Raw genomic sequence first — 56,846 nt, forward strand, 5'->3', positions numbered from 1 at the left:
GCAGAGCGCCTCCAACATGTTCTCCGTCTTCTTCACGGACCGCGCGGTGCGCACCTACGAGGACGCCAAGGCGCAGGACTCCTTCCGCTTCACGGCGTTCTTCCACTCGCTGCTGGCGAACGGCGTTTACCTGCCGCCGTCGTCCTTCGAGTCGTGGTTCGTGTGCACGGCCCACGACGAGCGGGCCGTCCAGCGGATCGCCGACGCCCTCCCGGCGGCGGCCCGAGCGGCGGCGGAGGCCACGGCGGCATGAGCGTCAGCAGCAGCGACAACAGCAACAGCAGCAACGGCAGCGACATCACCGTCGTCCATCTCATGCGCCACGGTGAGGTGGCCAACCCGGACGGCATCCTCTACGGCCGTCTCGCCGGCTACCACCTCTCCGAGCTCGGCCGGCAGATGGCCGACCGGGTCGCCGAGCACCTCGCCTCCCGGGACGTCACCCACGTCTGCGCCTCCCCGCTGGAGCGGGCGCAGGAGACGGCGACCCCCATCGCCAAGGCGCACGGCCTGGACCTCGCCACCGACGAGCGGCTCATCGAGGCCGACAACGTCTTCCAGGGCAAGACCTTCGGCGTCGGCGACGGTGCCCTGCGCCGGCCCGAGAACTGGCGGCACGTCTACAACCCGTTCAAGCCGTCCTGGGGCGAGCCGTACGTCGACCAGGTGGTGCGGATGATGGGCGCGCTGGACGCGGCCAAGGACCGGGCGCGGGGGCACGAGGCGGTGCTCGTCAGCCACCAGCTGCCGATCTGGACCGTGCGGTCCTACGTCGAGCGGCGGCGGCTGTGGCACGACCCGCGCAGGCGGCAGTGCACGCTCGCCTCCCTGACGACGTTCACCTACCGGGGCGACACGATCGTCTCCGTCGGGTACAGCGAGCCCGCCCTGGACCTCGTGCCGGCCCACCTCCGCGCCGGCGCCAAGCCGGTGAAGGGGAAGGGGAAGGGCAAGGCCTTCGGGGCGTAGGCGTATCGATCACGAGTGTCGTCGGCCCGCCGCTCGGCGGCCGAGGGCCCGCCGCTCCGCACAGGCGTCTTTCGAACGCCTGTTACGGAATCCGCACGTATCGGCGGAACCCTCCCGTTCGTCCCGTGCTCTGACTGGGTGACCACCAGAGCACGCGACGGACGGGGATGTCATGCGCACTCTCACCCGCAGGGGAGCACTCGGACTCGGGGCGGCGGCCGCGGCCGCCGCCGGACTCGCCGGGTGCGCCGACCTCGCCCCCTCGGACGCTTCGAGCACCGGCCCGGGTTCCGGTTCCGGTTCCGGGGAGAATCGTTCCGGCTCGGCCGCGGACGGCTCCGCGAGCACGCCCCCGGTCACCGTCCGCCCCCTCGGTGACGGCTCCACCTCGTTCACCGGCAAGCAGCCCCACCAGCCGGCCGCGCCGGAGCCGCTGGAGCCCGGCCAGGAGCCGCCGCAGTTCGTCGTCTTCTCCTGGGACGGGGCCGGCGAGGTCGGCAACGGCCTCTTTCCGCGCTTCCTGGACCTCGCCGAGCAGCACGGCGCGTCCATGACCTTCTTCCTCTCCGGGCTCTACCTCCTGCCCGAGTCGAAGAAGCGGCTCTACGACCCGCCCAACAACACGCGCGGCGCCTCCGACATCGGCTACCTCACCGACGCGCACATCAGGGACACCCTCACCAACCTCCGCCGCGCCTGGCTGGCGGGGCACGAGATCGGCACCCACTTCAACGGGCACTTCTGCGCCGGGAGCGGTTCCGTCGGCAACTGGACCCCGCAGCAGTGGCGCAGCGAGATCGACCAGGCCAGGTCCTTCGTGAAGGAGTGGCGCACCAACACCGGGTGGACCGACCTCCCCGCGCTCCCCTTCGACTACGACAAGGAACTCGTCGGCGGCCGCACGCCCTGCCTCCTCGGCCAGGACAACCTGCTCCCCACCGCTCGCGACCTCGGCTGGCGGTACGACGCCTCCTCCTCCGGAGGCCGCCAGGTCTGGCCGGACAAGAAGCAGGGCCTGTGGGACCTGCCGTTGCAGCAGATACCTTTCCCCGGACGCGGGTTCGAGGTCCTCTCCATGGACTACAACATGCTGGCCAACCAGTCGGTCAACTCCACCAACGCGCCCCGCCACAACTACCCGGGCTGGCGGGAGCAGGCCGCCCAGTCGTACATCCAGGGGTTCCGGCGGGCGTACGAGACGAACCGCGCGCCCTTGTTCGTCGGCAACCACTTCGAGCAGTGGAACGGCGGCATCTACATGGACGCCGTCGAGGAGGCCTTCACGCACATGGCGCGGGAGAAGGAGAAGGGCGCGGACGTGCGACTGGTGTCCTTCCGGCAGTTCGTGGACTGGCTCGACGTGCAGCGGCCCGAGGTGCTCGACCGGCTGCGGACGCTCGACGTCGGGCAGCGGCCGGCCGGCGGCTGGAAGGCGTTCCTGGCGGAGGCGGCCCCGGGCACCGGCACCACGGACACCGCCGCGACGGGCACCGCCCCCGCCACCGCCGCGACGGGCACCGCCCCCGCCATTGCCGCGACGGGCACCGCCCCCGCCATTGCCGCGACGGGCACCGCCCCCGCCACCGCCGCCCGCACCGACGCGGGCACCGCCGCCTGAAATGCGCGTTTCTCCGCCGAGGGGGGGTGGGCAAGATCCCCAGAACGGGCATGCGAAACTTTTCACATGAGTGCCGCCAGCCGCGCCCCCCTGCGCTCGACCGCCAGGATCCGCTCGCGTCGCGCCGCCCTGACGACCACAGGTGGCGTCGTCGCGGCGCTGCTCGTCTCCGCCTGCACCTCCGGAGGCGTCTCCGGCGGAGGCGGTGACACCAACTTCGTCATGGGCGAGGACGGCATCTCCACCGTCGCGAAGGGCGAGCGCGACACGGCCCCCGACCTGTCCGGCGAGACCATAGACGGCAAGCAGCTCGCGGTCTCCTCCTACAAGGGCAAGGTCGTCGTCCTGAACGTCTGGGGCTCCTGGTGCGCCCCCTGCCGTGCCGAGGCGGCCAACTTCCAGAAGGTCTCCGCCGACCTCGCGGACCAGGGCGTGCAGTTCGTCGGCATCAACGTCGCCGACCCGCAGGTCAAGAGCGCCCTCGCCTTCGAGAAGCAGTACGGCGTCACCTACCCGAGCCTGTACGACCCGAGCAGCAAGCTGATGCTCCGCTTCGAGAAGGGCACCCTCAACCCGCAGGCGATCCCCTCCACGCTCGTCCTGGACCGGCAGGGGAAGATCGCGGCGCGCTCCCTCGCCGCGCTCAGCGAGGAGAAACTGCGCTCCATGATCAAACCGGTCCTCGCGGAGAAGTGACGGAGAAGTGACGTGACCGCAGTCACCACACTCGCCGCCGACGGCTACAACGGCACGGTGCTCAACGGCGCCCTGCTGGTCGCCCTGCCCCTCGCGCTGCTCGGCGGCCTCGTCTCCTTCTTCTCCCCGTGCGTCCTGCCGCTGGTGCCCGGCTACCTCTCCTACGTCACCGGTGTCACCGGCACCGATCTGGAGGAGGCCCGGCGCGGCCGGATGGTCGCCGGCGCCTCGCTGTTCGTGGCCGGCTTCACCGTCGTGTTCGTCTCCGGCGGGGCCCTGTTCGGCTACTTCGGCCAGACGCTCCAGGAGCAGCAGGGCGTCCTCTCCAAGGTGCTGGGCGTCCTGATGATCCTCCTGGGCGTGTTCTTCATGGGGCTGATGCCCTGGATGACCCAGCGGGAGTTCCGCTTCCACCGCCGGCCGGTGACCGGGCTGGTCGGCGCCCCCGTGCTCGGCGCGCTGTTCGGCATCGGCTGGACGCCGTGCATCGGCCCGACGCTCGCCTCCGTGCTCGCCCTGTCCTCGCAGCAGTCGAGCGCGGGCCGCGGGGCGCTGCTGACCGTCGCCTACTGTCTCGGCCTCGGCGTGCCGTTCGTGCTCGCCGCGGTCGCCTTCCGCAAGGCGCTCGGCGCCTTCGGCTGGGTCAAGCGCCACTATGTCTGGGTGATGCGGATCGGCGGCACGATGATGATCGTGACCGGTCTGCTGCTGCTGACCGGCGCGTGGGACAGCCTCGTGCAGGACATGCAGTCCTGGTCCACCGGCTTCACTGTGGGGATCTGATCCATGAGCAAGACCACTACGACCGGTGCGCCGACCGGCGACACACCGGCCGCCGCCTCCGACGACCAGGACCTCGGCGCGGCCGGCTCCCAGTTGTCCACCGCACCCGAGGAGGGACCGCCCACCCTGCCCTCCCTGGGCGTCGTCGGCTGGGCCCGCTGGTTCTGGCGGCAGCTGACCTCGATGCGGGTCGCCCTGCTGCTCCTGTTGCTGCTGGCGCTCGGCGCGATCCCCGGCTCGCTGATCCCGCAGACCGGCAACGACGCCACCAAGGTGGCCGAGTTCCAGGACGCCCACCCCACCCTCGCGCCGATCTACGACAAGCTCGGCCTCTTCCACGTCTACGGCTCGGTGTGGTTCTCCGCGATCTACATCCTGCTGTTCGTCTCCCTCATCGGCTGCATCGTGCCCCGCACCTGGCAGTTCGTGGGCCAGCTGCGCGGCCGTCCGCCGGGCGCGCCCCGGCGGCTGACCCGGCTGCCCGCGTACACGACGTGGCGCACGGAGGCGGAGCCGGAGCAGGTGCGCGAGGCCGCGCTGGCCCTGCTGAAGAAGCGCCGCTTCCGCGCGCACCTCGCCGGTGACGCGGTCGCCGCCGAGAAGGGCTATCTGCGCGAGGTCGGCAACCTCGCCTTCCACATCGCGCTCATCGTGATGCTGACCGCCTTCGCCTGGGGCCAGCTCTTCAAGTCCGAGGGCAACAAGCTCCTCGTCGAGGGCAACGGCTTCTCCAACACCCTCATCTCCTACGACGACTTCAAGTCCGGCAGCCTCTTCTCGACGGACGACCTGACCCCGTTCAGCTTCTCCCTGAACGACTTCACCGGCACCTACGAGACCTCCGGCCCCAACAAGGGCACCGCGCGCACCTTCAAGGCCTCCCTCACCTACTCCGAGGGCGCCTACGGCAAGGACGAGAAGACCGTCGTCGAGGTCAACCACCCGCTGGAGATCGGCGACTCCAAGGTCTACCTCACCGCGCACGGCTACGCGCCGGTCATCACCGTCCGGGACGGCAAGGGCGAGGTCGTCTTCCAGGACGCCGTGCCGCTGCTGCCGCTCGACTCCAACGTCACCTCCTCCGGCGTGATCAAGGTCCTCGACGGCTACAAGAACGCCAAGGGCGTCTCCGAGCAGCTCGGCATCCAGGCCTTCTTCCTGCCGAGCTACGCCGAGGGCAACGAGACGGCCTCCACGTTCCCCGCGCTGCTGAACCCGGTGCTGAACCTGGAGCCGTACCACGGCGACCTCGGCGTCAACTCCGGCATTCCGCAGAGCGTGTACCAGCTCGACAAGACGCACATGAAGGAGTTCAAGGACTCCAAGGACCTCCAGCTGCGGGGCAACCTCACGCCCGGTAAGACCCTGACGCTGCCCGACGGCGCCGGCTCGATCACCTACGAGGGCACCAAGGAGTGGGCGAACTTCCAGGTCACGCAGCAGCCCGGCAGCGGCTGGGCGCTGGGCGGCGCGATCGCCGCGATCTTCGGTCTGGCCGGTTCCCTGTTCATCCAGCGCCGCCGCGTGTGGGTGCGCGCGGTGCGGGGCGCCGACGGTGTGACGGTCGTCGAGATGGCCGGACTCGGCCGCAGCGAGTCCGCCAAGGTGCCCGAGGAGCTCGGTGACCTCGCCGGCCTCCTCTACGACCGGGCCCCCGGCGCGCCCGACCCGGCCCCGGCGGCCTCGGAACCCGGCCGGGACTCCGATACCGACGCCGCCCCCGACACCGACGCCACCACCCCCGACCCTCACGTCGTACCTGCCGAAGGGGCTGAGAAGTGACTCTCGCCGCCGCAACCGACTGGGCTGCCGCGACCGACCTGGCCGCCGCGACCAACGAGAACCTCGCGAGCATCAGCAACACGCTGATCTACTCCGCGATGGCCGTGTACACCCTGGCCTTCTTCGCCTACATCGCCGAATGGCTCTTCGGCAGCCGCAGCAAGGTCGGCCGCACCGCCGCCGCGCTCACCGCCGACGCGCAGGCGAAGGCGCCGGCCGTCACCGTGAAGAAGAACGGCGGCACCGCCGTCCTGGAGCGGCCGAAGGTCGTCGTACGGGCCGCGGCCGGCGCGCGGGACGTGCCCGACGGGCCGGGCGCGCACGGCGGGGACGAGCAGGGCGACCTCTACGGGCGGATCGCCATCTCCCTGACGGTGCTGGCCTTCCTGGTCGAGCTGGGCGGGGTCGTCGCCCGCGCGGCCTCGGTGCAGCGGGCGCCGTGGGGCAACATGTACGAGTTCAACATCACCTTCTCGACGGTGGCCGTCGGCGTGTACCTCGCGCTGCTGGCGCTGAAGAAGAACGTGCGCTGGCTCGGCCTGTTCCTGATCACCACGGTCCTGCTCGACCTCGGTCTCGCCGTCACCGTCCTCTACACCGCCAGTGACCAGCTGGTGCCCGCCCTGCACTCGTACTGGCTGTACATCCACGTCTCCACCGCGATCTTCTGCGGCGCGGTGTTCTACGTGGGCGCGGTCGCCACGGTCCTGTACCTGTTCAAGGACTCCTACGAGAACAAGCTGGCGAGCGGCGGCACGCCCGGCCGGTTCGCGAACTCGGTCCTGGACCGCCTGCCCGCGTCGGCCTCGCTCGACAAGTTCGCCTACCGGGTCAACGCGGCCGTCTTCCCGCTGTGGACGTTCACGATCATCGCGGGCGCGATCTGGGCGGGCGACGCCTGGGGCCGCTACTGGGGCTGGGACCCCAAGGAGACCTGGTCCTTCATCACCTGGGTCGCCTACGCCGGCTACCTGCACGCCCGCGCCACGGCCGGCTGGAAGGGCCGCAAGGCCGCCTACCTGGCCCTGCTCGCCTTCGCCTGCTGGCTGTTCAACTACTACGGCGTCAACATCTTCGTCTCCGGCAAGCACTCGTACGCCGGCGTCTGAGAACGCGCCACACGGCAGAGGCCGGTTCCGGTGACCCAGGTCACCGGAACCGGCCTTTGTCGTGCGGACAGGTAGAGGGGCGTGGATACGACTCTGGGGAATCTGAGGAAACGCATCCGCGCGGGGGACCACGACGCCTTCGGCGAGCTCTTCGACGCGTACGCGCGGTCCGTCTACAACCACGCCTACCGGCTCACGGGGGAGTGGTCGGTGGCCGAGGAGGTCGTGTCGCTGACCTTCCTGGACGCCTGGCGGCTGCGCGGGAGGCTCGACGAGGACGGCGGTTCGCCGCGCCCCTGGCTGCTGGGCATCGCCACCAACGTCACGCGCAACACCCGCCGCGCGGCCCGACGGCACGCGGCGGCCGTCGCCCGGCTCCCGCGCGGGGAGACGGTACGGGACTTCGCCGACGAGGTGGCCGACCGGATGGACGACACGGCCCGGCTGGCCCTCGTACAGGCCGCGTTGGCGAAGCTGAGGCGGGCCGAGCGGGAGGTCCTGGCGCTGTGCGTGGGAGCGGGGCTGGACTACGCGGCGGCGGCGGAGGCGCTCGGGGTGCCGGTCGGGACCGTGCGGTCGCGGCTCTCCCGGGCCAGGACGAAACTCGCGAAACATATGGAACCACCCGTGAGCCCCGGACAGATGAGAGAGGACCGCGGCACCGCGGTCGGGCCCCTGAGGGAGGGAACCCGATGAACCGAATGCCTGAACAGGACCTTCCGCCGGGCCGTCACCGACTCCTCAAGGAGCATCTGATGACCGAGATCAGGATGGCGGAGCAGACACCGGCGACGGAGGCGGACGACCGCGGGCGGCGGCCGTGGCGGCGGCCCTCGCTCGTCGCGGCGGCCGTGGCGGCCGTCGCCGCCGTGACCTTCACCGTGGTGCCGGCGTCGGACGGCCGCACCGGCAGCCGCCCGGCCACCACCGCCGCGGTGCTGCTGGAGGACCTCGCGCTGGCGGCCGAGCACGAGGAGGCCCGGGACGAGGTCCGCGACGACCAGTACACGTACGTCGAGACCAAGGTGGCCTGGACGGGCGCCAGGAAGGGCGGGCCGACCACGACGGTGCCGCTGCACCGGCACGAGACCTGGATCGCCGTCGACGGCAAGCGGAAGTCGCTGACCCGGGACGCGGTCGAGGGCGAGCGCGAGTTGCCCGGTGAGCCGCAGCCCGGCGACCACCTCGCCGACTGGTCCTCCAGCTACAACCACCTGAAGACCCTGCCCACCGACCCGGACGCGATGTACGACTGGCTGCGCCGGATGTCCCAGCAGGGGTTCATGACCGCCGCCGTCGGCTCGACGTGGTACCCGGTCGAGGAGCCCGAGCAGGCCATGTTGCTGGCGGCCGGCACGGTGCTCGAGGACACACTCCTGCCCCCGGCGCAGAGTGCGGCGCTCTACCGGGCCGTCGCCCGCATCCCCGGTGTGACGGTGGACGAGGATGCCGTGGACGTCCTGGGGCGGCACGCTGTGGCCATCGCGCGCCAGGGCCGCAAGATCCCCGCCCGCGTCGAGTGGTTCTTCGACAGCGAGACACATGAGTTCCTCGGCCGGCGCTCCGTGGCCACCGAGGACTCCGGCGGGCTGAAGAAGGGGACGGTCACCTACGACAGCGCCGTCGTCCGCCGTGCCGTCGTGGACAAGGCCGGCGAGCGGCCGTAAGCGCGTGCGCGACCCCCGGCCAGGGGTCAGGCTGGTGTCATGACCGGTTCCATCGAGCAGGGCACCAGCCAGACCCACGGGAACACGCACATCCTGCACTTCCGGGTGCGGCTCCCGCGGCCCATGGAGGCGGTCTGGCCGGCGCTCGCCACCCCGGAGGGGCTGGGCGGCTGGTGGACCGCCGTCGACGTCCTGGAACCCCGGCTCGGCGGCACGGTCGCGCTGCGCGGCGTGGGCGGCGGGCAGGTCACCGCCTGGGACGTGGACCGGGTCGCCGAGTACACGGTGGAGGGCGGCGGCCGGGTCCGGTTCCACCTGGAGCACGACGACGAGGGCGGATCGGTTCTGCGCTTCACCCGCGAGGTCGAGGGCGAGGGGGAGACCGAGCCCGTCTGGCGGGCCCGATTCGAACGCCTGATCGACCAGGTGGGGGTCGGTACGGACTAGGACGACGGCGGCAGGCACTCCTTCGCCGGCGGCCTGCCCTCCGGCCACGCGATCCGGACGAAGCGGGAGCCGCCGTCGGCGTGCAGCTCGACGATCGGCACCGCCTTGTCGTACGGGTTGCCGTGCACGTCCAGGCAGATCCAGCCGCTCGCGCCGTCGACCCGCAGCGAGCCCTTGACCTGCGGCCACTGGAGTCCGACGTCCGCCAGCGGCGGGACGGTCCCGCCCTCGGGCGTGGCCTCGCGGATGCCGTGCACGGCCAGCCGTAGCGCGTCGTAGGCGATGATCAGCTGACCGTCGTCCAGCGCCGTGTCCCCGATGGGGCCGACCGGCGCGCGGGTGCTGCGGGCCAGCAGGTCGGTCAGCGTCCGCGCGTCCGCGGCCGAGCCGCCGGGCGTCCCGGCGGGCGCCTCGGCCCAGGCGTCCGGGTGGGCGAGGGCGGTGTAGCGCACGGAGAGCCGGTGGGTGAGGGCGGTGCGGTCGAGCTTCTCGTCGCCGGTCAGGTACGAGCCCTCGTCGCCGGTCAGCAGGGTGAACGCGCGGTCCTGGCAGCCGCGGGCGCCGAGCGCGTTGATGAACTGCCGCAGCTGGGTGTGGCGGCCGGCGAACAGGATCGTGTCCGTCCCCGGGGAGGTGTCGCACACCAGGTGGGTGATCTGCCGGAACGTGTTCGCGGTCGTGCCCTCCTGACTGCGGTCGGCGGGCGGGGTGAACGGCTGCGGCTCGTACGGCGACCCCTTGATCAGTGACGCGAACGACGTCTGGAGCGTCCGCGTGTACGGGTCGCCCGGCTTGTCGTACACCAGCAGTGCCCGCCCCGCGCTCACCTTCGCGAACGACGCCAGGGCGCGCGCCTCGTCGGTGTTGGTGGGGGAGACCCGGGCCAGCCCCGGGAAGGGGTCCGTGCCGCCCGCCCCGTTGGCGAGGTCGTCGGCGGTGATCGACGCGCCGACCACCGGGATGCCCCGCCGGGTCAGCTCCGCCACCGCCTGCTTGTTCCGGTCGGTGCTCGTGCCGACCCCGGCGACCGCCCGCAGCCGGTCGGCGCCCCGCGCCATCCGCTCCAGCCGGTCCACCAGCGGCTCCCAGTGCTCACTGGTCGCCCCGGGGTTGGCGAGCACCAGCCGGATCGCCGGGGCCTGGCCGTTGGAGGTGTGGTTGGCCTGCCACTGCGCCAGATAGGCCCCCTGCACCTCGTGCAGGATGTCGCTCAGGGTGGACGGGTTGGTGGCGGTGTAGGGCAGCATCAGCGCCACCGTCACGTAACTCCCCTGCTCCAGCCGGTCGTTCTCCCGGTCGATGGCCCGCACCACCTCCCGCAGCCGCGGCTGCCCGAAGTCGTACGCCGTCGACGTCACGCCCACGCACTCGTCGCCGCCCTCGGGCCGTGCCACCCCGGGCGCGCACGAGCGGTCGACCCGTGTCACCGCCCGCACCGCGACGACCGCCCCGGCCACCAGGGCCGCCGTCACCAGCAGGGCGACGTAACGGTAGAGGCGGATCTCCCAGACCTCCCGCAGCCACCGTACGAACGGGCTCCGCACCCTCGCGCCACCGTCACCGCCGCCGGTGCTCGCCATCACGCCTCCCCGTCGCCGTCGTCGGATCCGTCGTCGGCCGGTGTGCTCAGAGGGCGGCCGGCCCGCGCGTCCCGGGACCAGGCCCGGGACGCCGCGAACAGCAGCGCACCCCCGGCGGGCCGCAGGTCGGACAGTTGCAGCAGTTCGAACTCCAGCCGCCCGCACACCCTCGGATCGGGCAGCACCAGCGGGTCGGTGACCTGCCACACGGCGTGCAGCAGCCGCCGTACCCGCAGGTGCAGCAGGGCGTCCACGCCCTCCGGCGGCCGGTGCGAGGCGTCCGTGCGGCCCAGCGCGATCGCCGCGCGCCGGTCGTGGCGGCCGGCCGGGTCCCGGTCCTCGTGTTCGTCGTCGCCCTCGTCCTCGTCGTCGTGGGCGTGGAAGCAGGGCGCCGACGCCAGGAAGCACAGCGTGTCCAGCCAGGCGCGGGTGTCGAGCGCGGGAAACGTCTCCCGCAGATGGGCCACCGCGTTCGCGGTCTCGCCGAGGGCGAGTTCGTGGGAGAGCCGGTAGCGGGCGCGGGCCGGGTCGGCGGCTGGACCGCCGCCGCCCGCGCCGTCGGGCTCGCCGTCGGGCTCGCCGTCGGGCTCCGCGTAGTGCCGGATCAGCGTCTCGTGCACCGCGCGCCAGCCGCTGTGGCCGGCGTCGCGGTGGTACAGCCGGAGCAGCAGCAGGGTCCGCACGAACGGGTCGCCCACGAAGTGGCCCGGCGCGGGCGGCAGTCCCTCCTCGGCGAGCCGCACCCGCAGCGACCGTACGCCCGAGGAGCCGAAGTCGTCCGGCAGGTGGGCGGCGGCCAGCGCGACCGCGGAGTCGTGGTCGTGGGCGGCGGCCAGCACGGTCAGCTCGTCGAGCCGGTCGGCCGGGACGAGACGGCGCAGCAGCTCGCCGTAGGCCGGGCCGCCCCCGGTGCCGCCCTCCTCCGGCCGGACGTCCGCGGTGAGCAGCCGCCCCAGGGAGGCCGCCCGCCCGGGGTTCTGGCGGGCGGCGGTGGCCAGCAGGACGATGCCGAGCGGGTTACCGCCGGTCAGCCGGTGCGTGGCGTGCGGCAGCCGGGGCGGTACCTCGATGTCGTCGCAGACCGCGCCGACCATGTGCAGGGTGTCGTCGGGGGACAGCGGCGGGAGCGCCACCAGCAGCGCCCGCGAGGACGGCGAGCTCCCCGGCTCCCACGCGGTGGCCCGCGCCACCTCCGGCAGCCCGCGCCGTACGGCGTCCGCCAGCGCCGGATGCCCGTCCCCGCGCACGGTCGCCACGCACACCACCTGGTCGGCGATGCCCTCGGACCGGTCCCGCAGCACCGCGTCCAGCAGCCCGGGACCGGGTCCGCCGCGCGCGTTGTCGAGCAGGACGACCGGCCGGCCCAGCCGCCGCAGGTGCGAACCGAGCCCCGAGTAGGCCTCCGCCAGGTCGGCGAGCAGCGCCCGCACCAGCCAGCGCTCGGCGTGCCCGCGCGAGGTGTCGCCGGCCCGGAAGTTGCCCGCGAGCAGCAGCAGGCCGCGCTTGGCGTTGCCGCCCGCGTTCGGGTAGGTGCGGTACCACTGGGACGGCTTCTGCTCCTTGTGGGAGGTGAACCCCTCCGACAGCGCCTCCAGCGTGGCCTCGATCGCCGCCGCCACGAACGGGCCCTGGCCGCTCGCCGCCCCGATGACCCGCGCGGCCACCCGGGCCGCCCACCGCCCGGCCATGCCGAACCGCGAGGCCCGTTCGTTCAGCAGCAGGATCCGCACCAGCTCCCGCCGGATCCGCTCGGAGTCCGCCCGCCCGCTCCAGTCGCTGGCCCGCACCGCCACCAGACCGGCCGTCAGCCGCGGGAAGGTGAGCTGCCCGGCCGCCTTCACCGGCTCCGTCAGCTGCTCGGCGAGCACCAGCAGCGCCTGCCACACGGGCGACCAGGACTCCGGGCTCTCCTCGTGCGGCGGCCGGGCGAACTGCTCGTCCTCGCAGTCGATCAGCGCGACCGGGGTGCGCCGGCGGGCCTCACCGCCCCGGGTCCGCTCGGTGTAGGCCTCCCACACCTCGCCGAGCACCGCGCTCTTGCCCAGGCCCCGGCCGCCCGACAGGACCAGCACCGGGAGCGTGTCGGGGTGTTCGACCTTGACCGCGTGATGCTCGTAGGGGCGCAGCCCGACGAGCCGCGGCACGAGACCGGCCGGCTCGACGTCGAACAGCGCACCCCGCCCGTACAACCGTCTGTGCACCGCACCTCCCCCGTGGCCGGTCCTCAACGTCAGGGTAAAGAGGGGGAGTTGGTGTGTGCCAGAGCGTGTGATGTCCGTTGGGTCACGAAAGTGCCGTATGGAGACCCGCTCCCGGTCACCTGAGGGGCCCTACGGCTCAGACCCCGATGTCCTCGTGCCACAGGGCAGGGTTCCGCCGGACGAAGTCGCGCATCATCGCCACGCACTCGGCGTCGTCCAGCAGCACGATCTCCACGCCGTGCTCGGCGAGCCAGTCGTGGCCGCCGTGGAAGGTGGTCGCCTCGCCGACGACCACGCGGGAGATGCCGAACTGGCGGACCAGACCGGAGCAGTACCAGCACGGGGAGAGGGTGGTCACCATCGTCGTCCCGCGGTACGTCCGCTGCCGGCCGGCCGCGCGGAACGCCGCCGTCTCCGCGTGCGTCGACGGGTCGCCGTCCTGCACACGCCGGTTGCGGCCGCGGCCCAGCAGGGCCCCGTCGGGTCCGAGGAGCGCGGCGCCGACCGGGATGCCGCCCTCGGCGAGGCCGGCGCGGGCCTCCTCGACGGCGGTGGCGAGCCAGGCGCGTGCCGTCGCCTCGTCCATGGGGTTCCTCCTCCGCGCGGTGGGCCTGCGTCACCTCACTCTGCGGTGGCCGCGCCCCCGAGGCAACGTGCCGCCCCGGCGGGGCGTGGGGGACGGGTGGGGCCGGCGGGGGCCGTGGGGGACGGGTGAGGCCGGCGGGGGCCGTGGCCCGATGGCCCGTTGGGGACGGGCGGGGCTGGTGGGAGTCCGTAGGGGACGTGCCGCCCCGGCGGGGCGTGGGGGACGGGTGGGGCCGGCGGGGGCCGTAGGGGACGGGCGTGGCTGGTGGGAGTCCGTAGGGGACGGGCGGGGCTGGCGGGGGCTCGTACGGGACGGGCGGGGCCGGTGGGAGTCCGTACGGGACGGGCGGGGCCGGTGGGAGTCCGTACGGGACGGGCGGGGCCGGCGGGGGCCGTAGGGGACGGGCGGGTCGGGCCCGCGCACAGCGCCGTCGGTGGGGTCCGGGGGGTCAAGTACCCTGTGCCGATCGCCGCCGAGGAGGCGGCAGTTGCGTCCGGGTGTGCGGGAGGAACGGTCATGGTTGCTGCTCCGGTTCTGGAGGAGCTGCGGGAGGTCTGCCAGCCGCAGGCCAAGCTGGCGAGCCGCAACGGCGAGCACTGGGCGGGCCGGCTGTACATGCGGCGGATCTCCCTGCGGTTCACCCGGCACCTCGTGCGCACCCCGGTCACGCCGGACCAGCTCACCTGGACGATGGTGGTGTGCGGCGTCCTGTCCGGCGCCGCGCTGCTCGTCCCCGGCCTCACCGGCGCCGTCCTGGCCGCCCTCCTCATGCAGCTCTTCCTTCTCTTCGACTGCGTCGACGGCGAGGTCGCCCGCTGGAAGGGGCAGAACAGCGCGACCGGCATCTACGTCGACCGTCTGGGCGCCTACCTCGCGGACGCGGCGCTGATGACCGGCTTCGGCTTCCGGGCGGCGGAGTCCGGCATCGGGGACTGGCACGGTTTCAACGGCTGGGTGTCGCTGGGGCTCGTCACCGCGCTCGGTGTCGTCCTGCTGAAGGCCTCCACCGACCTGGTGGACGTGGCCCGGGCCCGGCGGGGGCTGGCCGTGGCCGATGACGAGGCCGCCGCGCCCCGCTCGCAGGGCGTCGCCTCGGTCCGCCGCCTCGCCGCAGCCTTCAAGATCCACCGGGTGACCAACGGCATCGAGGCCTCCCTGGTCCTCCTCGTCGTCGCGTTCGCCGACGCGGCGACCGGAGGCGTCGAGCCGACCCGCTGGGCGCTGGCCGTCATCGCCGCCATCACCTGGGCGATGGTCCCGGCCCACCTGCTGTCGATCCTGTCGTCGTCGCGGCTGCGCTGAGCGGGCGGCGGATCAAGCCTTCGTCCGACCGCCGCCCCGAGGGGGACCCGCGCCCCGACGCGGCCCCGGCCCGCCGCCCCGGCCCGTTCCCGCCCCGGCCCGTTCCCGGGCCGTCCGTCAGGGCTCGTCCCGCTGGGGGCCGTCGTCCCCCCGCCGGTCCTCGCGCCGGTCCTCGCGCCGGTCCTCGTCGAGGGACTTCAGGAAGTCGGGGTTGTCGTCGGGCGCGACCCACTGCCGGTTCGTCCCGCCGCCGCACATCCCGGACCAGCCCTCGGCGGCCGGGCTGCGCCGCTTGCCCGCGATCAGCCAGGAGATCGAGCCGGCCAGGGGGAACAGCAGCACGAGGATCGCCCACAGCGGCTTCGGCATGTGGCGGATCTCGTCGTCCTTGGTGCTGATGCAGTCGATGAACGCGTACACGCTCAGCGCCAGCGGTACGAGGAACATCAGTACCCGGAGCATGGGGCCTCTCCAGCGAAGTGGTCGTCGGGGCCGCGAGACGGGCCCCAGGTACTGGGCCAGGGTAGCCGCTCGGGGATACTTGACCGCATGGCTTACGACGATCTTCGTTCCCTGCTCAGGGCCCTGGAGCGGGAAGGCGACCTCAAACGCGTCAAGGCGGAGGTCGATCCGCACCTGGAGGTCGGGGAGATCGTCGACCGGGTCCAGAAGTCCGGCGGGCCCGCGCTGCTCTTCGAGAACGTGAAGGGCTCGTCGATGCCCCTCGCGATGAACGTCTTCGGCACCGACCGCCGTCTGCTGAAGGCGCTCGGGCTGACGTCGTACGCGGAGATCACCGAGCGGATCGGCGGGCTGCTGAAGCCCGAGCTGCCGCACGGCTTCGTCGGGGTCCGGGAGGCCTTCGGCAAGCTCGGCGCGATGACCCACGTGCCGCCGAAGAAGGTGAAGGACGCGCCCGTGCAGGAGGTCGTGCTGCACGGCGACGACGTGGACCTGGAGCGGCTGCCCGCGCTGTTCACCTGGCCCCAGGACGGCGGCTCCTTCTTCAACCTGGGCCTGACGCACACCAAGGACCCGGAGAGCGGGGTCCGCAACCTCGGCCTGTACCGGCTCCAGCGCCACGACCGGCGCACGATCGGCATGCACTGGCAGATCCACAAGGACAGCCGCAACCACTACCAGGTGGCGGCCCGGCGCGGCGAGCGCCTGCCGGTGGCGATCGCCTTCGGCTGCCCGCCCGCCGTGACGTACGCCTCCACCGCGCCCCTGCCCGGCGACATCGACGAGTACCTCTTCGCCGGGTTCCTCGCGGGCCGGCGGATCGAGATGGTCGACTGCAAGACCGTGCCGCTCCAGGTGCCGGCCCAGGCGGAGGTCGTCCTGGAGGGCTGGCTGGAGCCGGGGGAGATGCTCCCCGAGGGCCCGTTCGGCGACCACACCGGCTTCTACACCCCGCAGGAGCCGTTCCCCGCGCTGACGATCGACTGCGTGACGATGCGGAAGCGGCCGCTGCTCCAGTCGATCGTCGTCGGCCGCCCGCCGACCGAGGACGGCCCGCTGGGACGGGCCACGGAGCGCTTCTTCCTCCCCCTCCTCAAGATCATCGTCCCGGACATCGTGGACTACCACCTGCCCGAGGCCGGCGGCTTCCACAACTGTGCGATCGTCTCGATCGACAAGAAGTACCCCAAGCACGCGCAGAAGGTCATGCACGCGATCTGGGGCGCCCACATGATGTCGCTGACCAAGCTGATCGTCGTCGTCGACGCCGACTGCGACGTCCACGACCTGCACGAGGTCGCCTGGCGCGCCCTCGGCAACACCGACTACGCCCGCGACCTCTCCGTCGTCGAGGGCCCCGTCGACCACCTCGACCACGCCTCCTACCAGCAGTTCTGGGGTGGCAAGGCGGGCATCGACGCGACGCGGAAGTGGCCCGAGGAGGGGTACACGCGCGACGGGGGATGGCCCGAGATGGTGCTGTCCGACCCGGAGACGGCGGCGAAGGTCGACCGCCGGTGGAAGGAGTACGGCCTGTGAGTTCGGCGTCCGCCGCGATCCCGCAGCAGCCGGGACGCACCAAGGCCTTCCTCCGCCTGGTGATGATCGAGCACTCGGTCTTCGCCCTGCCCTTCGCCTACATCGCCGCGCTGACCGCGATGTTCCAGCTCGACCGGAACATCCACTGGGGCCGGCTGCTCCTGGTCACCGTCTGCATGGTCGGCCTGCGCACCTTCGCCATGGCCGTCAACCGGATCATCGACCGCGAGATCGACGCGCGGAACCCGAGGACCGCCCACCGCGAACTCGTCACGGGCGCGATGTCGGTACGGCACGCCTGGACCGGCGCCCTGATCGCGCTGGTGGTCTTCCTGGGCGCGGCGGCCCTGCTCAACCCGCTCTGCCTGGCGCTCGCCCCCGTCGCCGTGGTCCCGATGGTCGTCTACCCCTACGGCAAGCGCTTCACGAACTTCCCGCAGGCCATCCTGGGCCTGGCCCAGGCGATGGGCCCGGTCGGCGGCTGGCTCGCGATCACCGGCGAGTGGTCCTGGGAGGCGGTGATCCTGGGCCTCGCGGTCGGCGTCTGGATCGGCGGCTTCGACCTCATCTACGCCTGCCAGGACGTCGAGACCGACCGCGAGATCGGCGTCATGTCGGTCCCCGCCCGCTTCGGCATCCCGGCGGCCATCCGCGCCGCCCGCGTCTGCCACGCGATCACGACGGCCCTGTTCGTCTGGTACGCCGTGGCCACCGGCGCCGGCGTCTTCCTCTGGCTCGGCCTGCTGATCGTCGCGGGCGCGTTCGTCTACGAGCACACCATCGTCCGCCCGCACGACCTGTCCCGCCTGAACAGGGCGTTCTTCTCCGTCAACGGCTTCATCGGCATTGCCCTGTTCGTGTGCGCGCTGCTGGATCTCGTGGTGCGGGGTCTGACGGTCTGAGTACGGTGCGGCCTACCATCGAGGGCAGGACCCCAGGGAGGCCACCGTGACCGTCTCGGACCTTGACCGCCTGCACTCGCAGCTCAGCCGGTTCGAGGACATGTTCCCCGGCTATCACATGGAGATTGCTGAGGGCAACGTCGTGATGAGTCCGGTCAAACCCCACCACGCGGAGACCCTCCGACTGGTGTGGAACGCCCTCCGTGAGCAGGTCGCCGAAGAGTGGGGCTTCACGAGCGATGTCGCCTTCCCGTTCGACGAGGACAACGAGTTCTGCCCCGACCTGGCGATCATCCCGGCCGCCGAGGTGGCGAAGAACGAGGGCGCTTACTCGCCCGATCTCGTCGAGCTGGTCGTGGAAGTCGTCTCCAAGGGCAGCATCCGCCGGGACTACGAGGTCAAGACGCGCTGGTACGCCTCTCGCGGTATCGCCAACTACCTGATCTTCGACCCTCTCCAGGGGCATGTCGTCACGCTGTGGAACCCCGGCCCCGACGGCTATGGAGGCCGGGACACCATCCCGTACGGTCCCGACCTGACCGTCTCCTCACCGCTGGGCAAGATCAACCTTCCCACCGCATGCCTCCCCGTCGACCCGAACGCCCCCCACCGGTCCTGAAGACCTTCCCGCCCACCGGTACGCTCAGGGTGTGAACGCAGGACAAACGCAGCGCGTGCCTTGGATCGTGGGGGTGTCCGGGGCGTCCGGTACGCCCTATGCCGCCGCTGTCCTGCGGGCGCTGCTCGCGGCCGGGGAGAGCGTCGACCTGGTGGTCAGCCGGGCGTCGCGGCTCACGCTGCTGGACGAGACACGGATCTCCTTCCGGGACGCGCACTGGCGGTACGACCTGCGGGAATGGCTCGCGCGGGGGGCCGACGGCAAGCCGGACGCCTTCGCCGTGGACCTCGGCGGCGAGGGCGACGACCGGGTGCGCCACTGGGGCGCGGGCGACCTGGCCGCCGGGCCGTCCTCGGGGTCGTACCCGGCGAAGGGGATGCTGATCGTCCCGGCGTCGACGGCCTGCGTCGCGGGAGTCGCCCTGGGCCTGTCCAAGGACCTGCTCCAGCGGGCGGCGAGCGTGACGCTCAAGGAGCGTCGGCCCCTGGTCGTCGCCGTCCGGGAGTCGCCGCTGGACGGGCAGGTCCTGCGGCACCTGGTCGCGCTGGACGACGCGGGCGCGAGCGTCGTCCCCGCCTCACCGGCCTTCTACGCGGGCGCCACCCACATTCAGGACCTGGTGGACTTCGTCGCCGGCCGGGTCCTCGACGCGGTGGGGGTCCCGCACCGGCTCTACCGCCGCTGGGAGGGCGAACTCGGCGGCGCACAGCGGCCGGCCTGAGCTCCCGGACCCCGAACGACGGCCGGGCGCCGGCACCAGGACGCAGTACCCAGCACCACCTCAGGAACGCGCACCTCCAGACCTCATCTTGATCGGAAGGCTTCGATTCGCATGGACGCGGTGGACAGGCAGCTCATCCAGGCCCTCAGGGAGAACGGCCGGGCCTCCTACGCGGAGCTGGGACGCCTCGTCGGTCTGTCGGGACCCAGTGTCACCGACCGCATCAACCGGCTGGAGGCGGCCGGCGTCATCACCGGCTACCGCGCCACGGTGGACGCCGCCACCCTCGGCCTCGGCGTCACCGCCCTCATCGGCATCTCCCTCTCGGACGCCGCCGACCACGAGGACGTGGCCGGCCGGCTGAAGGACTTCGGCGAGATCGAGGACTGCTGGTTCATCGCCGGCGACGACTCGTACATGCTGAAGGTCCGGGCCAACGACGTGGACGGACTGGAGAGGATCATCCGGCGGCTGTCGGGGACGAAGGGCGTCTCCCGCACCCGTACCACGATCGTGCTCTCCACGAAGTGGGAGAACCGGGTGGGTGACCTTCCCGAAGAGGTGTGACGGCGTGGGCGTACGGTGGGAGACCCTGTCGTGGAAAGGTGTGAGCATGGACGTCGGGCTCAAGCGCGAGCTGGAGGAAAAGGTCCGCTCCGGTGAGCGGCTGACCCGTGAGGACGGCATCGCCCTGTACGAGTCGGACGACCTGGCCTGGCTCGGCGGGCTCGCCCACGAGGTGCGGACCCGCAAGAACGGCGACGTGGTCCACTTCAACGTCAACCGCCACCTCAACATGACCAACGTGTGCACGGCGTCCTGCGCGTACTGCTCCTTCCAGCGCAAGCCGGGCGAGAAGGACGCGTACACGATGCGCATCGAGGAGGCCGTCAAGCTCGCCAAGGCGATGGAGGCGGAGAACCTCACCGAGCTGCACATCGTCAACGGGCTGCACCCGAACCTGCCGTGGCGCTACTACCCGCGCTCGCTGCGGGAGCTGAAGGCCGCCCTGCCGGACGTCTCCCTCAAGGCGTTCACCGCCACCGAGATCCACCACTTCGAGACCATCTCGGGGCTGTCCGCCTCCGAGATCCTCGACGAGCTGATCGACGCGGGCCTGGAGTCGCTGACCGGCGGCGGCGCCGAGATCTTCGACTGGGAGGTCCGGCAGCACATCGTGGACCACCGCACCCACTGGGAGGACTGGTCGCGGATCCACCGGCTGGCGCACGAGAAGGGCCTGAAGACCCCGTGCACCATGCTCTACGGCCACATCGAGGAGCCCCGGCACCGGGTCGACCACGTCCTGCGCCTCCGCGAGCTCCAGGACGAGACCGGCGGCTTCCAGGTCTTCATCCCGCTGCGCTACCAGCACGACTTCGTGGACATGAAGGACGGGAAGGTCCGCAACCGGCTCCAGGCGCGGACGCAGATGGCGACCGGCGCGGAGGCGCTGAAGACGTTCGCCGTCTCCCGGCTGCTCTTCGACAACGTCCCGCACGTCAAGGTCTTCTGGGTCATGCACGGCGTCCAGACCGCGCAGCTCGCCCTCCAGCACGGCGCGGACGACATGGACGGCTCGGTCGTCGAGTACAAGATCACGCACGACGCGGACAACTACGGCACCCCGAACAAGCTGACCCGCGACGACCTGCTGGACCTGATCCGCGACGCCGGCTTCCGCCCGGTGGAGCGCAACACCCGCTACGAGATCATCCGCGAGTACGACGGCCCGGACCCCCTGCGCAGGGAGTCGCCGCAGCCGATGCGGGTCTGAGATCTCGGCCGACGGGAGTGTCCTGACCGCAGGGGCGCGGGGAACTGCGCGAGACGCCCCCACGGCCCGCGGCCGACCACCCGCCCGAGCCCGCCCGAGCCCGCCCGAGCCCGCCCGAGCCCGTCCGAGCCCGCCCGAGTCCGCCCGAGCCCGCCTGGGCACCCCTCGTTCCCCGCCGGGGACGAGGGGTACCCAGGGAGCGTGACCCCGCGCACGACCTTCCCCGAGGACCGGTACACCGCCGCCCCCTTCGTCCCCGACAGGGCAGACCTCACCGCCCTCCGCGAAGCCGCCGCCGGCTGCCGCGGCTGCCCGCTGCACCGGGACGCCACGCAGACGGTGTTCGGCGAAGGCGCGGCGGACGCCCGGGTGATGCTCGTCGGCGAGCAGCCCGGTGACCAGGAGGACCGGCAGGGCAGGCCCTTCGTCGGGCCGGCCGGCCAATTGCTCGACCGGGCGCTGGCGGAGGCCGGCATCGATCCCGGTGAGGCGTACGTCACCAACGCCGTCAAGCACTTCAAGTTCACGCAGGCCGAGCCGCGCAAGCGGCGCATCCACAAGGCGCCCACCCTGCGCGAGGCGGCCGCCTGCGCGCCGTGGCTGGCGGCCGAGCTGGCCTTGGTGGAGCCCGAGCTGATCGTGGTGCTGGGGGCGACGGCGGGCAAGGCGCTGCTGGGGTCGTCGTTCAAGGTGACCGAGGTGCGCGGGACGGTCCTGGAGCGGGAGATCCACGGCCGCCCGGAGCGGCTGGTCCCCACCGTGCACCCGTCGTCGGTGCTGCGCGCGGACGACCGGGAGGCGGCCTACCAGGGCCTGGTCGCGGATCTGGACGTCGCGGCCCGCCTTCTCTCGTAAGGGCTACCATGCCCGCATGCCGCTTACCTTCACCTTCGATCCCGCCGTCACGCCCGCGCTCCGCGACGGTGTCCTCGACCTGTGGACGGACGTGTCCAACGCGGGCGGAGCCGTCGGGTTCGTACCGCCGGTGACGCCGGAGGTGATCCGGCCCGAACTCGTCCGGCACCTCGCGCAGATGGCCGAGGGGCGCACCCGGCTGCTCGTCGGGCACGACGAGGACGGCCGGGTCGCCGCCACCACGTTCCTCACCCGGAACACGCACCGCCTGATGACCCACTGGGTGTGGCTGTACACGGTGATGGTCCACCCCCGCCACCAGGGCAAGGGCTACGGCCGGGACCTGCTCGCCGCCGCCGCGGACGCGGCCCGCACCCTCGACGGCATAGAGGGGATACGGCTCACCTGCCGGGGCGGCCTCGGCCTGGAGCGCTTCTACGGCTCCTGCGGCTACAAGGAGGTCGGCCGCGTCCCCGGCGCGATCCGGGTCGCTCCCGGCGACGACCGCGACGACATCACCATGCTGCTGCCGCTGCACTGACCCTCCCCACCCCCTGCCGAGATCCGGGGCCCGGCGTGCTTCACTGGACGACGGCCCCTTTTGGAATCGGAAGAGTGGATTGAGATGCTCCGCTACACGCTGATGCGCCTCGGTGTCTTCGCAGGCTGCCTCGTGGCCGTCTGGGGGCTCGTCTACGTCGGCCTCGTCCCGCGCGGCCTCGGCGACGCCAACGGCATGTGGATCATCCTGCTGGCCCTGGTCCTCTCCGCCCCGATCAGCTTCGTCGTGCTGCGCAAGGAGCGCGACCGCGCCTCGGAGACGGTCGTGCGCCGGGTGGACCGGATGAAGGCCGGCCTCCAGGCCAGCCAGGCGCAGGAGGACGAGGCGGTCGACGCCGCCGCCACCACTGCCACCGCCGCCACCACTGCCACCGACGCCACCACTGCCACCGACGCCACCACTGCCACCGACGCCACCACTGCCACCGACGCCACCACTGCCACCGACGCCACCAGCACCGCCACTGACGATGCCGTCGCCGCCCAGGGGCAGGCGACCCGCGCGTCCTAGATCCGTTCACGTCGGGGCAGTTGCCCGCGCCGCGGGCCGAACTACGCTGACCCCATGGGTGCCGTGAAGACCAAGCGGATGCCGCGTGCGGTCCGTGAGCAGCAGATGCTGGACGCAGCCGTGGAGATCTTCGGGCGGCGGGGGTACATGGCCGCGTCGATGGACGAGATCGCCGAACTGGCGGGCGTGTCCAAGCCGTTGGTCTACCTGTACCTGAACTCCAAGGAAGACCTCTTCACCGCCTGCATCCGGCGCGAGGCCACGGCGCTGCTGGAGGCGGTGCGCGCGGGCGTCCACCCCGACCTGCCCGCCGACCGGCGGCTCTGGGACGGCCTGCTGGCCTTCTTCGCGCACACCGGGCGGCATCCGCACGCCTGGTCCGTACTGCACCTCCAGGCCCGTACCCACGGCGAGCCCTTCGCCGGCGAGGTCGCCGCGATGCGCGCGGAGATCGTCGCGTTCGTGACGCAGTTGATCGCCGTCGCCGCCCGCGAGGCCCACCGGGACCCGGACCTCCCCGAGCACGAGGTCGCCGGTCTCGCCGAGGCGCTGGTCGGCGCCGCCGAGTCGCTCGCCGCCTGGGCCAACACCACCGACGGTGTCACGGCGCGGCAGGCGGCGGCGACCCTGATGAACTTCGCCTGGGCCGGACTGGGCGACCTGATGGCCGGCCGCCCCTGGTCGCCGCCGGAGGACCCGCCGCTCGGCTGAGAGGCCCGCTCGGCTGAGAGGCCGTACGGCTGAGGAGTCCGTACGGCTGAGAGGTCCGCTCAGCCGAGGGGGTCCACTCGCCCGCTCACGTGGACCCGGTTCCCGTCGCCGCCCTCCCGCAGCTCGAAGCGGCTGCCGTCGGCCGCGAAGAACACCGTCCCGGGCAGCAGCACCGGCGTCCGGAACTCCACGTGGATCCGCGCCGCCTCCGGGGTGCCGTGGGCGGCGAGGCAGCGGGCCGCGGTCCACATGCCGTGGGCGATGGCGCGCGGGAAGCCGAAGAGGCGCGCGGTGAGCGGGTGCAGGTGGATGGGGTTCCGGTCACCGGAGACGGCACCGTAGCGGCGGCCCACATCGGCACCGAGCCGCCACTCGTCGAGAACGGGCAGCACACCGGCCTCCGGCCCGCGCCACCCGGACGCCCCGTCCCGGTCCCTGTTCCCGTCCGCGGAAGGGGAAGCCGCCTGCGTGCGGTGGCGTGCCAGATACGTGCTGTGGGACTCCCACACCACCTCGCCCCCGTCCCGCAGGGCGGTGACGACGGTGGCCTCGGTGCCACGGCGGTGCGGGGCCAGGGAAGCGACGTGGACGGCGAGTTCATGGTCGCCGGTGGCCCGCAGCGGCCGGTGGCGGGTGATGCCGATCGACGTGTGGACGAGGCCGAGGAGGGGCAGCGGGAACTCCCGGTCGCTCATCAGCCGCATCGCCAGCGGGAAGCCGAGGACGTGCGGATAGGTGACCGGCAGGCAGTCCTCGCCGGTGGGGAACCCGCACACCCGCTCGTAGGCGGCGAGCCGGGCCAGGTCGACGCGCAGGCCGGGCAGCACCAGCCGGGTGCGCGGGTGGTCGGCGTCCGGGCGGGGGCGCTTGAAGGGGGACAGGAGCGCACCCCGGGCCAGCAGCGGCGTGAGGGCGGGCGGGCTCGTCAGGGTCCGCCCGCTCGTCGGGGTCCGCATCACGCCCCCAGCAGGCTCTGGCCGCACACCCGCACGACCTGGCCGTTGACGGCCTGGGAGGCCGGATGGGCGAGCCAGGCCGTCGTCTCGGCGACGTCGACGGGCAGCCCGCCCTGGGCGAGGGAGTTCATCCGGCGCCCCGCCTCCCGGATGAACAGCGGCACCGCCGCCGTCATCCGCGTCTCGATGAAGCCCGGCGCGACCGCGTTCACCGTCACCCCGTGCCCGGCGAGCGCGCGCGGCGCGAGGGCCCGGACCAGCCCGGCGACGCCCGCCTTGCTCGCGCCGTAGTTCGTCTGGCCCGCGTTGCCCGCGAGCCCGGCGATGGAGGCGGTCGCCACGATCCGCCCGCCGGGCCGCAGGGCACCCTTGGCGAGCAGGGCGTCGGTGGTCCGCAGCACGCTCGCCAGGTTGACGTCGAGGACCTGGCTCCAGCGCTCGGCGGGCATGTTGACCAGCCGGCGGTCGCGGGTGACGCCTGCGTTGTGGACGAGGACGTCCAGTCCGTCGGGGAGCGCGGCGGCGATGCGCTCGCCCGCGTCGGCGGACGTCATGTCGAGGGAGAGGGCGAACGCGCCGCCGCCGAGCCGTTCGGCGACCCGGCGGGCGTCGGACTCGGCCTGCGGCACGTCGAGGACGACGACCCGGGCGCCGTCCCGCGCCAGGGTCTGGGCGACCGCCTCGCCGATGCCGCGGGCGGCGCCGGTGACCAGGGCGGTCCGGCCGGCGAGGGGGCGCTCCCAGTCGACGGGGCCCTCGGCGCGGTGGCCGCTCGTCTCGACGACCTGGCCGCTGACGTAGGCGGACCTGGGGGAGAGGAGGAAGCGCAGGGTGGACTCGGCGGCGGCCGCGTCGGTCAGCCGCAGGAGGTTCACGGTCCTGCCCCGGCCGATCTCCTTGCCCAGGGAACGGGTGAAGCCCTCCAGGGCCTGCTGGACGGCGGCCTGGTGGTGGTCGTCGGGATCGAGCGGCGCGCCCAGCACCACGACCCGTCCGCTCGCCGCGACCGACCGGACGACCGGGTGCAGGGCCGCGTGCACCTCGGCGAGCGTCTCGACGTCGCGCACGCCGGTGGCGTCGAGGACGACGGCCGCCGGGCCCGCGGAAGCGGCCGCCGCACCCGTGGAGCTGGCTGCCGGGCCGGTGGAGCTGGCCGCCGGGCCGGTGGAGCTGGCTGCCGGGCCGGTGGAGTCGGCCGCCGGGCCGGTGGAGCTGGCTGCCGGGCCGGTGGAGTCGGCCGCCGGGCCCGTGGAGTCGGCTGCCGCGTCCGTGGAGCCGGCCACCGGGCCCGTGGAGCCGGCCACCGGGCCCGTGGAGCCGGCCACCGGGCCCGTGGAGCCGGCCACCGGGCCCGAGGAGTCAGCTGCCGGGCCCGTGGAGCCGGCCACCGCGCCCGAGGAGCCGGCCACCGCGCCCGAGGAGCCGGCCGCCCGGCTCGGGGAGCCGGTCGCGAGCCCCGTCCGGGCCAGGACCGGCGCGAGGTCGAGCGTGGACGGGCCGGCCGTGAGGTGCAGCAGGGGGCCGTCGAGGGCTGGGCGCTCCGGCGACCAGCGCCTGAGCGCCGCCGGCTGGGGGAGGCCGAGCCGCCGGGTGAGGAAGCGGCCGGGTGCGGTGGCGGTGAAGCTCAGGTAGCGGTCGGCCACGTTCGTCTCCTTGGGGTTCCAGGTCGTCCCGGGTACTGCGCCAAGTCCTTACTCTGGAGTAAGGTTACCGGTGGTAAGCCTAGGATAGTGGTGAGGAGCAGGTCGAGATGACAACCGTGCAGCGGCCGGAGGGGGTCCGCCGCGTCGCGATCATCGGCGGCACCCGTGTCCCGTTCGCGCGCTCCGACGGCCCGTACGCCACCGCCTCCAACCAGGAGATGCTCACGGCGGTGGTGGACGGCCTGGCCGCCCGGTACGGGCTCGACGAGCCCGGCGCCGTGGGCGAGCTGGTGGCCGGCGCCGTCCTCAAGCACAGCCGCGACTTCAACCTCGCCCGCGAGACCGTCCTCGGCTCGCGGCTGGACGCGCGCACCCCGGCCTACGACATCCAGCAGGCCTGCGGGACCGGTCTCCAGGCCGTGATCGCCGCCGCCAACAAGATCGCCCTCGGCCAGACCGAGTCGGCCGTCGCGGGCGGCGCCGACACCGCCAGCGACGCCCCGCTGGGCGTCAACGACCGCCTGCGCCGCATCCTGCTGGAGGCGCGGCGGGCCAAGTCGCCCGGCGCCCGCCTGAAGGCCCTCGCCCGCGTCCGCCCCTCCCACCTGGTCCCCGACATCCCCCGCAACGCCGAGCCCCGCACCGGCCTGTCCATGGGCGAGCACGCGGCGGTCACCGCCCGCGCCTGGGGCATCGGCCGCGAGGCCCAGGACGACCTCGCCGCGACCAGCCACCGCCGGCTGGCGGCCGCCTACGACCGCGGCCTCTTCGAGGACCTCGTCGTCCCCTTCCGCGGCCTGACCCGCGACCAGAACCTGCGCCCCGACTCGACGGTGGAGAAACTGGCCCGCCTCAAGCCGGTGTTCGGCCTCGACGCCCCCGACCCGACGATGACGGCCGGCAACTCCACCCCGCTCACCGACGGCGCCGCCGTGGTCCTCCTCGCCTCCGAGGAGTGGGCGACGGCGCGCGGCCTGGCGCCGCTGGCCTACCTGACCGCCTACGAGACGGCGGCCGTGGACTTCGTCCGCGGTGACGTCGCCGACGGCGAGGACGGACTGCTGATGGCCCCCGCGTACGCCGTGCCGCGCATGCTGGAGCGGGCCGGTCTCGGCATCGAGGACTTCGACCTGGTCGAGATCCACGAGGCGTTCGCCTCCCAGGTGCTGGCCACGCTGGCGGCCTGGGAGAAGCGGGGGCTGGCGCCGGTGGACCGGGAACGCCTGAACGTGGCGGGTTCGTCCCTCGCGACCGGCCACCCCTTCGCGGCGACCGGCGCCCGGATCACCGCCACCCTCGCCAAGCTGCTCGCCGAGCGTGAGGGCCCCGCACGGGGGCTGATCTCGGTGTGCGCGGCGGGCGGCCAGGGGGTGACGGCCATCCTGGAACGCCCCTGACCTGCATACTTGAGGGTAAGTCAGATAACCGCCGAGGATGCACAGCCCCGACCCCGGACCACCTCCGAACCCGCACAGCCTCCACACGACAACGCCGTACGATCTCCATCCTGACCGGGCGTGATCCCTCAGTTCCGGGGAGCGACCGGTCGACGCCTCGGTGCGCGAGGCCGTACGTCATGCAGGGGCGGTTCCCGTCACTGCGCGCCCAGGGAGCCGCCCGTGTCCACCCCGTACACCCGTTCCAGCGACTACGACGACGCTCCGCCCGCCCTGGTGGCGCCCGAGACGCGGCGGCTGGACGGCGCCGTGCGGGAGGCGTCCGTACCGGCCTTCGCGCGCCCGGTGACCCACGGGTCGCTCGCCGACCTGCCGTTCGAGAACGCGGAGGCGGCCCCGCACACGGTGGTCCTCAGCCGCCGGGGGCAGGACGGCGACCGGTGGACGGACGTGACGGCCGAGAGGTTCGCGGCGCAGGTGCACGCCGTCGCGAAGGGGCTGATAGCCGAGGGCCTGGTGCCGGGCGACCGCATCGCCGTCATGGCCCGGACGCGGTACGAGTGGACGCTGCTCGACTTCGCCGCCTGGGCCGCCGGCCTGGTCACCGTGCCCGTCTACCCCACCTCCTCCGTCTTCCAGGTCCGCTGGATCCTCCAGGACTCCGGCGCCGTCGCCCTGATCACGGAGACGCTCGGCCAGGCCGCCGCCATCGGCCCCGAACGCGACCGGCTGCCCGACCTGCGCCATGTGTGGGTGATGGAGAAGGGCCACGTCGAGACCCTCGCCGAGATCGGCGGCCACGTCCCCGACGCCGAGGTCGACGTCCGCCGGGGCGTCCTCGGCCCCGACACCCTCGCCACCCTCATCTACACCTCCGGCACCACGGGCCGGCCCAAGGGCTGCGCGCTCACCCACGGCAACTTCCTCGCCGAGGTCGACAACGCGATCGAGCTCCTCTACCCGGTCTTCAAGTCGTCCACCGACGACCTCTCCGTCCTCCTCTTCCTGCCGATGTCGCACGTCTTCGGCCGGATGGTCGCCGTCGCCTGCGTCCGCGCCCGCGTCCGCCTCGGCCACGCCCCCAGCCTGAAGCCCGCCGAACTCCTCCCGGACATGGCCGCGTTCAAACCCACCTGCCTCCTCGCCATCCCGTACATGCTGGAGAAGGTCTTCAACACGGCCCGCGCGAAGGCGGAGGCGGGCGGCCGGCTCACCTCCTTCGACCGCGCCGTGAACACGGCCGTCCGCTACGGCGAGGCCGTCGAGGCCCAGAAGACCGGCACCGGGAACGGCCCCGGCGCCACCCTCCGCGCCGCCCGCTCCTTCTACGACCCCCTGGTCTACCGCCGCATCCGCAACGCCATGGGCGGCCGCGTCCGCCACGCCATCTGCGGCGGCTCCCCGCTCGGCCGCCGCCTGGGCGCGTTCTACCTGGGCGCCGGCATCGAGATCTACGAGGGCTACGGCCTCACCGAGACGACCGGCGCCGCCACCGTCACCCCGCCGCAGAAACCCCGCCTGGGCACCGTGGGCTGGCCCCTGCCCGGCACGAAGATCCGCATCGCCTCCGACGGCGAGATCCTCATCGCGGGCGGCCACGTCCTGCGCGGCTACTGGGACCCGGCCGCCGGCGGAGTCGTCCCCGCCGCCCCCGACGGCTGGCTCGCCACCGGCGACCTCGGCGCACTCGACGACGAGGGCTACCTGACCATCACCGGCCGCAAGAAGGAGATGCTCATCACGGCGGGCGGCAAGAGCGTCGCCCCCGCCCCGCTGGAGAACTGGCTGCGCTCCCACCCCCTGATCTCCCAGGCCATGGTCCTCGGCGACGGCCGCCCCTACGTCTCCGCCCTGCTCACCCTCGACCCCGACGGCCTCACCCACTGGCGCCAGATGAACGGCAAGCACCCCGTCCCGGCGAAGCTGCTGATCGGCGACGAGGAACTGGAGGCCGTCCTCCAGCGGGCCATCGACGAGGCCAACAAGCTGGTCTCCCGCCCCGAGTCCATCCGCCGCTTCGCCGTCCTCCCGCACGACTTCACGGAGGCCACGGGCCACCTCACGCCGTCGATGAAGCTACGGCGTGAGGCGATCATGCGGGACTTCGCGGTGGAGGTGGAGGGGCTGTACCCGCGGTGAGGTCAGAGCCGCCCGGCGTGCGCGAGGAAGTCGGCCCAGGCGGGGGCGGAGAGGGTGAGGTGGGGGCCGCCGGGGTGCTGCTTGGAGTCGCGGACGTGGACGGTGTGGGGGCAGGCGGCTAGTTCGAGGCAGTCGCCGCCTTCGCCGCCGCTGTACGTCGACTTGCGCCAGGTGTAGGCGGTTTCGACGCAGTCGCCGCCTTCGCCGCTGCTGTAGCTGGACTTGAACCAGGTGAGGTTCGCGCTGTTCAAAGCTCCTCCAGCTTTTTCTCGATCAACCTTCGGGTCTCGCTGGGCGAGAGGGCCATCGCCCGCATGATTCCATAGCGGTCGCTGATCTTGCGGACCTCTTCCGGGTCGGTGATGAGCCGGGGGTAGCCCTGGGCCTCGGTGTAGGCCACCTGCGCGTGCTTCTTGAGAGTCAGCAGGTTGAAAGAGCTGTCGAGGTTGGGATGTTCCTCCACGTGCATCGGCATTACCTGGATCTCGACGTTCTGCCTGCTGCTGACGCTCAGCAAGTGCCGCAACTGCGTCGCGTGAACGTCCCGTCCGCCGATCGGCCGTTCCAGGACGGCCTCCTCGATGACGTAACTGACGATGGGGGCGGGCCAACGCTCGAAGACCTGCTGTCGGGAGAGCCGGTCGGAAACTCGTTTCTCGATCGTGTCCGCGTTCAGGAAAGGACGTCGCTTCGCGAACACCGCGTGCGCGTGCTCCGGTGTCTGGAGGAGGCCCTGCACCGCGTTGGTGGAGTAGTGGTGCAGCTCCACCGCCTCCGCCTCCATCGCCGCATAGCCTCGGTACCACTCCGGATGCCGAGTCCGTACCTTGCCCACCGCCTCCCGCACCTCGGGAACGGCGTCCGCGAGCATGCCCCCGGCGTCCAGTAGTTCGTCCGCCTTCTCGAGCACCTCCGGCCGGATGAGCCGCACCCCTCGCTCCATGGAGGAGATGGCGTCGGGCCCGTACCCCACCAGCTGCCCGAACTCCTTCTGCGTCAGCCCCTTCCGCTCGCGCAGCCGCTTCAGCATCTTGCCCAGCGCGGTGAACAGCCCCGTCGTCCCGTCGGCCTCCGCCGGTGTCTCCGGCCTCCGCTCACGTTCGTCCGTCACGCCACTCCGCCTTCCGTCTCACTGGTCACGCCGACACCACGTACGCCCGCGCGACCGTAGCCGTACCACTACGGAGAGTCGCCAGGTCGCCCCTGGCCAGCGTAGATACAACCGGCCAGGCTCGGTCGGGTGAACAGCAGAATCTCCCCCCAGATCTCCACCCCTCTCGGTGAACCGGTCGGCGAACTGACCGTGCGGCTCAGCTCCACACCCCGAGGGGCCCGCCTCGCCCGGCGGCTCACCGCGCAGCAGCTCGACGCCTGGGGCCACCCGCACGGCGGCGAGGCGAACGACACCGCCCAGCACGTCGTCGCGGAGCTGGCCGCCAACGCCGTCACGCACGGCCGGGTGCCGGGCCGGGACTTCGAGCTGCGGCTGCTGCTGCTCCCGGAGGGCGTGCTGCGGGTGGAGGTGGGCGACGCGCGGGCGGACCGGAAACTGCGGATCGTGCCGGGTTCCGAGGAGGCGGAGGGCGGCCGGGGGCTCGTCCTGGTCGCCGTACTGGCCCGGACGTGGGGCGTCACCGAGCGGGAGGTCGGCAAGACGGTGTGGGCGGAACTGCCGCTCACCTGACTACGGAAGCGAGCAACTCCATTGATCCCAGGCTTATTTACCGCGCCCCGACGTCCGACCGGCTGGGATGGCACGGCGGGCCTCCGGGACCCGCCCCACCCCCCACCTCCCTCGTCACCCGTCACCCGTTCCCGACCGGAGGTCTCCCCGCATGCGCTCTCCCGCCCGCTTACACCTGGCCCGGCGTTCCCTGCTCGCCGCGGCGCCCGCCGTCGGACTGTCGGGAATCGCCGCCGGTAACGCCGCCGCCCGGCCCGCGGCGGCCACGCCCCGTCCCCCCGGCCACCTGGTCCTCGACTACCGGCCGAGCCAGGAGACCGGCTGGCCGCCGCACCCCGGCAAGGCGACGGGGACGATCGGCGGGCACGTCGCCGCGCAGGACTTCACGTTCAACGGCACCCGGTACCGGATCAGCCTCCTGCCGTTCGGGCAGGACGGCGACGCGCCGGACCCCGTCTACGAGGACGTCCCGGCCGATCCCGACCTGGCGTTCGAGCGGACGCTGGCCGATGCCTTCGGCGACTCCTACGCGTTCCGGTACCAGGGCGGCTTCCCCGGGTCGGGGGAGTTGAGGGTCCAGTCGTACAGCGTCGCCGCCACCGAGGCGACGGCGGAGCAGCCGGGGACGACCTTCGGCGGCGGCGTGTACGTCGTGTACGACCCGGACGTCCGCCGCGGCGACCCGGGCGTCCACGACACGATCCGGTGGATCCAGGTCGTCCGCTCCACCGGCTTCGACACCAGACCGAGCGAGGTCGACAACCAGTACCGGGCGAACCCGTTCTACATGGACGGCGGCCTGACCTCGGTCGACGGCACCCAGGTCTGCAACTTCCACGACGAGGCCCTGTTCTCGCTCGACGGGAACTTCTCCCTGGAGAGCGAGTTCACGGCGGAGGTCTTCCTCGCCCGGGACACCGGCGACAAGGACGCGTCGGGCCGGGGGATCGTCAAGATCTTCGGCGGGCTGAAGTGGGGGTGGCAGGTGCGCCCGCTGCCGTAGCGCCCTCAGGCCTGCGGAGCCTCCGAGGCCCGCGGTGCCTGGTCGTCGTCAGGCGTCCGCGCCTTCCCCATCCCGGAGGTGAACCCGACCGGGGCGAGGAACAGCGCGGCCGTCGGGACCAGGTACACGAGCCAGGCCGTGGCCTGGAGGACCGTCGGGTCGGGCTGGAAGTTGAAGACGCCCTTGAGCAGGGTGCCGTACCAGCTGTCCGGCGGGATCGTGCCGCTGATGTCGAAAGCCAGGCTGGTCAGGCCGGGGAGGATGTCGGCCTCCTGGAGGTCGTGGACGCCGTACGCGAGCACGCCCGCCGCGACCACGACGAGCATGCCGCCGGTCCAGGTGAAGAACTTCGAGAGGTTGATCTTCAGTGCGCCCCGGTAGAACAGCCAGCCCAGCAGGACGGCGGTGGCCAGGCCCAGGGCGACGCCGATCAGCGGGCGCGGGGTGCCGTCACCGGCCGCGTGCACCGACGCCCACACGAACAGCGCGGTCTCCAGGCCCTCCCGGCCCACCGCGAGGAAGGCGGTCGCGACCAGCGCGCCGGTGCCCATCACCAGGGCCGCGTCCAGCTTGCCGTGCAGCTCGGTCCGCAGATGGCGGGCGGTGCGCCGCATCCAGAAGACCATCCACGTCACCAGGCCCACCGCGACGATCGACAGCGAGCCGCCGAGCGCCTCCTGCGCCTGGAACGTCAGCTCCTGGGAGCCGTACTCCAGGACGCAGCCGAAGCCGAGGGCGAGGGCGATCGCGATGCCGATGCCCGTCCAGATCGGCCGCAGGGCGTCCCGGCGGCCGGTCTTGACCAGGTAGGCGACCAGGATGCAGACGACGAGGCTGGCCTCCAGCCCCTCCCGCAGACCGATCAGGTAGTTGGAGAACACGGATCTACGCCTCCTCGGAGAACAGCGTCCGCCCCCACCAGTCGCTCGCGTCGCGAACGCCGGGCGGAACAGCGAAGACCGCCGAACCCACGTGCTGGATGTACTCGTTGAGCGCGTCGGACGACGAAAGCCGGCGCTGGAGCGGGATGAAGCCCTTGCGCGGGTCGCGCTGGTAGGCCAGGAAGAACAGACCGGCGTCCAGCCGGCCGAGGCCGTCGGTGCCGTCGGTGAAGGAGTAGCCCCGGCGCAGGATGGTGATGCCGTCGTTGGAGTCGGGGTGGGCGAGCCGCACGTGCGCGTCGGGTTTCATCGCCTTCAGGAACGGGGCGTCGTGCTCCCCGGCCTTGCCGACCGGTGCGCCCTCGCCCTTGTCGCGGCCGAAGACGTCCTCCTGCTCCTGCAACGACGTACGGTCCCAGACCTCGATGTTCATCCGGATGCGCCGGGCGACCAGGTACGAGCCGCCCGTCATCCAGCCGTCGTGCGCGCCGCCGTCCCCGTCGCCGACCCACACGTACTTCCTCAGCCGGGCCGTCTCGGTCCCCGCGATGTTGCGCGTCCCGTCCTTGAACCCGAACAGGTTGCGGGGGGTCTGGGCGTCCGGGGTCGTCGACGAGGTTTTGCCGAAGCCGAGCTGGGACCAGCGGACGGCGACCTTGCCGAAGCCGATGCGGGCCAGGTTGCGGATGGCGTGCACGGCGACCTGCGGGTCGTCGGCGCAGGCCTGGACGCACAGGTCGCCGCCGGTGCGGGACTTGTCCAGGTTGTCGCCGGGGAACGTGGGCAGGTCGACCAGGGCCGCGGGCCGCCGGTCCGCAAGGTCGAACCGCTCGAAGAGGGAGGGACCGAAGCCGAGGGTCAGCGTCAGCCGGGACGGGCTGAGACCCAGCGCCTCGCCGGTGTCGTCCGGGGGCGCCTCGGCCAGCCCGCCGTAGGCGCCGTCACCGACCGCCTCGCCGGCCGTCATCCGCCGCGCGGCCGCCGTCCAGTCCTTGAGCAACCGCACGAACTCCGCGCGGTCGTCGGTCTTCACGTCGAACGCGGCGAAGTGCAGCCGGTCCTGCACCGCGGTGGCGATCCCCGCCTGGTGCGTGCCGTGGAAGGCGACCGCGCCGCCGGCGTCGGCCGGGCCGCCGTCGTCACCGGCGCGGGCCAGGGCCACCGCGCCGCCGGCCGCGGCGGCACCGAGCGCGAGCCCGGCACCGCCCCAGCCGATGAGCGCGCGGCGGGTGGGCGCCTCGGCCCGTACCGGACCGGGGACGGCCGGGCTCCCGGCTCCGGGCCCGTCCGCACCGGTCCGGCCGTCCTGTCCGTCCCGGGGCTCCTCGCCGCCCACGCTGTCCCGACTGTCCCGACTGTCCCGACTGTCCCGACTGTCCCGGCTGTCCGTGGACCCTGTGCTGTCCTGGGTGCTCTGCCCGTCCTGGCTGTCCGTCATGACCGCGGTCCGTTCCGTTCCTCGGCTCGCCTCGTCCCCGCTACTTCACGACGGCGGCGGCCAGCTTGGACAGCGGCTCGGCGAGCGCGTTGACCGCGTCCGACAGCTCCTTGCGGTCGTCCGCGCCGACCTTGTCGTAGGAGGTGAAGTCGTACGAGCTCGTGCTCGGGCGGTACCGGTCGAGCAGGGCGGTCAGCGCGGCGAACTGCTTGTCCAGCTCGGTGGTCAGCGCGGCGTCGTTCTTCTTGGCGACGGGCTTGAGCAGCTCGTACGCCTTCTGCGCGCCCTCGACGTTGGCCTTGAAGTCGACCAGGTCGGTGTGCGAGTAGCGGTCCTCCTCACCGGTGACCTTGCCGGTGGCGACCTCGTCGAGGAGCTCCTTGGCGCCGTTGGCCATGGAGGTCGGGGTGATCTCGGCCTTGCCGACCCGGTTCTGCCAGTCCTCCAGGTCGGTCACCAGCTGGTCGGCGAGGGTCTTCTCGGCGGAGCCGATCTTCTTGTCCTGCCACAGGGCCTTCTCCAGCCGGTGCCAGCCGGTCCACTCCTGGCCCTCCTCCAGGCCGTCGGCGCGGGTGTCGACCTTGGGATCGATGTCGCCGAAGGACTCGGCGACCGGCTCGGTGCGCTCCCAGCCGATGCGGGAGGGCGCGTACGCCTTCTTCGCGGCGGCCAGATCGCCGGCCTTGATCGCCGCGGCGAAGGTCTCGACCTCGGGCAGCGTGGCGTCGGCCTGCTCCTGCGCGTACTTGCGGTAGGCGGCGACGGCCGCGTCCAGCTGGGGGTCGCGCTGGGCGACCGTGCCACCGGTGACGGTCAGCTTCTGCCGTACGCCGTCGCCCTTCATGCCCGGACGACAGGCGATCTCGTACGAGCCGGCCTTGACCTCGGCGGTCAGCGTGTACTTGGTGCCGGGGCCGATGTTCTCCTTCTCCGACACGATCCGGTCGTCGGGGAAGAGGATCTCGACCTCGGTCGCCTTGGAGCCCTTGTTCTGGATCTGGAGGGTGACCCGGCCGGCCGGAACGGACTGGGTGGAGGTCGTGCACTTGGAATCGGCGGCGGTCACCTGGATCACGCCGCTGCCCTTGGCGTCGGCCTTCTGGGTGCAGCCCGTGACGGCGGCCAGGGCCGCCGCGGTGGCGGCGGCGGTGACGACGGAGAGGCGGACGGCTCGCATCAGGGCTCCAGGGCAGCGGGGGAGAACGGCGCGGACGCCGTACGGTGGCCCGTCCGGCATGGTGAGGCTGCCCTAACTTAACCGAGGATTACCTCGGTCATACCTACCGGAGTCGTGATTCGTCTCTCACGGAGAACGCACTGTCATGGCTTGATGTCGGTGGCCAAAAATCGCCCCCAAGGAGTGGTCAAGCGAGGGTCAACGCGCCGGACCGTCGACCGGGTGGAGGTGACCCCCGTCACATCCCTCTCGGTCGTCCTGCGGCTTCCGGGCGATCAGGTAGGCCTGCGGGACCTTCGCGCTGAGGTCGGAGTCGTTCTCGCTGACCGTCCGGGTGTGGAGGGTGAACCCGGCCGACACCAGCAGGCCGGCGACGGTCTCGGGCTGCCGGCGCAGGAAGTCGAGGGCGACCGGGTGGCCCCAGGGCCGGTCGAGGTGCCGCGGCTCGTCGCCGACCTGGAAGGCGATCAGGAGGTGGCCGCCCGGGGTCAGCACGCGGTGGAACCCGGCGAAGAGGGCGGGGAGTTCGCCGGTGGGGACGTGGATGGAGGAGTACCAGGAGACCACCCCGTCCAGGGAGCCGTCCGCGTGCCCGGCCAGGTCCAGCATGGAGCCCCGCTCGAACCGGATGCCCGGGTTCTCGCGGCGGGCGATCGCCAGCATCGACTCCGACAGGTCGACGCCGTGGGCCGCGAGGCCCCGCGACGCGAGGAACCCGGTCACCCGGCCGGGGCCGCACCCCAGGTCGGCCACTGTGCCGCCCCGGCCGACGATCTCGGCGTACGCGGTGAGCAGGGCCCGGTCCAGCGGCTTGTCCGCCAGCACGTCGCGGAAGTGGTCGGCGTAGTCGTCGGCGACGGTGTCGTAGAAGGCGCGGGTCGTGGTGAGGAAGTCGTCGGTCATGGCGGCACACGCTAGGGCCTGCGGGGGCCGCCCGTGCGGGAAGCGGCGGTATGCCCCGAGGAGGGTGTATGGGGCATGGATGTACGGCGTCGACCGACCTTTGACGAAAACCTTGCGGGCTAGGTTTTCGTGACCTATGTTCGCGGAGCGCCGGGACGGACCGGTGCAGCGAAGGAGCATCCATGATCCAGCGAAGCTGCCGGGACCTGCGCGTCGAGTACCTGCGCCGCCCCCTCGCGGTGGGTGCCGTCTCCCCCCGCTTCTCGTGGATCGCCGACCACGCGCAGACCGCGTACCGCCTCGTCGTGACGGACGCCTCGGGCTCCGTGACGTGGGACTCCGGTCGCGTCGACAGCTCCGAGACGTCGCTCGTCGCGTACGCCGGCGCGCCGCTCGCGGCCGGCGCCGACTTCGACTGGCGGGTCGAGAGCTGGTCGCGGGACAGCGTGCTCCAGGGCGGTTCGACCTTCGGCACGGCCCCCGACCTGGACGCGTGGAGCGCTCCGTGGGTTGAGCCCGTGCAGGTCTCCGCCGTCGTCGAACGCTGGTCGCTCGTCGACTGGATCCGAGGCGGCGGCCCGACGGAGCCGGTGGAGGAGCGCCTGCGTCCCGCGCACCTGCTGCGCCAGGCATTCGTCCTCGACGAGGTTCCCGTCCGGGCCCGCCTGCACATGACGGCACGGGGCGTGTACACCGCCTGGCTGGGCGGCGAGCGCGTCGGTGACGAGGTGCTGGCGCCGGGCTTCGACAGCTACGCACACCGCATCAGCGTCCAGACGTACGACGTCACGCGGCAGCTGACCGCCGGTGAGAACGTGCTCGCGGTCGCCCTCGCCGACGGGTGGTGGGCGGGACGCATCGGGCTCACGGGTTCGAGCGCGCAGTTCGGCGACCGCACCTCCGTGACGTGGGAGCTGCACGCGGCGTTCGCCGACGGCCACACCCGCGTCATCCGTCCGGGCGCCGCCGACGTGCGCAGCACCACGGGGCCGTGGCGGTACACGGACCTCTTCGTCGGAGAGTGCTACGACGCCCGCGCGCTCCCCGACGGATGGAGGGAATCCGGCTTCGACGACAGGGCGTGGACGCCCGTGATCCAACGCGGCGCCGACGCCCGTGCCCTCGTGCCGTTCCGGGGCGAGCCCGTCCGCCGCGTCCAGGAGATCCCGGCGCGAACCGTCCGCGCCACGCCGGAAGGGTGGATCGCCGACTTCGGCCAGGTGATCGCCGGCCGCGTGCGCCTGACGCTGCCGGCACTGCCGGCGGGCAGCCGCGTCGTCGTCGAGCACACGGAGACGCTGGACTCCGACGGCTCCTGGTTCGTCAACATCGCGGGCATCAACAAGGAACAGACCGACGTCTTCGTCGCCGACGGCGAGGAAGCGGAGTGGGAACCCGAGTTCACCTTCCACGGCTTCCGGTACGCGCGGGTCCGCGGCGTCGACGAGCTGCGCCCGGAGGACGTCGTCGCCGTCGTCCTCTCGAGCGACCTGGAGCAGACCGGCCGCTTCTCGACCTCCGACGCCCGCCTGAACCGCCTGCACGAGAACGTCGTGTGGAGCCAGCGCGCCAACTTCCTCTCCATACCCACCGACTGTCCGCAGCGCGAGCGCGCGGGATGGACGGGCGACCTCCAGGTGTTCGCACCCGCGGCGGCGAACATCGCGCTCGTCGCACCGTTCGTCTCGCGCTGGCTCGACAACCTGCGCTCCGACCAGCGCGCCGACGGACGCGTCACCATCACGTCGCCCCACTCCCCCTTCGACGCCGAGGCGGCGGAGCAGGCGACGGGCCTCGGCGGGATCGTCGCCGCCGCCGGGTGGAGCGACGCGATCGCGATCGTGCCGTGGACGCTCTACGAGCGGTACGGCGACATCCGGGTCTTGGAGGAGAACTCCGACGCCGTCCTCGCCTGGATCGGCTACCAGACACGGACCGCGGCCGACGAACTGCCCGCCGCTCTCGTCGCCGGGGACCTGTCGCCCGAGCGGCGTGCCCGGCAGGCACTCCTGTACAACACGGGTGAACACTTCGGGGACTGGCTCACGCCGAGCACGATGGAAGGGCGGCCGACGCACGAGGCGATCGGCATCGCACCGGCGCTCACCTCCGAACTGGTCGCGCCGATGTTCCAGGCGCACACCCTGACCCTGGCGTCGCGGACGGCGGAGGTCCTGGACCGGCCGGAGGCGGCCGCACTGGCCGAACGCGCCGCACGCGTGCGGGAGGCGTTCGCCGCGGAGTACGTCTCCGCGGACGGCGGACTCCCCGTGCGGCTGCAAGGCATGTACGCCCTCGCGCTGGGCCTCGACATGATCCCGGACGACCTGCGTGAGGCGGCGGGCGACCGGCTCGCCGAGCTGGTGCGCGAACGCGGCAACCGCCTCGACACGGGCTTCCTCTCCATGCCGTACCTCCTCGACGCGCTGTGGGACACCGGACATCGCGATCTCGCCCGCGCCGTGCTGTGGCAGAGCGAGGCGCCCTCCTGGCTCTCCCAGGTCGACCACGGTGCGACGACGATCTGGGAGACCTGGGACGCGATCGCTCCCGACGGCGCCATCCGCACGATGTCCTTCAACCACTACGCGTTCGGCTGCGTGGACGACTGGCTCTTCCGCCGGGTCGCCGGCATCACCCCCACGGCGCCCGGGTACCGCCGGGTGCGCATCGAGCCGGACCTCGATGCGGGCGTGACCCGCGTCGACGCCGCGGTCGGCACGCCCTACGGCGAGATCGCGGTGGACTGGCGGCGCGCGGAGGAGACCGTGACCGTCCGGGTGACCGTGCCCTTCGGCGTCGAGGCCACCCTCGTCGTCGCGGGTGAGACCGTGCCGCTGGGACCGGGAACGACCGAGCGCGCCTGGGACCGTGTCGACGAAGGAGCGCAACCGTGCCCGCGGTGACCGGGAAGAGCGCGCCGGGTCCGGCCGGCGTCCGCGTACGCGCCCCGTTCCTCCGCGGGACCGCAGCGGGATCCGACGAGCACGTCCCCTCGGCCGCTTTACGGCCGCGGTCCGGAGCGGACGCCGGCCGGGGAGCCCGCGCCCGCGGACGGAGAGGTGCACACGCCGCGGCCGGCCCCGGATCGCCCGGAGGCCGCCGACGCACCGCACTTCGCCGCCCCGGCAGTCGTCCGGGCACTCGTCCGGGCAGTCGTCCGGGCAGTCGTCGGGGCAGTCGTCGGGGCAGTCGTCCGGGCACTCGTCGGGGAGTCGGACCCGTCGTGGGGCGGGCCGCCGCTCCTCACCGACGCCGCTCGACGAGCGCCCGGTCCCGCCGAACGTCCTCTCCTCACACATAGTCCCTTCTCCCGTCTGGTCCCCTCTCACGTCGCGGCCGACGGACCGCTCCTGACGCTGTGGTCCGGTCACGGCGACGAGGGCTGCCACAAAAAGTTCGAACCTCGGAGTCCCGGTAACGTCCCAGGGCCCCGAGGGCAGCGCGACGTACCCCCGCGCGCCCGCGACGGAGGGCACCACATCCTCCCGAGTACCTCCCACGGCGACGACCACCTCGCCTTCCCCGCACCGCCTTCCCCACCCGGACGACTCGCCCGCGAGAACGCGCGCCCCGTCGTCCACCTCGCCATCGATCGAGCCCAGGTCCGCACCGAACCGCGGCACCGAACCGGCTCCTCGATCCCGACACGCCGACGCGATACCTGTTCGAAGGAGAACACGATGTCCCGCGCTGTCCAGGCCGTGCCCAGCACGTCCGCCGAGCAGGCTCCGACGCCCCGTCCGGGTTTCCTCCTCCTGCTCGCCGCCGCCGTCGCGTCCGTCTACGGCGTCCTGCTCTCGAACACCATCCTGACCCTGTCCCTCAAAGCCACGGAGATCGACGCGCAGGGCGCCACCACGGTGCTGTCCGTCGTCGTCGGCATCGGCAGCGTGTTCTCCATCGTCGGGTTCCCCGTGGTGGGGCGGCTGAGCGACCGCACCCTGTCGCGGCTGGGGCGGCGCCGGCCGTACCTCTTCGCGGGTGCGGTGCTGATCGCACTCGGTGCCGTCGCCACGGTGGCCGCGGGCGACAAGGCCACGCTCACCGCCGGGTACATCATCACGACGCTCGGCAGCGTCTCGGCGCTCGTCGCGTGCACCGCGCTCGTGCCCGACCAGTTCCCTCCGGCGGAGAGAGGGCTGCCGTCGGCCGTGCTCGGACTGGGTGCGCCGATCGGCGCCGTCCTCGGCCTGTTCCTCGCGCAGCTCGTACAGCCGGACCTCGCCGCGATGATCTACCTGCCCGCCGGCGTCGCGGTGGTCGCGGTGCTCGCCCTCGCCCTGACGGCACGTGATCGCCGCCTCACCCGCGAGGAGCGCCCCGCCTTCTCGGGGCGCGAGTTCCTCGGCACGTTCTGGGTGAACCCGCTCAAGCACCCGGCGTACGGCTGGGCCTGGTGCAGCCGCCTGATGATCTTCTTCGGCGTGGGCGCCGTCAACGGGTACCAGGCGTTCTACCTGATCATGGTGCACCACATCGACCCCGCCACGGTCGGTACCTCGATCTTCGTGGCGTCGCTCCTCTCCACGGGGCTCTCGCTCGTGTTCGCGCCGCTGTTCGGGAAGGTCTCGGACCTGGCCGGCCGCCGCAAGCCCTTCGTCATCGCGTCGGCGATCGTGTTCGCGGCCGGCCTCGGCATCACGGCGGCCGCCACGACCTTCCCGATGTTCCTCGTCGCCGTGGCCGTCATGGGCGTCGGCCAGGGCGTCTACTTCGCCGTCGACTACGCGCTCGTCCTCGACGTGCTGCCGGACCCGGACAATCCCGCGAAGGACCTCGGCATCATGAACCTCGCGAACTCGCTGCCGACGTCGATCGTCCCCGCTGTGGCGCCGACCCTGCTCGCCTACGGCGCGACCGCGTCGAACCCGCAGAACTTCACCACGCTCTTCCTGGCCGGCACCGCCGCGGCCGTGCTCGGCGCCCTGCTCGTCCTGCCGATCAAGGGCGTGAAATGACCCTCTGACGGGACGGCCGTCGGCGGGACCACCGGCCCACCCGACGGTCCGGGACCCTCCGGCCGCCCCCGCCGGCAAAGCCACTCCGAGAACGGTCGCTACGCGACCCCCAGCGCCCGCAGCCCGGCCGTCGCCACCGCCGCCCCCAGCACCACCGCCGGGAACGGCGCCCGCTTCCACGCCAGTACGGCGCCCACCAGCACCCCGGCCGGCCGCGCCCACCCGGCGAAGCCCCCGCCCTCGGTCAGCGCGCCCGTCGCCAGCAGCGCGACCAGCAGCACCACGGCCCCCGCCGGCAGCAGTTCCCGCACCCGCGCGGGCAGTTCGACCCGCCCGTGCAGGGCGGGCCCGACCAGCCGGAAGGCGTACGTCCCCACCGCCAGCACCACGATCACCGCGACGGCCGACGCACTCATACGGCGGCCCCCTCACGGCCGTACAGGAACAGCCCGGCGAGCGACAGCAGCACCGGCACCCCGGCCGGGACGACGGGGGTCGCCACGAGGGCGATCAGGGCGCCGAGGGCCGCCGGGCGCCGCAGGAAGCGGCTCGCGCGGAGGGACGGGAGGACCAGGGCCACCAGGACGGCGGGGAAGGCGGCGTCCAGGCCGTAGACGGCGGTGTCGCCGAGGGCGGTGCCCACGAGCGCCCCGGCCAGGACGCCCAGGTTCCACACGGCGAACAGACCGAGGCCGGACACCCAGAAGGCGGCGCGGCGGCGCGCCGGATCGGGCTGGGCCAGGGCGAAGGCCACGGTCTCGTCCGTCACCAGGTGCGCGCCCAGCAGGCGTGCCGCCCGGCCGGGGCCGAGCAGGTCGGCGACGGCGAGGCTGAACGCGACCGCCCGGGTGTTGAGGAGCAGCCCGGTGGCCACGGCGGCGAACGGGCCGCCCCCGGCCAGCAGCACCCCGACCGCGCTGAACTGCGCCGAACCCGCGTACACCACCAGCGACATCACCACCGGCACCCAGACCGGCAGCCCCCCGGCGACGGAGAGCGCGCCGAACGAGAGACCGACGACCCCGCTCGCCACCCAGACGAGGGAACTGTCCCGGACCAATGACCCGAACGAGTGAGTTCGGAGGAGCGAACGCATGTTTTCTACAATGAACAGACCCCCAGACGTTCGTCAAGGCGAACGATCGTACCGACAGAGCGAACGGAGTGAACGGCGTGTCCGACGTCCCCGCCCGCCTGCCCCTCGACTGGATCGCCGCCTCCCTGCGGCGCGAGCGCACCCGCGCCGGACTCTCCCTCTCCGAGCTGGCCAAACGGGCCGGCATCGCCAAGTCCACGCTGTCCCAACTGGAGGCGGCGGGCGGCAATCCGAGCATGGAGACCATCTGGGCGCTGGGCGTGGCGCTGGGGGTGCCGTTCAGCGCACTGGTCGAGCCACCGGTGTCCGCCGTCCAGGTGATCCGGGCCGGGGAGGGCCCGACGGTCGCCTCGGAGCAGGCGCCGTACGCGGCGACCCTGCTGTCGGCCAGCCCGCCGGGCGCCCGGCGCGACCTCTACCACCTGCGGGCCGAGCCGGGGGCCGTACGGACCTCGGAACCGCACATCCCGGGCACGGTGGAGCACCTGATCGTGAGCACCGGACGGGTGAAGGCGGGGCCGGCCGGGGAGACGGTGGAGCTGGAACCCGGCGACTACATGACGTACCGGGGCGATGTGCCGCACTCGTACGAGGCGCTGGTGCCGGGCACGACGTTCGTGCTCGTCATGCAGCACGTGTGACAGGTGCGGAAATTCGCCGAGAATTCACCCGGAAGGAGAAAGCCGGGGGCTCGGAGAACGGGGCGCGGGAGTCCGGGGGGGCTCGGCGAACGGGGCGCGGGTAACCGGAAGAAGGGATTCCGGCATGGGGGGCCGGGAAAGGCAGGAGCCCCGTTGCCGTACGGCACGGGGCTCCTTGGGTACTGCTCTCAGACTTGCGATCTCACGGGTGTGACGATCAGACGGGGGTGACGTTCTCCGCCTGCGGGCCCTTCGGACCCTGGGTCACGTCGAAGGAGACCTGCTGGTTCTCCTCGAGGGAACGGAAACCCTGCGCGTTGATCGCGGAGTAGTGGACGAAGACGTCGGGGCCGCCGCCTTCCTGGGCGATGAAGCCAAAGCCCTTTTCGGCGTTGAACCACTTCACGGTTCCGGTAGCCATAAGCCCTCCTTGGGCCCAAAGGGTTGCCCTGCTCCAGAACCCTGCAAGCGTGAAAGCAAGTGCCGCACAACTGCATACGTCTGAAAACGACGAGAGCCCGCGGTTACATGCTCCGCAGGCTCTGTACTGCAAGGGAAACCAAACTGCAACTTGCGGCGAGCCTAGCACGCGGGCAGCCGAAAGCAATAGAGGTCAAGATCACGTCACTCGGATGTTTGAAGATCCGGTGAAGGGGTTGACCCGGGGGCCGGAGTCCGGAGCGTACCGGACGGGGTCTAGTCTCGCGATGTGGACAATTCTCGCACCCGGCCGCGCGTCGGCCACATCCAGTTCCTGAACTGCCTGCCCCTGTACTGGGGGCTCGCGAGAACCGGCACGCTCCTCGACTTCGAACTGACCAAGGACACCCCGGAGAAGCTCAGCGAGCGGCTGGTCGCGGGAGAACTGGACATCGGCCCCGTCACCCTCGTCGAGTTCCTGAGGAACGCCGACGACCTGGTCGCCTTCCCCGACATCGCCGTCGGCTGCGACGGCCCGGTGATGTCCTGCGTGATCGTCTCCCAGGTCCCGCTGGACCGGCTGGACGGCGCCCGGGTCGCGCTCGGCTCGACCTCGCGCACCTCCGTGCGCCTCGCGCAGCTGCTGCTCTCCGACCGCTACGGCGTCCGGCCCGACTACTACACCTGCCCGCCCGACCTCAGCCTGATGATGCAGGAGGCGGACGCGGCCGTCCTCATCGGCGACGCGGCGCTGCGGGCGAACCTGCTGGACGGCCCCCGGTACGGGCTCCAGGTGCACGACCTCGGGGCGCTGTGGAAGGAGTGGACCGGCCTGCCGTTCGTCTTCGCCGTGTGGGCCGCCCGCCGCGACTACCTCGAACGCGAGCCGGACATCACCCGCCAGGTCCACGAGGCCTTCCTCGCCTCCCGCAACCTCTCCCTGGACGAGGTCGGCAAGGTCGCCGAACAGGCCGCCCGCTGGGAGGCCTTCGACGAGCGGACCCTGGAGCAGTACTTCACTACGCTCGACTTCCGCTTCGGCGGACCGCAGTTGGAGGCCGTGACCGAGTTCGCCCGGCGCGTCGGGCCCACGACCGGCTTCCCGGCGGACGTGAAGGTGGACCTGCTCCAGCCCTGAGACTCCCCGCGAAGCGCCGGCCGTTGCGCCCCCGAGACCTTCCCCGCGAAGCGCCGCCGTTCCGCCCCTGAGATCCGGCGGGCCCGGGCACTACCCTGCTGGGAAGTGAGGCGTTACGGGGGAGAGGGGACGCCATGCAGCCGCTCGGAGCCGACGAACCCACCGAGGTGGGGCCCTACCGGCTGCTCGGCCGGCTCGGCTCCGGCGGGATGGGCCGCGTCTACCTGGGGCGCAGCGCCGGCGGCCGCACGGTCGCCGTGAAGATCGTGCACCCGCACCTCGCCCTCGACGAGGAGTTCCGCGCCCGCTTCCGGCGCGAGGTCGAGGCCGCCCGCCGGGTCGGGGGCGCCTGGACCGCGCCGGTGCTGGACGCCGACCCGGAGGCGGGCGTGCCCTGGGTCGCCACGGCGTACGCGGCGGGCCCCTCACTGGCGGCGGCCGTCACCGGCACGGACGGGGGAGCGCTGCCCGAGCACACCGTACGGGTCCTGGGGGCGGGGCTGGCCGAGGCGCTGGCGACCGTCCACGGACTCGGACTCGTGCACCGGGACGTCAAGCCGTCCAACGTCCTGCTGACCGTCGACGGCCCCCTCCTGATCGACTTCGGTATCGCGCGCGCCACGGACGGCACGGCGTCGCTGACGTCCACCGGCGTCTCCGTCGGCTCGCCCGGATACATGGCCCCCGAGCAGATCCTCGGCAAGGGCGTCACCGGCGCCGCCGACGTCTTCTCCCTCGGCGCGGTCCTGGCCTACGCGGCCACCGGCGAGCCGCCCTTCCGCGGCGACACCTCCGCCGCCCTCCTCTACAAGGTCGTCCACGAGGAGCCGGAGCTCGACGGACTCGGCGGTGTGCTGCGGGAGGTGGCCGAGGCCTGCCTGGCGAAGCGACCGGAAGCACGGCCTTCGCCCGAGGAGATCGCCCGGCGGCTGGCCCCGGAGGGCGCCGCCCGGCTGGTGGCGGCCGGATGGCTGCCGGGGGCGGTGGTGGAACAGGTGGGGCGCAGCGCCGTGCGGGTGCTGAACCTGGAGGGGACCGGGGCGGGGGCCCCGGCCGGAGCGGTCGCGGCACCGGCGTGGGCCCCGGCTCCGGGTCCGGTCTCCGGGCCGGTGGGGTTCAGCAGCCCCTCGGTGGGGCAGCCGCACAGGCCCGCCACCGTCGGCGAGTTCGGGCCGCCCCCCGTGATGCCGCCCCCCGTGCTGCCGCTCCCCGAGACGCCGACCCCGGCGGACGCGGTGCCCGCACCCCGCCAGGGCGGGGAGCGGACCGGTGACCGGCCCGGCAAGCTCTCCGTGAGCCTCGCGGCCACCGCCGGCCCCGGCGAGGCCGGCCGCGGCCGTCGGCTGAGCTGCACCGTCGCCCTGGCGGTCGCGGGAGCGCTGGCCGCCGTGACGGTGGGCTCGGTCTTCGTCCTCGACCTGCTGCCGGGATCGTCCGACAGCGGGAACGACTACGCCGACGGCGCCCCCACCTCGACATCCCCCACGGCCACGGGGCTCCCCGGCGCCGGTGACGGTGCCGGCGAGGGCAGCGCCTCGCCCACCGCCGCCCTCCCGACGAGCTACCTCGGCACCTGGGAGGGCGATGCCGCCGGCCTCGGCGGCCAACTCCCCATGGGTACCTTCCGAGTGACGGTCCAGCAGGCAGCCGTCGGCCAGAAGCTGGGAGAGCTGCGCCAGACCGACGTCCTGGGCGCGGTCTGCGTCGACGTCCTCACCCTGAAGCAGGTGACGGCGAAGGAGGTCGTCGCCACCGCGAAGGGCGCCACCACCAACCACGCCGGCTGCAACCCCGACCCCCACACCGTCCACCTGACCCCGACGGACGACGACCTGACGTTCACCTCGGACAGCGATGCGGAGGGGCGGCCGGTGGCCCGGATGGCGCGGGTGGATTAGCAGGACGGGCTCCGGTACGTACGGGGCCACGACGTCGGCGTGGACGAAGGCACGCAGGCCCCCGAGGCCGCCCGCAGGTCCTAGAACGCCGACAGGGTCAGCGTGATCCCGGTGGGCGCGGTGTCCTGGATGTACGAGGCGAAGTCGGCGACGTCGTCGAAGGCGAAGCCGTACGCCCTGCCGTCCGCCATGGCCGCGTGGACGGCCTTGGAGTAGTGGTTGGTGAGGTCGGTGCGGTAGAAGTCGGCGGCGGTGGTGGCCGGCTGGGCGGGGTGACTGATCAGCGTGGAGCGGTTGAAGCCGGCGCCGAGCACGGCGGCGACGGGGCCGGTGGTGCCGTCGTTCGGTGCGGCGAGGTTGCCGTCGCAGAAGAGGACGTCCCGCGTCGACGGCTTGGCGAAGGAGACCGAGGCCGGGCCGTCGAAGACGAACCGCTCGCCGCGGACCCGGCCGGTGAAGGTGCCGGCGTTGGTGGTGACGGTGAGGTCCCTGCCGGTGTAGGTGCTCCACACCTCGTCGATGTAGGGGGTGAAGTAGTCCGTGGCGAAGAGGCCCGCGTCCAGTCCGTGGCCCGGGGCGATGACGCGCAGGTCGTCGACGACCAGGGGCGCGAACTCCGGGACGGACGTGACCGCGGCGAACGCGGCGGCCCGTCCGCCCTCGCGCACCACGCCGGTGACCTGCTCCTGGGCGCCGGTCAGCCGGATGTTCATCGGCACGCTGAACATGTCCACCATGGTGGTGTTGCAGAACATGCCCGCGGAGTTGAGGGTGAACTCGGCGCAGTCGTGCAGCACCGGGTAGTTGGGGTCCGAGGCGACCCAGCCGGCCGGGTACTGAAGGGCCGGGTTGCCGTTGCCGTCGGTGACCGCTTTGAACTTCAGCTTGTCGCCGAGCGACACGTAGATGCGGCCCGACATGGGGGGCAGCGACAGGGTGGTCTTCTTGCCGGTGAGCGGGATGGCGTAGTCGGTGAAGCCGTCGGCGCCGTTGTCGGAGAGGGATATCGGGGCCGGGGTGCCCTCCGGCGTGACCCGGACCTGTTGTCCGTCCTGGTTGCCGACGATGTAGACGTGGACCGAGCCGTCGGCGAACGAGCCCGTGTCGTTGACGACGGTCAGCGCGAGCGCGTCCGCCGCGGCGCTGTCCGTCGTGGTGGCCGCGGTGCTGTCCGCCGCCGAGCCGGCCAGGGCGTGCGGTGCGACGACGGCGACGGCGGGCGCCGCCACGGCGACACCGCCGAGAGCGGTGAGGACCTTGCGACGGGTGAGGCTGCGCTGGTGACGGGGGGACATACGGGGTGCTCCTCTGGGTGTTCCTAGGGGGTGCCGCTGGGGGTTCCTAGGGGGCTGCCTCCGGGGCCGGGGGTGTGCCTCCGGGTGGGGTCAGCCAACGGTCCACTTCTGGTTGGCGGTGCCGGCACAGGTCCAGATCTGCAACCGGGTGCCGTCGGCCGACGAGTTGTCCTTGGCGTCCAGGCACTTGTCGGCCTTGACGTTGGTCAGGTCCCGGGCCGCGGTGAACGTCCAGCGCTGGGAGGCCGCGCCGGCGCAGGTGTTCAGCACGACGGGCGCGCCGTCCGCGGTGGAACCGTCCCGCACGTCCAGGCACTTGCCGAGCGCCCGTACGGTGCCGTCCGCGCCGAACGTCCACTTCTGGGCGTCGGCCTGGGTGCAGTCGTGCAACTGGATGGGGGTGCCGTCGGCCGTCGCCGCGCCCGCGACGTCCACGCACATGCCGCCGATACCCTTGATCGCGCTGGTCGTCGCCGGCGTGTCCCCCGTGTCGCCCGTGCCCCCCGTCCCACCCGTGTCGCCCGTGTCGTCGGTGTCGTCCGAGGCCGTGACCCGGATGTAGTCGACGAGCATGGTCTGAGGCAAGGACGTGCTCGCGTCCGGGCTGCCGGGCCAGTCGCCGCCGACCGCGAGGTTCAGGATCAGGAAGAAGGGGTGGTCGTAGACCCATGTGTTGCCGCCCAGGTCCGCGGGGGTGCGGGTCCGGTACGCGGTGCCGTCCACCGACCACGTGATCTCCGACGGGCTCCAGTCGACCGCGAAGACGTGGAAGGCGTCGGCGAACGCCTGGCCGTCGGGGAGCGTCCGGGACGCGCTGATCCCGCCGGCGCCGGAGTAGCCGGGGCCGTGCAGCGTTCCGTACACGGTGCCGGGCTCCTTGCCGACGTTCTCCATGACGTCGATCTCGCCGCTGTTCGGCCATCCGACGCTGCCGAGGTCGTCGCCCAGCATCCAGAAGGCGGGCCACATGCCCTGCCCGCGGGGCACCTTGATCCGGGCTTCGAAGTGGCCGTAGGCCTGGGTGAACGTCCGGGCCGTGTTGAGCCGGGCCGAGGTGTACCGGCAGGCTCCGTACCAGCACTGCAAACCCGTGTCGCCGTTCTCGCGGGCGGTGATCACCAGGTGCCCGTCGCCGTCGAGGGCGACGTTGTCCCGGCTGTCCGCGTAGTACTGCAACTCGTTGTTGCCGTTGCCCGAACCGCCCGTCTCCACGGTCCACCGGGCGGAGTCGGGCGCGCCGCCCGCGGGACCGTCGAACTCGTCCGCCCAGGTCACGGCGGTCTGGGCGGCGTCCGCCCGGGAGGTTCCCGGTCCGGAGGCGGTGAGGAGGACCCCGGTGACGAGCGCGGCGACGACCAGGAACACCAGTCCGCCGAGCGACCACCGGTGTGCGCGATGAGCAGCCATGGGCCGAACACACCTTGTCTGTGGGGAATGTCAGGGCAGTGCGTCGGCGGTACCTGCGGGCACCTCCCCCGAACACACCGGTGGGTGAACACACCTGTGAGAGCGCTCTCTTCGCCTGCGGCGGCACCGCCGAAGGCCCCCGATGCTACGCACGGAGCACGCTCGGGCCAACTGTCCGAGTTGTGATGAGAAGCCCATCTGACCTGCGGTTATGTCGGCAGCGGGCAAGGGGGCGCGAGCGCTTAAGAAGCCTTTAAACCCGGCTTAAGCCATGAGCGCCGCGGCCTCGGCCCCACCCCTTGAACGTGCGGCGGGCTGATAGCGTGCGTGCGCTCGGCACTCACTCCGCCCGGGCCGGGGCCGACCGCTCGGCTCACCCACGAAGACCTGAGGGGCGGGTTCGGGTGTCCGCACGTTCAGGGACTCCGGCAGGCAGTCCGCGGGCAGCGGGATTTCCAGGGGTGGGGGAGCGGTTGAGTGAGGATCCAGCAGCGTCCGGCGGTCGGCGCGGGCAGTCCCGCGGCTTCGACGGAGTCGTGATCGCGGGATGAGCGGCACCGTGCCGGTCGACGCCCTGCTGATCGTCGTCGCGGCGGTATGGGGAGCCGTGGCGGGGACGGTGCTGCCGCGGGCCGCCTACCGGTTCTCCGTGCCGTTGGAGGAGCCGGACGGGGAGTCGGACCCGAGCGGAACCGGAACCGGAACCGGTGTCGGTGCAGGTGCTGGTGCTGGTGCTGATGCCCGTCTCCGTGGCCAGACCCCGGCAGAGGACGCCGCCGACCCCGGCTGGCGCCGGACCTGCCCGCACGGTCACCCGCTCCGCGGCTGGCTCGGTCCCGCCCGCTGCGCGCGCTGCGTCCCCGCCGCCGCGCGGTACGGCCCGGGCGGCCCCGTCCTCGCCACCGTCACCGCCCTCGTCTGCGCCCTCGCCGCCGTCGCCACGGGTCTCCGGCCCGAGCTGGCCGTCTGGCTGCTGCTCGCGCCCGTCGGCGTGCTGCTCGCGGTCGTCGACCTGCGGGTGCGGCGGCTGCCCGACCCGCTCACCCTCCCGCTCGCCGCGGCCGCCCTCGCCCTGCTCGGCGTGGCCGCGCTGCTGCCCGAGCACGCCGGGGACTGGACGACGGCCCTGCTCGGGTCGCTCGCGCTCGGCGCCGGTTATCTCGTGCTGCACCTGATCAACCCGGCCGGCATGGGCTTCGGCGACGTGAAGCTGGCGCTCGGCGCGGGCGCCGTGCTCGGCTGGTACGGCTGGGCCGCGGTCATGCTGGGCACGTTCGCCGGGTTCCTGCTGGGCGCGCTGTACGGGGGCGCGCTCGTCGTCGCGGGCCGGGCGGGACGCGGGACGACCATCCCGTTCGGACCGTTCCTGATCGCGGGGGCGTTCACGGGGCTGCTGATCGGTGCGTACGCGGCCTGAAGTCCGGTGGTGCGAGGGGCTGGCGTAGGCTGGTTCGGTCCGTCCACAACCCTTGACGAAAGGGACGCTCCGGTGACCGAGAAGGCCGACCTCCAGTCCGTCCTCGACCGTGCCGCCGGGGGCGGGCGGATCACGCCAGAGGAGGCGCTCGACCTCTACCGCGACGCGCCCCTGCACGCGCTGGGCGCCGCCGCCGACGCCGTACGCCGCCGCCTGTACGCCGGGACCGAGCACATCGCGACGTACATCATCGAGCGGAACATCAACTACACCAACGTGTGCGTCACGGCGTGCAAGTTCTGCGCCTTCTACGCGGCCCCCAAGGACAAGGACAAGGGCTGGACCCGCGACCTCGACGACATCCTGCGCCGGTGCGCGGAGACGGTCGAGCTGGGCGGCACCCAGATCATGTTCCAGGGCGGACACCACCCCGACTACGGCGTGGAGTACTACGAGAAGCACTTCTCCGCCATCAAGAAGGAGTTCCCGCAGCTCGTCATCCACAGCCTGGGGGCGAGCGAGGTCGAGCACATGGCGCGGATCTCGAAGGTGTCGGTCGAGGAGGCCATCACCCGGATCCACCAGGCCGGGCTGGACTCCTTCGCCGGCGCCGGCGCCGAACTGCTGCCGGCCCGCCCGCGCAAGGCGATCGCTCCGCTGAAGGAGTCCGGCGAGCGCTGGCTCGAGATCATGGAGGCGGCCCACAACCTCGGTGTCGAGTCCACCTCCACCATGCTCATGGGCACGGGCGAGACGAACGCCGAGCGCATCGAGCACCTGCGGATGATCCGTGACGTGCAGGACCGCACGGGCGGCTTCCGGGCCTTCATCCCGTACACCTACCAGCCCGAGAACAACCACCTGAAGGGCCGTACCCAGGCGACCCTCTTCGAGTACCTGCGGATGATCTCCATCGCCCGCCTCTTCCTCGACAACGTCCGCCACATCCAGGGCTCCTGGCTGACGACGGGCAAGGAGGTCGGCCAGCTGTCCCTGCACTACGGCGCGGACGACCTCGGCTCGATCATGCTGGAGGAGAACGTCGTCTCCTCGGCCGGCGCCAAGCACCGCTCCAACCGCCTGGAGATCATCGACCTGATCAGGAAGGCGGGCCGCGTCCCGGCGCAGCGCTCCACGACGTACGAGCACCTCGTCGTCCACGACGACCCGGCGAACGACCCCGTCGACGAGCGCGTCGTCTCCCACATCTCGTCGACCGCGATCGAGGGCGGTACGGCGCACCCCGAGCTGAAGCTCCTCGCCTCCAACTAGCCGTCCGATGCTCACGATCCACGCGGACTCCAGGGGCTGGGCGTTCGCCGTCGACGGCACCCGGATCGCCGAGGCGGGCCCGCTGGAGAAGCTCCTCGCCGACCGCCCGCGGGCCCGGGTGCGCCGGTGGCCCGGCATCCTCACCCCCGGGCTGGTCAACCCCTACGGCACCGAGCTGCTGGAGGAGACGTACCACCCCGATCCGCGGGAGGCCGACGAGCTCGGCACCGAGCCGCTGACCGGGGACGCGCTCACCGCGCTGGCCATGGACGACGCCCGCTGGGGCGCGAGCGCGCGGCGCGGGGTGCAGCGCATGCTGGCGCACGGCACGGTCGCCGCGGCCTGCGAGAGCTTCCGCAACCGGGCCGTACGGGACGCCGTGCGCCGCTCCGGCCTCGGGATGGTGGACCGGACGGGGCGGCCCCCCGGGGCACCCTCGCTCGACCCGTACGCGGGCGGGCGGCCGGGGGAGTTCGCGCCCCCCAGGGAGAGCGGTTCCGCCGCCCGGTTCGCCGTCTTCGACGTGCCGGACGAGGCCGCCCTCGTCGAACGCGGCGCCGCGACCTGCGTGGCCACCGTCCTGGAGGGCCGCCTCGTGTACCGCCGGCGCTGAGCGGGGCGGTACACGAGACGGCCGACGCTCTGAGCGGGGCGGCACACGAGACGGCCGGCGCTGAGCGGGGCGGCACACGAGACCGCCGGCGCTGAGCGGGGCGGTACACGAGACGGCCGGTCCCGGCTCGCCTACTCGCCCGCGAAGGCCTTGGCGAACGCCCCGTCCTCCTGCTCGACCCCGCTGCACGTGGTCAGCGCGTCCGTCGTGGAGGCGCCGTCCTCGCACTGCGTGTCGCGGAAGGTCACCCACATCGACACCCAGGAGATGCCGTTCTCCTCGGCGAACGTCCGCACCTCGGCGGCGTCGGCGAGCGTGAACGTCTCGTTGTCGACGTCGTTCACGCCGATCATCGAGGTGAGCGCCATGCCCTTCCAGGCCGCCTCGTCCGACGTGCCGAACATGTCCTTCAGCTGGGTGTGCGCGGCCGTGGCCGAGGTGATCGCGTACTCGCCCATGTCCCCGGTGTACGACGAGCCGTAGTTCATCGTCATCAGGTTGATGGTGGAGACCTGGACGTCGTACTTGTTCGCCGACGTCAGCAGCGCGAGGGTGTCGGAGTCCAGTCCGGACGGCATCACCGGGACCGTGAAGGAGACCTCCAGATCCGGGCGGTCCGCCTGGAGTTGGGCGATCGCCTGCGAACGCAGGGCGACCGACGCCGAGTCGGTCAGGTCGTCGCCCTCGATGTCGAAGTCGGCCTTCGTGGAACCGGCCGCGTCGAGGGCCGCGCCGTACGCCTCCGCCAGTTCCGACACGCTGTCACAGGTCGCGGCCAGCTCGTCGCCGGAGGCCCCGCCGAAGGAGACGCGGACGGAGGCGCCCGACTCCGTGAGCTTCGCTATGCGGGACGCCACGGTCGTGTCGTCGATCGCGTGCGTGCCGTTCCACTCGGGCGTACAGCTGCTGCTGTCCGAGATGACGAACGCCAGGTTGTAGGTCGTGGGCGAGCCCGTCGCGTCGGTGTCGTAGGACGTGGTGGCGCTCACATAGGGGGCGTAGGTGGTGCCCGAGGACGCCGTGGCGCTCTCGGACGGGGAGGCCGTCGCGGATTGTTCGGGCGTCGCGGGTGCTGCGTCCGACGAGTCGTCGGATCCCGCGGAGCATCCCGCCGTGGCCAGGGCAAACAAGCAAGTGAGCCCGGCCGCCGGCTTCAGGAGACTCCTCATTGCGCATGCACCCGCTCTCGTGATTTCTGTCTCAGGATGGAAACAAAGTGTGTTGCCGAAGTGGAAATGTCTCACATGCGGGCGGCACGCGCGGGGCTCCTCAGGACATCGACAGCCGGTGGACATAAGGGCCCAAAGATGGTTCATTTTCCACCTAAAAGGGGCAAATGGTCCTCCCTTCTGGTAGGTGGGCCGCGCGGGGGGCCGGTGGGACTCTCAGGCAAGAGACAGGTTCGGCCGTTCCTCATGGCTGCCTCACATGAAGTACAGAGTTTGGATCACATAAACGCTCCCTAATCTCTGAGGAATGCATTCCGAGCCTGGTATCGAAAGCCGTGCGGCCGCTCGCGGTCGCCGTCGCAAACGCGGCAGCGACTCCGCGGAAGGGCCCGTGTTCGTCGACAACTCCGGACGCAGGTCGAAGTTGCTGCGCCGGATCGGCCTCCTCATCAGCGTCGGCTGTCTCGCCTACGCGGGCGTTCTCGGCGCCGCGTTCATGGGCTGGGGCACCTCGCTGACCCCGTCCTCGCTGCTGCCGTTCGGCGGGAACGGGCAGGGCGCCGAGGGCGGCCAGGGACCCGCCGGCATCCGCCCGGACGGCGGCGTGGGCAACCAGGTCGGCCTGCCCGGCAGCACCCCGCCCTCGGGCACCGCCTCACCGTCCCCGTCCGCCTCGGCGACCGCCAACTGACGCCCACACCGACCGGAACGCAGCCACCCTCATGACGACGACTCCCTCCCGCCGGCGGCGCCGCGCTCCCTCCCGCATCGAGCGGGCGGCGGGCAAGGCCGCGGCGCTGCAGAAACCGCGTGTCATCCTCGCCCTGCTGCTCCTGCTGGGGCTCACCAGCGTGATGCTGCTCGACGGCTACCTGCGCTCCGAGGTCGGCAACGACCAGCGCGTCCGCGACGGCGCCAGCGCCAGCAAGGTGCCCGACGAGGTCCTCGAAGGCGGCCCGATCATGACCTTCCGGGGCGGACAGGCCACCATGCTCTCGGTGCCGGACAAGACGATCGCGCTCACCTTCGACGACGGCCCCAACCCCACGTGGACGCCGCAGGTGCTGGAGATCCTCGAGGAGTACGACGTCCCCGGCACGTTCTTCGTGGTCGGCTCGATGGTCTCGCGCTACCCGAGCATCGTGAACGACATGGTCGATCAGGGCAACGAGATCGGCATCCACACCTTCACCCACGTCGACCTCTCCTACCAGAGCGACGCCCGCATCGAGCGCGAGATGCAGCAGACCCAGCTCGCGCTGGCGGGCGCGGCCGGCATCACCACCACGCTGTTCCGCGCGCCGTACTCCTCGGAGACGGACGCCATCGACAACTACAGCTGGCCCGTCTACCAGAAGCTCGGCGAGGACGGCTACACCAGCGTCTTCATCGACACCGACAGTGACGACTGGAAGAAGCCGGGCGTCTCGAAGATCATCAAGTGGGCCACGCCGGAGGACGACAAGGGCGCGTCGGTGCTGTTCCACGACGCCGGTGGCGAGCGCTCGCAGACGATCAAGGCGCTGCCGAAGTACATCGAGAAGATGAAGGCGAAGGGCTACACCTTCACCACCGTCAGCGGCGTCATGCAGGAGCAGAACGCCGGCGCTCCGGCGGCGGCGAACTCCGGGCAGCAGCAGGACACCGGAGCCGCCACGGCCGAGGCGGGCACCGCCACGGCGGGCGCGACCGCCGGCACGGGCGGGCAGCCCGGCACCGCGCCGAACGGTGTGGGCGAGGCCGTCAACTCCCTCCAGGCCGCGCACCGCGAGGCCACCGGCGTCACCCTGTACGAGGGCAAGGCCCTCATCGCGGCGGTCGCCTTCGCCGAATGGACGGTACCCGCGCTCTCGTACGGACTGATGGTCGTCGGCGTGGCGGTCATGGGCCGCTTCGGGATGATGCTTCTCCTGGCCCGCCGCCACTACAGAATCCGCAACAAACGCCGCTTCAGCTGGGGACCGACGGTCACCCGGCCGGTGAGCGTGATCGTCCCGGCGTACAACGAGAAGGAGTGCATCGCCAACACCCTCGAGTCGCTGGCGCGGAGCACCCATCCGATCGAGATCCTCGTCGTCGACGACGGCTCGACGGACGGCACGTCGGAGATCGCGCGCGCCGCGGCCGACAAGCTCGGCATGACGAACGTCCGGGTCATCCGGCAGGAGAACGCGGGCAAGCCGGCCGCGCTCAACAACGGAGTGCGCAGCGCCAGTTACGACATCGTCGTGATGATGGACGGCGACACCGTCTTCGAGCCGGAGGCCGTGCACCAGCTGGTGCAGCCGTTCGCCGACCCGAAGGTGGGCGCGGTCGCCGGCAACGCCAAGGTCGGCAACCGCAACACGATCATCGGCGCCTGGCAGCACATCGAGTACGTGATGGGCTTCAACCTCGACCGCCGCATGTACGACCTGCTGCGCTGCATGCCGACGATCCCGGGCGCCATCGGCGCGTTCCGCCGGGACGCCGTCCTGGAGGTCGGCGGCATGAGCGAGGACACCCTCGCCGAGGACACCGACATCACCATCGCCATGCACCGCGCGGGATGGAACGTCGTCTACCAGGAGCACGCCATCGCCTGGACGGAGGCGCCCGGCTCCCTGAAGCAGCTCTGGTCCCAGCGCTACCGCTGGTCCTACGGCACCATGCAGGCGCTGTGGAAGCACCGCAAGTCCCTCACGGACAAGGGCCCCTCGGGCCGCTTCGGCCGCGTCGGCATGCCGCTGGTCGTCCTCTTCCAGATCATCACGCCGGTCTTCGCCCCCCTCATCGACGTGTTCACCCTCTACTCGATGATCTTCATCGACGCCCAGGCGGCCATCCTGGCCTGGCTGGCGGTACTGGGAGTCCAGCTGTTCTGCGCGGGGTACGCCTTCCACCTCGACCGGGAGAAGTAC

The 56,846-nt window shown here is 72.3% G+C and carries 52 protein-coding genes and 1 pseudogene (2 of these 53 only partly in view); 35 read left to right on the forward strand and 18 right to left on the reverse strand.

The annotated features are described in order from the left end of the window. From hemL to ACIP67_RS12515, 10 genes are all read left to right on the forward strand, one after another. Positions 1-253, forward strand: the 3' portion of a protein-coding gene (gene hemL / locus ACIP67_RS12470) for a glutamate-1-semialdehyde 2,1-aminomutase (protein WP_401691101.1). The gene continues 1,067 nt to the left of window position 1, outside the view; only the last 253 of its 1,320 coding nucleotides appear in the window; its start codon lies beyond the left edge, outside the window; it ends in the stop codon at positions 251-253. After that, positions 250-969, forward strand: a complete 720-nt coding sequence (locus ACIP67_RS12475) for a histidine phosphatase family protein (RefSeq protein ID WP_401691103.1) — start codon at positions 250-252, stop codon at positions 967-969. Before hemL ends, ACIP67_RS12475 begins: the two co-directional genes overlap by 4 nt. Before the next feature lie 172 nt (positions 970-1,141). Beyond that, complete coding sequence (locus tag ACIP67_RS12480; protein ID WP_401691104.1) at positions 1,142-2,587, forward strand: hypothetical protein; 1,446 nt, start codon at positions 1,142-1,144, stop codon at positions 2,585-2,587. A gap of 66 nt (positions 2,588-2,653) precedes the next feature. Next, positions 2,654-3,283 carry a TlpA family protein disulfide reductase gene (locus ACIP67_RS12485; protein ID WP_401691106.1) on the forward strand — a complete coding sequence of 210 codons (630 nt, stop codon included), beginning with the start codon at positions 2,654-2,656 and terminating at the stop codon, positions 3,281-3,283. Between the two features lie 12 nt (positions 3,284-3,295). Then, a complete protein-coding gene (locus ACIP67_RS12490) occupies positions 3,296-4,066 on the forward strand; it encodes a cytochrome c biogenesis CcdA family protein (RefSeq protein WP_401691107.1) in 771 nt (256 codons plus the stop codon). A 3-nt stretch (positions 4,067-4,069) separates the two neighbouring features. Next, positions 4,070-5,848 carry a cytochrome c biogenesis protein ResB gene (locus ACIP67_RS12495; protein WP_401691109.1) on the forward strand — a complete coding sequence of 593 codons (1,779 nt, stop codon included), beginning with the start codon at positions 4,070-4,072 and terminating at the stop codon, positions 5,846-5,848. Further along, positions 5,845-6,957: a c-type cytochrome biogenesis protein CcsB gene (gene ccsB, locus ACIP67_RS12500; protein WP_401691110.1), complete on the forward strand. Its 1,113-nt coding sequence runs from the start codon at positions 5,845-5,847 to the stop codon at positions 6,955-6,957. The genes ACIP67_RS12495 and ccsB overlap by 4 nt, the downstream gene beginning before the upstream one ends. 81 nt (positions 6,958-7,038) lie before the next feature. Further along, positions 7,039-7,653 carry an RNA polymerase sigma factor gene (locus tag ACIP67_RS12505; RefSeq protein WP_401691111.1) on the forward strand — a complete coding sequence of 205 codons (615 nt, stop codon included), beginning with the start codon at positions 7,039-7,041 and terminating at the stop codon, positions 7,651-7,653. Between the two features lie 5 nt (positions 7,654-7,658). After that, positions 7,659-8,624, forward strand: a complete 966-nt coding sequence (locus ACIP67_RS12510; protein WP_401691572.1) for a CU044_5270 family protein — start codon at positions 7,659-7,661, stop codon at positions 8,622-8,624. 39 nt (positions 8,625-8,663) lie between these two features. Further along, positions 8,664-9,071, forward strand: a complete 408-nt coding sequence (locus ACIP67_RS12515; protein ID WP_401691113.1) for an SRPBCC family protein — start codon at positions 8,664-8,666, stop codon at positions 9,069-9,071. Here the strand turns inward: ACIP67_RS12515 and ACIP67_RS12520 are convergent. The 3 genes from ACIP67_RS12520 to ACIP67_RS12530 form a co-directional block, all read right to left on the reverse strand. After that, positions 9,068-10,651, reverse strand: coding sequence for a hypothetical protein (locus ACIP67_RS12520; RefSeq protein ID WP_401691115.1), 1,584 nt, complete (start codon positions 10,649-10,651; stop codon positions 9,068-9,070). The two genes, ACIP67_RS12515 and ACIP67_RS12520, sit on opposite strands and share 4 nt — an antisense overlap. Beyond that, positions 10,651-12,852, reverse strand: coding sequence for a hypothetical protein (locus ACIP67_RS12525; protein ID WP_401691117.1), 2,202 nt, complete (start codon positions 12,850-12,852; stop codon positions 10,651-10,653). The genes ACIP67_RS12520 and ACIP67_RS12525 overlap by 1 nt, the downstream gene beginning before the upstream one ends. Before the next feature lie 136 nt (positions 12,853-12,988). Then, positions 12,989-13,438 carry a nucleoside deaminase gene (locus tag ACIP67_RS12530; RefSeq protein WP_401691118.1) on the reverse strand — a complete coding sequence of 150 codons (450 nt, stop codon included), beginning with the start codon at positions 13,436-13,438 and terminating at the stop codon, positions 12,989-12,991. Positions 13,439-13,954: 516 nt separating this feature from the next. Between ACIP67_RS12530 and ACIP67_RS12535 the strand changes: the two genes are divergently transcribed. Beyond that, positions 13,955-14,740 (forward strand): CDP-alcohol phosphatidyltransferase family protein, encoded by a 786-nt coding sequence (locus ACIP67_RS12535; protein ID WP_401691120.1) that lies wholly within the window; start codon positions 13,955-13,957, stop codon positions 14,738-14,740. A gap of 117 nt (positions 14,741-14,857) precedes the next feature. On the opposite strand, the gene ACIP67_RS12540 is transcribed toward ACIP67_RS12535, so the two are convergent. Continuing rightward, positions 14,858-15,202, reverse strand: a complete 345-nt coding sequence (locus ACIP67_RS12540) for a PLD nuclease N-terminal domain-containing protein (RefSeq protein ID WP_401691121.1) — start codon at positions 15,200-15,202, stop codon at positions 14,858-14,860. 87 nt (positions 15,203-15,289) lie between these two features. Here ACIP67_RS12540 and ACIP67_RS12545 point away from each other — a divergent pair, with 87 nt between their 5' ends. From ACIP67_RS12545 to ACIP67_RS12590, 10 genes and pseudogenes are all read left to right on the forward strand, one after another. Next, positions 15,290-16,741 carry a menaquinone biosynthesis decarboxylase gene (locus ACIP67_RS12545; protein WP_389513005.1) on the forward strand — a complete coding sequence of 484 codons (1,452 nt, stop codon included), beginning with the start codon at positions 15,290-15,292 and terminating at the stop codon, positions 16,739-16,741. Beyond that, positions 16,738-17,643: a menaquinone biosynthesis prenyltransferase MqnP gene (gene mqnP / locus ACIP67_RS12550; protein ID WP_401691122.1), complete on the forward strand. Its 906-nt coding sequence runs from the start codon at positions 16,738-16,740 to the stop codon at positions 17,641-17,643. The genes ACIP67_RS12545 and mqnP overlap by 4 nt, the downstream gene beginning before the upstream one ends. Positions 17,644-17,689: 46 nt before the next feature. Beyond that, on the forward strand, positions 17,690-18,262 hold the full coding sequence (locus ACIP67_RS12555) for a Uma2 family endonuclease (RefSeq protein WP_401691124.1): 573 nt from the start codon (positions 17,690-17,692) through the stop codon (positions 18,260-18,262). Positions 18,263-18,317: 55 nt separating this feature from the next. Beyond that, a complete protein-coding gene (locus ACIP67_RS12560; protein WP_401691574.1) occupies positions 18,318-18,983 on the forward strand; it encodes a UbiX family flavin prenyltransferase in 666 nt (221 codons plus the stop codon). A 111-nt stretch (positions 18,984-19,094) separates the two neighbouring features. Continuing rightward, a complete protein-coding gene (locus ACIP67_RS12565) occupies positions 19,095-19,550 on the forward strand; it encodes an Lrp/AsnC family transcriptional regulator (protein WP_401691126.1) in 456 nt (151 codons plus the stop codon). A gap of 46 nt (positions 19,551-19,596) precedes the next feature. Beyond that, a complete protein-coding gene (gene mqnE / locus ACIP67_RS12570) occupies positions 19,597-20,760 on the forward strand; it encodes an aminofutalosine synthase MqnE (protein WP_385070141.1) in 1,164 nt (387 codons plus the stop codon). A 201-nt stretch (positions 20,761-20,961) separates the two neighbouring features. After that, positions 20,962-21,615, forward strand: a complete 654-nt coding sequence (locus ACIP67_RS12575; RefSeq protein WP_401691128.1) for a UdgX family uracil-DNA binding protein — start codon at positions 20,962-20,964, stop codon at positions 21,613-21,615. A gap of 16 nt (positions 21,616-21,631) precedes the next feature. Then, positions 21,632-22,156 (forward strand): GNAT family N-acetyltransferase, encoded by a 525-nt coding sequence (locus tag ACIP67_RS12580; protein WP_401691130.1) that lies wholly within the window; start codon positions 21,632-21,634, stop codon positions 22,154-22,156. A gap of 84 nt (positions 22,157-22,240) precedes the next feature. Then, positions 22,241-22,516: pseudogene (locus ACIP67_RS12585) on the forward strand (DUF4229 domain-containing protein); the annotation flags it as partial. Positions 22,517-22,741: 225 nt separating this feature from the next. Further along, entirely contained in the window at positions 22,742-23,398 is a 657-nt protein-coding gene (locus tag ACIP67_RS12590) for a TetR/AcrR family transcriptional regulator (protein WP_401691132.1), read from the forward strand. 59 nt (positions 23,399-23,457) lie between these two features. Here ACIP67_RS12590 and ACIP67_RS12595 read toward each other — a convergent pair whose 3' ends face one another. Beyond that, positions 23,458-24,354 carry a MaoC family dehydratase gene (locus ACIP67_RS12595; RefSeq protein ID WP_401691134.1) on the reverse strand — a complete coding sequence of 299 codons (897 nt, stop codon included), beginning with the start codon at positions 24,352-24,354 and terminating at the stop codon, positions 23,458-23,460. Then, positions 24,354-25,997 (reverse strand): 3-oxoacyl-ACP reductase, encoded by a 1,644-nt coding sequence (locus ACIP67_RS12600; RefSeq protein ID WP_401691136.1) that lies wholly within the window; start codon positions 25,995-25,997, stop codon positions 24,354-24,356. The genes ACIP67_RS12595 and ACIP67_RS12600 overlap by 1 nt, the downstream gene beginning before the upstream one ends. Before the next feature lie 107 nt (positions 25,998-26,104). On the opposite strand from ACIP67_RS12600, the gene ACIP67_RS12605 reads away from it, so the two are divergent. After that, entirely contained in the window at positions 26,105-27,394 is a 1,290-nt protein-coding gene (locus tag ACIP67_RS12605) for an acetyl-CoA C-acetyltransferase (RefSeq protein WP_401691137.1), read from the forward strand. 222 nt (positions 27,395-27,616) lie between these two features. Then, entirely contained in the window at positions 27,617-29,533 is a 1,917-nt protein-coding gene (locus ACIP67_RS12610; RefSeq protein ID WP_401691139.1) for an AMP-dependent synthetase/ligase, read from the forward strand. Between the two features lie 2 nt (positions 29,534-29,535). Here ACIP67_RS12610 and ACIP67_RS12615 read toward each other — a convergent pair whose 3' ends face one another. Beyond that, positions 29,536-29,784 carry a DUF397 domain-containing protein gene (locus ACIP67_RS12615; RefSeq protein ID WP_401691141.1) on the reverse strand — a complete coding sequence of 83 codons (249 nt, stop codon included), beginning with the start codon at positions 29,782-29,784 and terminating at the stop codon, positions 29,536-29,538. After that, positions 29,781-30,644 (reverse strand): helix-turn-helix domain-containing protein, encoded by an 864-nt coding sequence (locus ACIP67_RS12620; RefSeq protein WP_401691143.1) that lies wholly within the window; start codon positions 30,642-30,644, stop codon positions 29,781-29,783. The genes ACIP67_RS12615 and ACIP67_RS12620 overlap by 4 nt, the downstream gene beginning before the upstream one ends. A gap of 129 nt (positions 30,645-30,773) precedes the next feature. Between ACIP67_RS12620 and ACIP67_RS12625 the strand changes: the two genes are divergently transcribed. Beyond that, on the forward strand, positions 30,774-31,217 hold the full coding sequence (locus ACIP67_RS12625) for an ATP-binding protein (RefSeq protein ID WP_401691145.1): 444 nt from the start codon (positions 30,774-30,776) through the stop codon (positions 31,215-31,217). 151 nt (positions 31,218-31,368) lie between these two features. Beyond that, positions 31,369-32,220: a hypothetical protein gene (locus tag ACIP67_RS12630; protein ID WP_401691146.1), complete on the forward strand. Its 852-nt coding sequence runs from the start codon at positions 31,369-31,371 to the stop codon at positions 32,218-32,220. A gap of 5 nt (positions 32,221-32,225) precedes the next feature. Here ACIP67_RS12630 and efeU read toward each other — a convergent pair whose 3' ends face one another. The 4 genes from efeU to ACIP67_RS12650 form a co-directional block, all read right to left on the reverse strand. Then, on the reverse strand, positions 32,226-33,101 hold the full coding sequence (gene efeU, locus ACIP67_RS12635) for an iron uptake transporter permease EfeU (RefSeq protein ID WP_401691148.1): 876 nt from the start codon (positions 33,099-33,101) through the stop codon (positions 32,226-32,228). A 4-nt stretch (positions 33,102-33,105) separates the two neighbouring features. Then, positions 33,106-34,539 (reverse strand): iron uptake transporter deferrochelatase/peroxidase subunit, encoded by a 1,434-nt coding sequence (gene efeB, locus ACIP67_RS12640; protein WP_401691150.1) that lies wholly within the window; start codon positions 34,537-34,539, stop codon positions 33,106-33,108. Positions 34,540-34,579: 40 nt separating this feature from the next. Further along, the gene (efeO, locus tag ACIP67_RS12645) at positions 34,580-35,716 is read right to left on the reverse strand and encodes an iron uptake system protein EfeO (RefSeq protein WP_401691152.1); all 1,137 of its coding nucleotides are present in this window, start codon (positions 35,714-35,716) and stop codon (positions 34,580-34,582) included. Between the two features lie 198 nt (positions 35,717-35,914). Continuing rightward, complete coding sequence (locus ACIP67_RS12650; RefSeq protein WP_401691154.1) at positions 35,915-36,619, reverse strand: class I SAM-dependent DNA methyltransferase; 705 nt, start codon at positions 36,617-36,619, stop codon at positions 35,915-35,917. A 182-nt stretch (positions 36,620-36,801) separates the two neighbouring features. On the opposite strand from ACIP67_RS12650, the gene ACIP67_RS12655 reads away from it, so the two are divergent. Further along, the gene (locus ACIP67_RS12655; protein WP_401691155.1) at positions 36,802-39,525 is read left to right on the forward strand and encodes a family 78 glycoside hydrolase catalytic domain; all 2,724 of its coding nucleotides are present in this window, start codon (positions 36,802-36,804) and stop codon (positions 39,523-39,525) included. 777 nt (positions 39,526-40,302) lie between these two features. After that, positions 40,303-41,580: an MFS transporter gene (locus ACIP67_RS12660; RefSeq protein ID WP_401691157.1), complete on the forward strand. Its 1,278-nt coding sequence runs from the start codon at positions 40,303-40,305 to the stop codon at positions 41,578-41,580. Positions 41,581-41,678: 98 nt separating this feature from the next. Here the strand turns inward: ACIP67_RS12660 and ACIP67_RS12665 are convergent, their stop codons facing one another. Together ACIP67_RS12665 and ACIP67_RS12670 are read right to left on the reverse strand one after the other, a co-directional pair. Beyond that, positions 41,679-41,996, reverse strand: a complete 318-nt coding sequence (locus ACIP67_RS12665; RefSeq protein WP_401691159.1) for an AzlD domain-containing protein — start codon at positions 41,994-41,996, stop codon at positions 41,679-41,681. Next, positions 41,993-42,676, reverse strand: coding sequence for an AzlC family ABC transporter permease (locus ACIP67_RS12670; RefSeq protein WP_401691161.1), 684 nt, complete (start codon positions 42,674-42,676; stop codon positions 41,993-41,995). Before ACIP67_RS12670 ends, ACIP67_RS12665 begins: the two co-directional genes overlap by 4 nt. A 77-nt stretch (positions 42,677-42,753) precedes the next feature. On the opposite strand from ACIP67_RS12670, the gene ACIP67_RS12675 reads away from it, so the two are divergent. After that, the gene (locus ACIP67_RS12675; RefSeq protein ID WP_401691163.1) at positions 42,754-43,317 is read left to right on the forward strand and encodes a helix-turn-helix domain-containing protein; all 564 of its coding nucleotides are present in this window, start codon (positions 42,754-42,756) and stop codon (positions 43,315-43,317) included. A gap of 217 nt (positions 43,318-43,534) precedes the next feature. Here the strand turns inward: ACIP67_RS12675 and ACIP67_RS12680 are convergent, their stop codons facing one another. Then, on the reverse strand, positions 43,535-43,738 hold the full coding sequence (locus tag ACIP67_RS12680; RefSeq protein WP_003974443.1) for a cold-shock protein: 204 nt from the start codon (positions 43,736-43,738) through the stop codon (positions 43,535-43,537). A 288-nt stretch (positions 43,739-44,026) separates the two neighbouring features. Between ACIP67_RS12680 and ACIP67_RS12685 the strand changes: the two genes are divergently transcribed. Both ACIP67_RS12685 and ACIP67_RS12690 read left to right on the forward strand, forming a co-directional pair. Then, positions 44,027-44,875 carry a menaquinone biosynthetic enzyme MqnA/MqnD family protein gene (locus ACIP67_RS12685; RefSeq protein WP_401691165.1) on the forward strand — a complete coding sequence of 283 codons (849 nt, stop codon included), beginning with the start codon at positions 44,027-44,029 and terminating at the stop codon, positions 44,873-44,875. Positions 44,876-45,009: 134 nt separating this feature from the next. Beyond that, the gene (locus tag ACIP67_RS12690; RefSeq protein WP_401691167.1) at positions 45,010-46,773 is read left to right on the forward strand and encodes a serine/threonine-protein kinase; all 1,764 of its coding nucleotides are present in this window, start codon (positions 45,010-45,012) and stop codon (positions 46,771-46,773) included. 80 nt (positions 46,774-46,853) lie between these two features. Here ACIP67_RS12690 and ACIP67_RS12695 read toward each other — a convergent pair whose 3' ends face one another. Together ACIP67_RS12695 and ACIP67_RS12700 are read right to left on the reverse strand one after the other, a co-directional pair. After that, the gene (locus tag ACIP67_RS12695; RefSeq protein WP_401691169.1) at positions 46,854-48,068 is read right to left on the reverse strand and encodes a beta-1,3-glucanase family protein; all 1,215 of its coding nucleotides are present in this window, start codon (positions 48,066-48,068) and stop codon (positions 46,854-46,856) included. A 90-nt stretch (positions 48,069-48,158) separates the two neighbouring features. After that, complete coding sequence (locus ACIP67_RS12700; protein ID WP_401691171.1) at positions 48,159-49,475, reverse strand: ricin-type beta-trefoil lectin domain protein; 1,317 nt, start codon at positions 49,473-49,475, stop codon at positions 48,159-48,161. Positions 49,476-50,022: 547 nt separating this feature from the next. Between ACIP67_RS12700 and ACIP67_RS12705 the strand changes: the two genes are divergently transcribed. From ACIP67_RS12705 to ACIP67_RS12715, 3 genes are all read left to right on the forward strand, one after another. Continuing rightward, positions 50,023-50,892: a prepilin peptidase gene (locus tag ACIP67_RS12705; RefSeq protein WP_401691173.1), complete on the forward strand. Its 870-nt coding sequence runs from the start codon at positions 50,023-50,025 to the stop codon at positions 50,890-50,892. 72 nt (positions 50,893-50,964) lie between these two features. Further along, positions 50,965-52,164, forward strand: coding sequence for a cyclic dehypoxanthinyl futalosine synthase (gene mqnC / locus ACIP67_RS12710; protein ID WP_401691175.1), 1,200 nt, complete (start codon positions 50,965-50,967; stop codon positions 52,162-52,164). Positions 52,165-52,171: 7 nt separating this feature from the next. Beyond that, the gene (locus ACIP67_RS12715; RefSeq protein WP_401691176.1) at positions 52,172-52,777 is read left to right on the forward strand and encodes a hypothetical protein; all 606 of its coding nucleotides are present in this window, start codon (positions 52,172-52,174) and stop codon (positions 52,775-52,777) included. Positions 52,778-52,908: 131 nt separating this feature from the next. Here the strand turns inward: ACIP67_RS12715 and ACIP67_RS12720 are convergent, their stop codons facing one another. Then, positions 52,909-53,946, reverse strand: coding sequence for a chitinase (locus tag ACIP67_RS12720; protein ID WP_401691178.1), 1,038 nt, complete (start codon positions 53,944-53,946; stop codon positions 52,909-52,911). 391 nt (positions 53,947-54,337) lie between these two features. Here ACIP67_RS12720 and ACIP67_RS12725 point away from each other — a divergent pair, with 391 nt between their 5' ends. Together ACIP67_RS12725 and ACIP67_RS12730 are read left to right on the forward strand one after the other, a co-directional pair. Next, positions 54,338-54,637, forward strand: a complete 300-nt coding sequence (locus tag ACIP67_RS12725; RefSeq protein WP_401691180.1) for a hypothetical protein — start codon at positions 54,338-54,340, stop codon at positions 54,635-54,637. A 31-nt stretch (positions 54,638-54,668) separates the two neighbouring features. Then, on the forward strand, positions 54,669-56,846 hold the 5' portion of the coding sequence (locus tag ACIP67_RS12730) for a bifunctional polysaccharide deacetylase/glycosyltransferase family 2 protein (RefSeq protein ID WP_401691182.1). It continues 159 nt past the right edge of the window; 2,178 of the gene's 2,337 nt are visible here — the first part of the coding sequence; the start codon lies at positions 54,669-54,671; its stop codon lies beyond the right edge, outside the window.

Origin of the sequence: Streptomyces sp. NPDC088812 (genome assembly GCF_044750285.1) — a bacterium.
Lineage (GTDB): Bacteria > Actinomycetota > Actinomycetes > Streptomycetales > Streptomycetaceae > Streptomyces.

Excerpts from the sequence above, each read along its gene's own strand:
- ACIP67_RS12475 (WP_401691103.1), top strand. The coding sequence starts at position 250 with ATGAGCGTCAGCAGCAGCGACAACAGCAACAGCAGCAACGGCAGCGAC.
- ACIP67_RS12480 (WP_401691104.1), top strand. The coding sequence starts at position 1,142 with ATGCGCACTCTCACCCGCAGGGGAGCACTCGGACTCGGGGCGGCGGCC.
- ACIP67_RS12485 (WP_401691106.1), top strand. The coding sequence starts at position 2,654 with ATGAGTGCCGCCAGCCGCGCCCCCCTGCGCTCGACCGCCAGGATCCGC.
- ACIP67_RS12495 (WP_401691109.1), top strand. The coding sequence starts at position 4,070 with ATGAGCAAGACCACTACGACCGGTGCGCCGACCGGCGACACACCGGCC.
- ACIP67_RS12510 (WP_401691572.1), top strand. The coding sequence starts at position 7,659 with ATGCCTGAACAGGACCTTCCGCCGGGCCGTCACCGACTCCTCAAGGAG.
- ACIP67_RS12515 (WP_401691113.1), top strand. The coding sequence starts at position 8,664 with ATGACCGGTTCCATCGAGCAGGGCACCAGCCAGACCCACGGGAACACG.
- ACIP67_RS12520 (WP_401691115.1), bottom strand. The coding sequence starts at position 10,651 with ATGGCGAGCACCGGCGGCGGTGACGGTGGCGCGAGGGTGCGGAGCCCG.
- ACIP67_RS12530 (WP_401691118.1), bottom strand. The coding sequence starts at position 13,438 with ATGGACGAGGCGACGGCACGCGCCTGGCTCGCCACCGCCGTCGAGGAG.
- ACIP67_RS12535 (WP_401691120.1), top strand. The coding sequence starts at position 13,955 with ATGGTTGCTGCTCCGGTTCTGGAGGAGCTGCGGGAGGTCTGCCAGCCG.
- ACIP67_RS12540 (WP_401691121.1), bottom strand. The coding sequence starts at position 15,202 with ATGCTCCGGGTACTGATGTTCCTCGTACCGCTGGCGCTGAGCGTGTAC.
- ACIP67_RS12545 (WP_389513005.1), top strand. The coding sequence starts at position 15,290 with ATGGCTTACGACGATCTTCGTTCCCTGCTCAGGGCCCTGGAGCGGGAA.
- ACIP67_RS12565 (WP_401691126.1), top strand. The coding sequence starts at position 19,095 with ATGGACGCGGTGGACAGGCAGCTCATCCAGGCCCTCAGGGAGAACGGC.
- mqnE (WP_385070141.1), top strand. The coding sequence starts at position 19,597 with ATGGACGTCGGGCTCAAGCGCGAGCTGGAGGAAAAGGTCCGCTCCGGT.
- ACIP67_RS12580 (WP_401691130.1), top strand. The coding sequence starts at position 21,632 with ATGCCGCTTACCTTCACCTTCGATCCCGCCGTCACGCCCGCGCTCCGC.
- ACIP67_RS12590 (WP_401691132.1), top strand. The coding sequence starts at position 22,742 with ATGGGTGCCGTGAAGACCAAGCGGATGCCGCGTGCGGTCCGTGAGCAG.
- ACIP67_RS12595 (WP_401691134.1), bottom strand. The coding sequence starts at position 24,354 with ATGCGGACCCCGACGAGCGGGCGGACCCTGACGAGCCCGCCCGCCCTC.
- ACIP67_RS12605 (WP_401691137.1), top strand. The coding sequence starts at position 26,105 with ATGACAACCGTGCAGCGGCCGGAGGGGGTCCGCCGCGTCGCGATCATC.
- ACIP67_RS12630 (WP_401691146.1), top strand. The coding sequence starts at position 31,369 with ATGCGCTCTCCCGCCCGCTTACACCTGGCCCGGCGTTCCCTGCTCGCC.
- efeB (WP_401691150.1), bottom strand. The coding sequence starts at position 34,539 with ATGACGGACAGCCAGGACGGGCAGAGCACCCAGGACAGCACAGGGTCC.
- efeO (WP_401691152.1), bottom strand. The coding sequence starts at position 35,716 with ATGCGAGCCGTCCGCCTCTCCGTCGTCACCGCCGCCGCCACCGCGGCG.
- ACIP67_RS12650 (WP_401691154.1), bottom strand. The coding sequence starts at position 36,619 with ATGACCGACGACTTCCTCACCACGACCCGCGCCTTCTACGACACCGTC.
- ACIP67_RS12655 (WP_401691155.1), top strand. The coding sequence starts at position 36,802 with ATGATCCAGCGAAGCTGCCGGGACCTGCGCGTCGAGTACCTGCGCCGC.
- ACIP67_RS12660 (WP_401691157.1), top strand. The coding sequence starts at position 40,303 with ATGTCCCGCGCTGTCCAGGCCGTGCCCAGCACGTCCGCCGAGCAGGCT.
- ACIP67_RS12665 (WP_401691159.1), bottom strand. The coding sequence starts at position 41,996 with ATGAGTGCGTCGGCCGTCGCGGTGATCGTGGTGCTGGCGGTGGGGACG.
- ACIP67_RS12670 (WP_401691161.1), bottom strand. The coding sequence starts at position 42,676 with ATGCGTTCGCTCCTCCGAACTCACTCGTTCGGGTCATTGGTCCGGGAC.
- ACIP67_RS12680 (WP_003974443.1), bottom strand. The coding sequence starts at position 43,738 with ATGGCTACCGGAACCGTGAAGTGGTTCAACGCCGAAAAGGGCTTTGGC.
- ACIP67_RS12690 (WP_401691167.1), top strand. The coding sequence starts at position 45,010 with ATGCAGCCGCTCGGAGCCGACGAACCCACCGAGGTGGGGCCCTACCGG.
- ACIP67_RS12695 (WP_401691169.1), bottom strand. The coding sequence starts at position 48,068 with ATGTCCCCCCGTCACCAGCGCAGCCTCACCCGTCGCAAGGTCCTCACC.
- ACIP67_RS12700 (WP_401691171.1), bottom strand. The coding sequence starts at position 49,475 with ATGGCTGCTCATCGCGCACACCGGTGGTCGCTCGGCGGACTGGTGTTC.
- ACIP67_RS12705 (WP_401691173.1), top strand. The coding sequence starts at position 50,023 with ATGAGCGGCACCGTGCCGGTCGACGCCCTGCTGATCGTCGTCGCGGCG.
- ACIP67_RS12715 (WP_401691176.1), top strand. The coding sequence starts at position 52,172 with ATGCTCACGATCCACGCGGACTCCAGGGGCTGGGCGTTCGCCGTCGAC.
- ACIP67_RS12720 (WP_401691178.1), bottom strand. The coding sequence starts at position 53,946 with ATGAGGAGTCTCCTGAAGCCGGCGGCCGGGCTCACTTGCTTGTTTGCC.